Consider the following 57,671-nt stretch of genomic DNA (forward strand, 5'->3'; position numbering starts at 1 on the left):
AGAGTCGAAGCTGAACGAATCGAAGCTGAAAGAGTCGAAGCTGAACGAATCGAAGCTGAAAGAGTCGAAGCTGAAAGAGTCGAAGCTGAAAGAGTCGAAGCGCAAAGAGCAGCAAATATAGAAAAGCCAAAAAAAGAAGGCTTTTTTGCTCGCTTGAAAAAAGGCCTCTTGAAAACCAAGGTAAATCTTGGATCAGGTATAGCATCAATATTTAAAGGCAAGAAAATTGATGACGATTTATTTGAAGAGCTAGAGACACAGTTACTAACAGCTGACCTAGGGGTGGATACCACTATGAAGCTGATAGATAGTTTGACTGATGCAGCAGATCGAAAGCAGCTACAAGATGGTGATGCTTTATATGAGCTGATGAAACAAGAAATGGCGGAAATGTTAAAAGAAGCAGAAAAGCCTCTTGATATCCCTAAAAATAAGAAACCGTTTGTTATATTAATGGTTGGTGTTAATGGTGTTGGTAAAACCACCACCATTGGTAAACTCGCTAAGCAATTTCAACAAGAAGGTAAGTCGGTGATGTTGGCCGCTGGTGATACGTTTAGAGCTGCGGCGGTAGAGCAATTACAAGTGTGGGGAGAGCGCAACGATATCCCTGTTATTGCACAGCACACAGGAGCCGATAGCGCTTCAGTGGTATTTGATGCTTTTCAAGCTGCACAAGCTCGCAATGTCGACGTATTAATAGCCGATACGGCAGGCCGTTTACAGAACAAAGATAACCTCATGCAAGAGCTTGAAAAAATAGCTCGAGTAATGAAAAAGTTAGATCCCGATGCACCACATGAAGTGATGCTAACAATTGACGCAGGAACGGGTCAAAACGCAATTAGTCAGGTTAATTTATTTAACCAAGCCGTCGGGTTGACCGGGATTGCACTCACAAAATTGGACGGAACTGCAAAAGGGGGGGTTATTTTTGCAGTTGCAGACAAGTTTCAAGTGCCTATTCGTTACATTGGGGTTGGTGAAGGTATTGATGATTTGCGTACATTTAAAAGTGATGACTTTATTGATGCGCTATTTAGTCAAGAAGATTAAAAGATCTAATGATCACGGGGAGCTTTTGCTCCCTTGTTTTGCTTTATAAAAACAATATAGAAAGCGAGCGAACCATGATTAAATTTGAGCAAGTCAGTAAAACCTACCCTGGTGGGCATCGCGCATTAGAAAAGGTGACATTTGAGCTAGCTCGCAATGAGCTGGCTTTTTTAACTGGCCACAGTGGAGCTGGCAAAAGTACATTACTCAAGTTGATAAGTGTTATGGAGCGGCCTTCTGCAGGACATGTCTATATCAATGGGGTCGACTTAAATGTGATAAATAATCGGCAAATACCTTTTGTAAGACGGGATATCGGCATCATCTTTCAAAATCATCGCCTGCTTGAGCGCTATAATGTATTTGACAATGTTGCTTTACCTTTGGTTATTGAAGGGATGCACCACAAACATATTGCAAAGCGTGTTCATGCCGCATTAGATAAAGTAGGTTTATTAGAAAAAATAAGGTGCCAGCCAAGTACTCTTTCCGGTGGTGAACAGCAACGAGTTGGTATTGCACGCGCGATTGTTAATTCCCCTCCACTTTTATTGGCTGATGAACCAACCGGAAATCTAGATCCTGAGCTGTCTATGGAAATACTCCAGCTATTTGAAGATTTTAACCGTCACGGTACTGCAGTATTAATCGCAACACATGATTTGGGTTTAATTGCGAGAATGAAGTACCGTAGCTTAACGTTAGATCATGGGCGCTTGATGCAAGACCCTTTGGCACAGGAACGGTTATGAGTTTATTGTTCAAAAGTCGAGATAAGCAAAGTAATACACAAAAAAAATCTTGGTTATTAGAGATGTATTTTTTTGTATTAATGATTATTCGCCAAGGCGTGCATAGTTTAGGTGAAATGTGGCGTACGCCAATCGCTTCATTAATGACAATACTCGTTTTGGGTTTAAGTTTGACCTTGCCGGCGACCTTGTATGTGGTTGTAAAAAATGTGCAGCAGGTTAGCAGCGGCTTTAATGATGCTGCTGAAATTTCCTTATTTGTTAAAGAGTCAATGAATGAACAGCAAACGCAAACATTGGTAAAAAGGTTAGCACTATACCCAGAGATTGACAGTGTGAGTTATATCTCCAGCACACAAGCTTTAGAGGAGTTTAAGCGTGTATCTGGTTTTGGCCACGCGTTGGATTATTTAGAGAGTAATCCACTGCCTAACGTTGTGCTCGTAACACCCACTAGTCGCCATAGAAAGCCACAAGCTGCGCAAAAATTGTTGGATAAACTCGAAACAGAACGAGAAATCGAATTTGGTAAACTTGATATTGAGTGGCTTGAGCGACTCAATGCATTGCTGAGTTTGTTGAAAGAAAGTGTTTTTACTGTGGGTCTATTGTTACTGAGTGCCGTTATATTAATTATTGGTAATACTATCAGACTGTCAATTATGGATAAAAAGGAAGAGATCCAAGTATTAAAACTGGTGGGAGCGACGAATACGTTTATTCATACCCCATTTATTTGGACTGGCGTATGGTATGGCGTTATTGGAGGTTTGGTTGCCTTTATTTGTGTTGTACTAATGCTTTGGTGGTTAGAATCCGCCGTAACGATGGTTGCAGGCGTATATCAAAGTAGCTATGTATTACAAGGGTTAGGAGGCCAAGAGTTGCTGGTTTTACTGGGTTTAGCAATTACGTTGGGTTTTAGTGGTTCATTTATTGCCGTTGCTAAATATATTAAAGAAATAGAGCCTGATCGAGTTTAGAGTGCCATTAAAGCGCGAATGGATAAAAGGTGGTTAGCGCTGTATTCGTCATTTAAAAGTCATAGTTTTGACTTATAGTGCATGAGAGGGCAAAGTTGCCCTGTTGTGAGCGTCTAGAAAATTCAATAATTTCAATGAACTATATTTATATTTTTTTTAGACAATAAAAAGCTTGCTTTTTAAATGAAAAACCTATTATATACACCTTAGCACTCTCAAGGAGAGACTGCTAATTTGAACTAAGATACTTATCACCGAGGTGAAAAATGAGTAAAGATTTATACGCAATGGCATTAATGTCTGGACAGCAAAGTGCAAGCATGGAAGGTTACTTACAAACCGTAAGTACAATACCTATGTTAGATGCTGAGCAGGAAAAAGTGTTAGCAACTCGCCTTCAGCAAGAAGGGGATTTGGAAGCTGCAAAACAGCTCATTGTGTCTCATTTACGATTCGTAGCGCATATTGCGAAAAGTTACTCGGGGTATGGCCTACCGCAGGCAGATCTTATTCAAGAAGGTAATATTGGCTTGATGAAAGCGGTAAAACGCTTTAACCCAGAAGTCGGGGTGCGTTTAGTCTCTTTTGCTGTGCATTGGATTAAGGCCGAAATACACGAATATGTGTTAAAGAATTGGCGTATTGTGAAAGTTGCAACAACAAAGGCGCAGCGTAAATTATTTTTCAATTTAAGAAAAAATAAAAAACGCTTAGGTTGGTTTAACCAAGATGAAGTGTCAACGGTTGCATCAGAGCTAGGTGTGAGTGAGAAAGAAGTCCGGGAAATGGAATCTCGTATGAGTGGTCAAGATATGGGATTTGATTTAACCAACGATGATAATGATGATGCTCCTGCTTCGAGCTTTTCTCCGGTACAGTATTTAACTGATTCTGCAAGTGATTTAGCGGAAGAAGTCGAGCAAGAACAGTGGAAAGAGCAGTCTCAAAATCGGTTGTTCTCAGCGCTTAAGACACTAGATGAACGCTCGCAAGACATTGTTAGCGCACGTTGGTTAGCGGATGAAAAGGCAACGCTGCAAGAGTTAGCTGAAAAATATAGTGTGTCTGCCGAACGAGTTAGACAACTAGAAAAGTCTGCAATGAAAAAGCTACAAACTGCGATGAGCTGAGTATCAAGTTTGTAATAAACATAATGTATAAATACAGAAATGTCGCTTCCTAGCGGCATTTTGCTTTTATGTGCTTAGTAAAAGTTTGAGCTTACAAGTGTTCGCTATTTTGATTATAATGCGTAGCAATATAAATGAGGAGCGCCTATTTTGTTAGTTTTATTGCGCATCATTGCGATGGCATTATTTATTATTTTAAGTGGTATTTTAGGGTTGTTGATGTGTTTGGTTAGGCCATTTCATCATAATAATGTGCATGTCATTGCTAGCTGGTTTGGGAAAATGTCATGTGTTATTGGTGTGAAGCTAGAAATAACACGTCATCCAGACAGTGAGCAAATAGGACCTGCTATATATGTTGCGAATCACCAAAATAACTATGATTTGTTCACATTGCCAGCAGCAGTACCGAGAAGTACAGTTAGCATGGGTAAAGAAAGTTTAAAGTGGATCCCATTTTTTGGCCAAATGTATTGGCTATCAGGCAATATTTTAATAAACCGAAGTAACCGTTCAAAGGCTATGGGAACATTGGATAAGTCAGCACAGAAGATTAAGGAACAAAGGCTTTCAGTGTGGATGTTTCCAGAAGGTACGCGAAGCTATGGTCGTGGTCTACTGCCTTTTAAAACGGGTGCGTTTCATACTGCAATGAATGCAAATGTTCCTATTGTGCCAGTATGTATGAATACCACGCATAATTGTATTAAACTAAATCGCAGGGACAATGGTACAATATATATTGATATGTTAGCGCCGGTTTACCTTGATAAAGAAATCAGTGCTAGAGACCATGCTGGGGCAATTCAGGCATTAATGCAATCTAGAATTACCGAGCTTGATGCGAAAATGAGAGATAAAAATGGAAAATTGGCGCGAAATTAGCGAAGAAATTGTAGAGTCACTATTAGAGGATGGCTCATCAACCGATACTTTATATGAAGTTGAGCATCACTTTGTTTGCGAAGATTTTGATAAATTGGAAGCTGCTGCACTTGCTGCATTTAAGCTCGGTTATGATGTTGAAGAGCCTGCTGAATTAGAGTTAGAAGACGGTGGTAAGATTTGGGGCTTTGATGTTGTTGTGGAAGTTGAATTAGACGCCGATGTGATTATGGAAGATGTTGATAAATTGGCGGCGTTAGCGGTTGAACATAATATCGAATACGATGGTTGGGGAACGTACTTTCAAGAGTGATCAGTTTGAAGGCTAATTAAATACCAAAGAAAAGGAAGCGAGTGCTTCCTTTTTTGTTTTAAATAGTGGTCACTGATGTTATGGGTTTGGTTTTAATTTAGCAACTAAGCTAAGTAAAAATCATTAAATATGGTGTGAATGATAGACTTTTTATAGTAAAAAGTGCTATTAATCACTTTTACTATTCAATAGTGCATTAATCCTAATATGCGGGTAACGCTTCCAATTACAGAGCTTCTACCAGGTATGTTTGTTGACAGTGTCAATAAGCAGCGTAGTGATGCGGGTATTAAAATCAAATCACGTGGTATGGTTAGAGATCAAGCTATTATTGCGAAGCTATTGGCTGAAGGTGTTTTAGAGCTCAATATAGACTTTGCGCAAAGTGATATTGAGATCCCAGCGAAATACCAACCACAGCCGATAGAACCGTCCCCATCAGAGCTTATATCTAAACCACCTGAGCAGACTAAACTGGCTCAACCTTCGACAAAGAAAGTCAGTAAGGCGATAGCACCGCTAACATTAGAAAAAGAGTTTGAACGTGCAAGCCAGCATTTTGAAATGCATAACCGAAAAATTCAATCTTTATATGGTGATGTGACTGCGGGCGGGAAAGTCGACATTAGCTTGATAAGTGATGTAAGCAAAGAAATAGTTCAATCAGTGTTGCGTAATAGCAATGCCATGGCAATATTAACTCGATTGAAAGATAAAGACGGTTACAACTGGCGTCATATGATCAATTGCACCATTTTAATTAGTGTGTTTGCAAAATACCTCGGGTTAAAAAATAGTGTTATTCAGCAGCTAGCGATGGGCGCGATGTTACATGATGTCGGTCATGCACGTTTACCACAAGGGCTAGTCAGTAAAGATTCAAAACTTACCGAGCTTGAGTATAAAGCGGTTAAAAAGCATGTGGTGCAATCGCTTGGATTAATTAAAGGTGAAAAAGGGATCACACCGATTATGATGGATGTGATTATTAATCACCATGAACGTGTTGATGGCAGCGGTTACCCAAGAAGGCTTCGCGGAGATAAAGTAAGTAAAGCTGCGCGTATTATGGCCATTATTGACGTGTATGACGCGATGACATCTGATAGGCCTCATCAAATGAGTGAAGAGCCCGTTCATGCGCTTAGGTATCTATTAGCAAATAAAGAACAGTTTGACGCAGAGCTTGTACAGCGATTCATCAAGTGTATGGGGGTTCACCCCGTAGGGACAATCGTTAAGCTGACAAATGAACGCTTGGCATTAGTGTTAGAAGGTAATAAACAAGCACCAACCGCACCGAAAGTACGTGTTTTTTATAATACCAAACATATGCATCATATTACGGCAAAAGAATTGGATTTAAGTGATGCAGAACATGAGGTGAAAATTGTAGCGAGTGTGAGACCTCTAGATTATCAAATTAATTTATCCCGCCTGTTAAAAGAGCATCTGTTGGCTTAGATTTACTACAATGGCGTAGCCTCTGTTTGCGGGCTGACAATAAAGCGCCTGATAAGCAACTACTCATGAGAAGTAACCACACATAAGTCCCATCTTGCGTGTGAAAAGCAAAGCAGCAACATCCCAATGAAATAAGTGAAAATAATATCGAAGCTAACCAGTAATGATTGATTGGGTTATCACACTCACCAGCATGGTTACATGCACAATAGTTTGCCTTGCAAAAACTAAATACACTGGCGCCTGAAAATAATAGTGCCGCAACTACGAGTATTATCATTGTTATCATTATTTAGTTCTCCATACTGAATCAAGCCTGAGCAAGAGTATACAAAGTTAAGGTGATTCGTCAATACAAATAAGAATTAATATCAATTGCAGGTTTGGTCAGTAAGTCATCCGATCTGTTCCTATATTTCATTATTTGCTGTTAAGTTGTGCAATTAGATACTTAATTTCCGTTAGTTTGAAGATTTTTGTTTTGAATTTAGGTAGGGTGTAGCCGATTATTTAGATGTCGGTACATAACCGGGTTTACAGATGGGAATGAAAATGACGGGATTTAAGAAAACTTTATTAGCATCGAGTGTGATGCTGTTATCTGGGCAAACATTTGCTGCAGCGTTTCAGTTGGCGGAGCAAAGTGTATCGGGTCTTGGGCGTGCATATGCAGGTGAAGCTTCGGTGGCTGATGATGCGTCGGTCGTGGCACGTAATCCAGCATTGATGAGTCAGTTTAAAGGGTCAAAAGTGAGTGTGGCTGCAATGTACGTTAAACCTGATGTTAGCTTGTTAGGCACTTCGACTAATAATGGGTTGAGCCCATCAGTGCTTGATAGTGACAGCATTGCGCCAAGCGCGATCGTACCTGCCGCATTTTATACGACAGATCTAGGAAATGACTGGTATGTTGGTGTTGGCTCATACTCCCAGTTTGGGCTTGCGACCGAATTTGCAGCCGATTATGCACCTGGTCAGCTTGCTGGCGAAACCGAGATTGTCACGATTAACACCAAATTAAGTGTTGCTTATCAGCTTAATGATGCTCTGACAGTTGCATTGGGTTTAAATCATGTCTACGCAGATGCAAAAATTTTGCGTACCTTTGGTGCATCACCAACGGCTATACCTACTGCAACAGAGGCAGTTAATTTAGAAGGGGATGATCATGCGTATGGTTGGGATGTGGGTTTTAGTTATCAATTAGACAAACACAATCGTTTTGGTGTGCATTATAGAAGTGAAACTGATGTGCGTTTTGAAGGCGAGTTTAGCAACCAGTTGCCAGCAGGTGCACCGTTTTATGGTACACAAGGTCAAGCGCTGCTAGGCTTTGTTGAACTGACTTTACCCGCGATTGCTGAAGTGTCTGGTTCTCATCAAATTGATAAGCAAACGGCCTTACACTACAGTGTTGTATGGACTGGGTGGAGTAGCTTTAAAACCCTAGCGGCGCAAGTTGAAGGGCGTGGCACCGTGTTCAGTAAAGATGAAAACTTCTCTAACTCGCTGCGTTACGCTGTTGGTGGGGATTATCAATACAACGAACATTTAAAACTACGTGCTGGTATTGCTTATGATGAATCTCCGGCTGATCAGCATCATATGTCAATTTCTATTCCTGATACGGATAGAACCTGGTTTTCATTTGGTGGTGAATATCAATTAACAGCCAAGAGCAGTGTTGATATTGGGGTGAGTATATTACGGGGAAAAACACAGAACTTTGTAGAATCAGATAACCTAGGTCAACAGTGGGGTTTTGAATCGAAAGGGCACGCAACAGTCTTAGGTGCTCAGTACAACATGCACTTTTAATTAGCGCTGTGTTAAAAAGAAAAGGGCAGTATTCACTGCCCTTTTTCATTAAATTTAAGAATACAAAACGGTGGTTTTATAAACTTTCAATTTTTGTTTTTTGCTCTAACAGCTTGCTTTTAGCATCAGAAAATTCAGCGAGCTTTTCTTTCTCTTTCGCTAACACAGCTTCAGGAGCATTATTTACAAACTTCTCATTCGCCAGTTTCTTTTCCACTTGCGCTAGGCCTTTTTCGGCTTTTTCAAGTTGTTTTGCAATACGTGCAAGTTCCGCTTCAACATCGATAAGGCCAGCCATTGGGATTAATATCTCTAGGTTACCAACAAATGCAGTTGCACACGCAGGGGCATCATCTGTATTTTCAAGTACAGTAAACTCTTCAAGCTTCGCAAGCGCACTTAAGAATGCTTTGTTTTGCTCTAGGCGGCGTAAATCTTCAGCATCTACTTTGGCCAGTAGAACACTTAATGGTTTGTTTGGACTAATGTCCATTTCACCACGAATGTTACGAATGGCCAGAATAAACTGTTTCACCCATTCCAAATCAGACATCGCTTGCGCATCTACTTGGCTTGCGTCAAATTCAGGGAAGCTTTGTAGCATGATGGTATTTGCTTCAATACCGGCCAGTGGTGCAACACGTTTCCAGATAGTTTCTGTAATGTATGGCATGAGTGGGTGCATTAAGCGTAGTAAACCTTCCAAGACGGTGATCAGTGCATGGCGCGTACCACGTTGCTGTGCTTCATTCCCCTTAAATAAAACTGGTTTTGTGAGCTCTAAATACCAATCGCAGAATTGGTTCCACGTAAACTCATAAATGGTATTAGCTGCAAGGTCAAAACGGTAATTATCAAGGTGCTCAGTAAACGTTTGTACTGTATTTTGAAATTGACCTAAAATCCAGCGGTCGGCTAATGAATATTCTTTTTCACCACTACTAAAACCACAGTCTTGTTCTTCAGTGTTCATTAACACGTAGCGACTGGCATTCCATAACTTGTTACAGAAATTACGATAACCTTCTAAACGGTTCATATCCCAATTGATATCACGGCCAGTCGATGCCATTGCCGCAAGGGTAAAGCGTAACGCATCAGTACCGTGTGGTTCGATCCCATCAGCAAAGGTCTTACGGGTTGTTTTCTCAACTTTGGCAGCCACTTTTTCTTGCATTAAGTTGCTAGTACGTTTGGTTACAAGACTTTCTAAGTCGATGCCATCGATCATATCGAGAGGGTCAAGTACATTCCCTTTAGATTTTGACATTTTATCGCCATTTTCATCGCGAATAAGGCCAGTAACATAAACCGTTTTAAATGGGACTTGTGGTTTGCCATCGTCATCTTTAACAAAGTGCATGGTCATCATGATCATGCGGGCGACCCAGAAGAAAATAATATCAAAGCCAGTAACAAGTGTATCAGATGGATGGAATACTTTTAAATCATCCGTATTTTGTGGCCAGCCTTGGGTTGAGAACGTCCATAAGGCAGATGAGAACCACGTATCAAGTACGTCTTCATCTTGAGTTAGAGCTACGTCGTCAGCAATATTATTGTCACGGCGAACTTCTGCTTCATCACGACCAACAAACACATTACCTTCTGCATCGTACCAAGCTGGAATACGGTGTCCCCACCAAAGTTGTCGTGAAATGCACCAATCTTGTACGTCGTTCATCCAAGAGAAATACATATTCTCGTACTGTTTAGGGACAAATTGAATGTCACCATTTTTTACAGCATCTTTTGCCGGTTCAGCAAGGGGTGCTACGCGTACATACCATTGATCTGTAAGTAGTGGTTCAATCACAACCCCTGAACGGTCGCCGTAAGGGACCGTTAGGCTGTGGTCGTCAATTTTTTCAAGTAAGCCAGCTTCTTCAAACTCAGCAATAATCTGTTTACGAGCATCAAAGCGATCAAGACCTTGGAAACGCTCAGGAATTGGCGCATCTAGTTCAAGTTCCTTACCATCAAACGTATAGCCTTCACCTGCGGTTAATACGGCCGCATCTTTATTAAATACGTTGATCATAGGTAGTTGATGACGTTTACCGACTTCATTATCATTGAAATCATGAGCAGGTGTGATTTTTACACAACCAGTGCCTTTTTCCATATCAGCATGTTCGTCAGCAACAATGATAATGCGACGATTTACAATCGGAAGTAAAATTTCTTTTCCGATTAAATTTTGGTAGCGTTCGTCATCTGGGTTAACTGCAACTCCGGTATCGCCAAGCATTGTTTCAGGACGGGTGGTTGCCACAACAATATAATCTTTCCCATCGTGTGTTTTAACACCATCAGCCAGTGGGTAACGTAAGTTCCACATATGACCTTGCTTGTCTTTGTTTTCAACTTCTAAATCAGAAATTGCAGTATGTAGTTTTGGATCCCAATTAACTAGGCGTTTACCACGGTAAATTAAATCTTCTTTATGCAAGCGAACGAAGACTTCTTTTACGGCTTCAGATAAGCCATCGTCCATGGTAAAGCGTTCACGTTCCCAATCAACTGAGGCGCCGAGACGACGAAGTTGCTTGGTGATTGTACCACCTGATTGCTCTTTCCATTCCCAGATTTTGTTAATGAATTCGTCGCGCCCTAGGTCATGGCGAGTTTTCCCTTCTTCGGCTGCGAGTTTACGTTCAACAACCATTTGCGTTGCGATACCTGCATGGTCTGTACCGACTTGCCATAAAGTATTATTGCCTTGCATACGCTTGTAACGCGTTAGGGTATCCATGATAGTGTCTTGGAATGCATGGCCCATATGCAGGCTACCCGTGACATTTGGTGGTGGGATCATAATTGAATATGCGTCACCCTTGCCAGATGGCTTAAAGTAGCCATTATCTTCCCAGTCTTGGTATAAAGACTGCTCTATATCTTGTGGATTATAGGTTTTATCCATTTCACAGAACCTTAATAAAATACTTTAGTTTTCAATTTCTTTGGTAGAAATATTGGCACCAAACTGACGTAAACTTTTAAATCGTTCACGAGCGGCTTGCTTGGCGGTTTGTTCAGCGGGTACAAAATCATACACCGTACTGAAGCGTCTAATAAAATTAGGTAGATGCGTCGCTAAATTGATCAATACCGCTCGTTTTCCTACGGGAGGTGTTTGACCTATTTCGACTGGAGCTCCGCCTTTTGGACCTTCACCTTGTAAATTGTGAGGCACAAAACTGTCGGGCTCAAAACACCACAAATGTTCATCAATAGCATGTGCATCATCAATCGAGTCGACATAAATAAATATGCGCTGCCCGGCACGATACTGTTTGGCCGCCGTTCGAGCGGCTAGATCAAAATGAGCCGGGCATGTTGCTCCCAGCTCATTATCATGCTTTAACACATAAAACTGTGCATTGATGGTCATGGCGTTGGCTTAATCTTAGGCACTTGGTGATGTTTTTTTATCATCAATTAGTGCGTTCAAAATAAAGCCGCATTTTGACACATAAAGCCAGCGCCATCAATCAAGCACAGAGGTTAATCCTGCTGTGCATCACTCACTTCAATACGGTTTAGCAAGTATTGAGTCAACATTGGGACTGGGCGGCCTGTTGCCCCTTTATTCTTTCCACTTTTCCATGCTGTGCCAGCAATGTCTAAATGCGCCCAATTATACTTTTTAGTAAATTTAGATAAGAAACATGCTGCTGTGATGGTGCCGGCTGCACGACCTCCTAAATTAGTAAAATCAGCAAATGGGCTGTCAAGTTGGTCTTGATAATCATCCCATAATGGCAGTTGCCACGCTCTGTCGCCGCTTTGCTCGCCGGCCTTAAGTAAGTCGTGGGCAAGTGGGTTATGGCTTGATAATAAGCCTGTTGCATGCGCACCTAGGGCGACAATACAGGCACCGGTCAATGTGGCAACGTCGATCACAATTTCAGGCTCAAACTTTTCTACATACGTCAGCGCATCACACAGAACTAAACGCCCTTCGGCATCCGTATTGAGTACTTCAACGGTTTGTCCTGACATGGTGGTGAGTATATCGCCAGGACGATAAGCATTTGAGCTCGGCATGTTTTCACAGCCGGCAAGAATACCGATTACGTTTATCGGAAGTTGCATTTCTACCAGTGAACGCATTAAACCGATAACGCCTGCGGCACCGCCCATGTCGTATTTCATCTCATCCATCGCTTCGCCAGGCTTAAGTGAAATGCCGCCTGAATCGAAGGTAAGGCCTTTACCAACAAATACTATTGGAGCTTGTTCTTTATTACCACCAGAGTAGTTGATGACTGACATAACTGATTCATTGACACTACCACGGCCAACAGCCAGATATGAATGCATACCTAACGCTTCCATTTCCTTTTCGCCAAGGAGCTCAACAGAGACATTGTCAAATTCTTCAAGTGCTTTTGCTTGCTCACCCAAATAGCGCGGATTACAGATATTTGGTGGCATGTTCGCGACGTCTTTACATAGTTTTGCACCAGAGGCAATCGCTAAACCATGTTCAATCGCGGTTTCGCCGATGGTGAGTTCTCGTCTAGTCGGCACATTGAATACAATTTTGCGTAACGGGCGACGTAAATCAGTCTTCTTACTTTTTAATTGGTTAAAAGTATATAGGCAGTCCTGTGTTGTCTCAACTGCTTGGCGTACTTTCCAATAGGTATCTCTGCCTTTGACATGTTGTTCAGTCAAAAAGCATACGGCTTCCATTGAGCCTGTGTCATTTAGAGTATTGATGGTTTTAGAGATAATTTGTTTATATTGCTTATCGTCTAATTCTCGCTCTTTTCCACAGCCGACTAATAGGACGCGCTCGCTGAGGACATTGGGTACATGATGTAATAATAATACTTGTCCCGGTTTACCTTCTAAATCACCACGGCGTAGTAAGTTTGAAATGTAGCCATCACTGATTTTATCCAGCTGCTCACCGATTGGAGATAAGCGGCGTGGTTCATATACGCCAACAACAATGCATGCACTGCGTTGCTTTTCGGGGCTACCACTTTTAACGCTAAATTCCATTACGACTCCTGAGTCTATTGTTATGTCTTTTTGAACTTTATATGTCTTCTGCAATCAATACCATAAAAGCAGTATTATCTCTCGTGCGTCGGTATAAAAATTACGTTTGATGACATATAATAAAGTGACTAAAATAACCAGTTTACTCAAAATTTCCTACTATTCCAGTGAAACAAGACGTTTATAGGGGCAGGCATTGCTAATATTTCGTTATTTAACTGCTGAGGTGCTGAAATCGCAAGTTGCGGTGTTCCTCACATTAATGACCATTTTTGTATCTCAAAAGTTTGTGAGAATTTTAGGGGATGCGTCAGAAGGGGGGTTACCCTCGCAAATGGTGGCTGCGTTTTTACTATTAAAATTACCACAATTGGCAGTGTATATTTTACCACTGAGTTTATTTCTTGGCATTATTTTAGCCTATAGCCGTGTGTATGCCGACAGTGAAATGACGGTGCTGCGTGCGTGTGGCGTCAGTGAGTGGTACGTTGTAAGGATAACGCTTATTTCAAGTGTGGTGTTTGCGTTATTTGCAGGTTCTGTGAGTTTATACTTGGCGCCATGGGCTAGTGAAAAAGAATATCAATTAAAAGAGCAAGCGGATGCTGAATCAGGCTTATCAGCATTGAGGGCTGGGCGTTTTCAGCAAACGGGTAATGAAAAAGCGGTTGTCTTTGTTCACAATATTATTGATCAGGGGCGGGAATTGAATAGAGTTTTCGTTGCTCAAATGCCGGATAAAGACTCGAATCAAGCCGCACGAATAGTGTACGCACAAAAAGGGCAAGTGATTGAGCTGGAATCTGGTGAACAGCAGTTGTTATTAGATCAAGGCAAACGCTATGAAACAGATGGTCTCAGTCAGGCGTTAAGTAAAACTGAATTTGCCAGTTACCAAGTGCAAATACGTGAACAAGAAATAGAACATCAACGCCGAAAATTGGAAGCGATTCCATCGTTAACATTGTTGGAAATGGGTACGCCAGCAGCATTGGCGCAGTTTCAATTACGTTTATCGGTACCGATTTCAATTATATTGTTAACTTTAATGGCTGTACCATTGAGTGTTGTAAACCCTCGCCAAGGCAAGTTCGCCAAATTAGTACCTGCAATTTGTTTATATTTAGGGTATTTCATACTATTAAATGCAGGTAAATTTCTTGTTGCTGAAGGGAAAATACCGGCTACGGTGGGCCTCTGGTGGATCCACTTAAGTGCACTATTTATAGGCACCTATTTAATTGTGAAAGGGCGTCCAATGGGAGTTTGGATTAGATCACTGTTTGCAAGTAAGGAGCAGACAGCATAATGAAAACTTTAGATTGGTATTTAGGGCGAAGCATATTACAGACTACCAGCTTTGCATTGCTGGTATTTGTTGGTATTAACACTTTAATTAAATATATAGAGCAATTGAAGTCGGTGGGTCGCGGCAGCTACGATATGACAACAGCATTACTGTACACGCTATATAGTATGCCGTCAGATATTGTGGTTTTTTTCCCGATGGCAGCATTAATTGGTGGATTGATTGGGTTGGGCGCATTGGCATCGAGTAGTGAACTGGTAGTGATGCAAGCTGCCGGTATGTCACGATTGCAAATTATAGGGTCGGTAATGAAAACGGCTATTGTGTTGGCTTTATGCATGATGGCACTCGGTGAGTGGGGAGTTCCACAAGCAGAAAAGCAGGCCAAGCAGCTTAGAAATAATGCAATATACGGTGGCGAAGTATTTAATGCTCAAAAAGGCGTTTGGGCGAAAGATGGTAATAACTTTATTAGTATTGATAATATAGAGGCTTCTGGTGATCTTAAGAATGTAAGTATTTATCATTTTAATGACTCATTAGCACTGGAAAAAATAACACGCGTAGCACAAGCCTCCAGCGTACCTCAAGGTTGGCAATTTAATGGCATTGAAGAGGTGAGTATGGGGGAGTCTCAGATTCATACCGAATATAAAGAATCTATGTTGTATACCTCAGAGTTAACATCTGAAAAATTAGACGTGGTATCTGTCGAACCTGAATCATTATCGTTTAGTGGCTTATGGTCATATTTGTCTTATTTAAAACAAAATGAACAAGATACGAGTAGCTATGATTTAGCGCTTTGGCGCAAAATTATGCAGCCGCTTACTATAGCAGTGATGTTACTTGTGGCGTTATCGTTTATTTTTGGTCCATTACGTTCAGTGAGTATGGGAGCAAGAATTATTATGGGGGTTGTGACAGGGTTAATATTTCATTTGAGTAATGAAATATTTGGTCCAATCGTTATTGTTTATAATGTGCCGGCTATGCTTGGGGCAGCCATGCCTAGTATTATTTTTGTTTTAGTTGCTAGTTACTTATTACAACGAAAGCAGTAAAAAAGGCGCGAGGCGCCTTTTTTACTTAATCTAAGCTATTGTATACTTTTTTATTTTCTTCTTTACTTAAAAATATAACTTCAGTGCCGCACAGGTAATCTTGTAATGCGCGCTTTTTCTTAAAGTCAATTAACACAAATAAGTTACCTAACCCTAATAGCGCTGTTAAGCTGCGTAACATTGCTGTTTTCCACGAAAGCAGATTTCCGTCCTGTGTTTGCACCTTTAGTCTCCATGCACGCATACCAATTGTTTGTCCACTCTTGGTCCAGAAGTAACTAAAAAACAATAGACTAACGAGTACGAGTAAGATTGCACGAAGGCTATAAAGTAGTGTTGAGTTTTGAATGAAGGCCGATACGTCTTTATGTTCTCCGAGTTGGAGTATGCCAGCCGAGATGAAGCTCTGTATAATGATTAAATAAACGATGGTCGTTAACATAGCAAATGCGATGACCACAAGGCCATCATACATTAACGACGCTAAGCGACGACGAAGACCCGCTTTAGGGAAGTCTGACATAACAATACTCACAGTGTCATAGAGAAATAAAAACTAGTACTATTCTACACAAAGCGTTTACTAATGGCGAAGCCTATTGAAATTTGTAAACTGTTTACTGGTTAGGTAAAAATAGGCGTAATAAGTATGTTCTTTCTGGGTGAATATTACACTATTTGTACATTTGTTAGTCTGTTGATATGAAATTGCAAAAAACAGCTTGCCGGGCTGAGTTATATTTGTATAATGCATGGCATAGAGACGAGGGCATACAAACAAAGCCTTAGCTCAAAGTGGTTTTTCTTTATTTTCTCTTGTTTTAGAAGATGAAAGAAAAATTATGCCAGTGTGATGGAATTGGTAGACATGACGGATTCAAAATCCGTTGCCTTCGGGCGTGGCGGTTCAAGTCCGCCCACTGGTACCACTTTTTATAGCCCGCTGATTTATCAGCGGGTTTTTTCTTGCCTGAAATTTGAAGTTTTTCATCAACTTCTAAAATTATCGCTTCTACAGTAATATTCATTATTAATCTAACGCATTGACACCATGCGTCTTAATCATCAAAGGTCAAATGATCTTTAAATTTACTTTTATCATAGTTTAGTATTTACGACACAGTCCCTTTTCTGAGCTAAACTTAGTGCAGTGATAGCAGCTAGGTGAGTTGTGTGCAGTTAAGACATTCAGTGTTATTGTTTAAAGGGGCTGCGTTTATAAGTACTTTGGTTGTGTGTATTGTAAGTTGGTTTTTATACACAGAAGTAACGAATGGAATTAAACTTGAGAGAGCTCTTAGCGATTTTGAAGGTTCAATTAACCGCTTAATTGAACATCAAGAACGTTATGTGGTTGAAAGAGAAGTGCATTTGGCACAAGCCATAGCACCTTTATTTTTAAGTTATCAAGATCAATTTAATCACCTATTAACACTCATTCTTGACGAGCCCGAGCATGTGACTCAATTGAGTAAAATTGATGAAAAAATAAAAAAATTTCGCCATGTACTTGGTCTATTTGAACAGTCTCAAACTAAGCTCGGTTACAATGAAACTGAGGGGGTTTATGGGGAGTTTCGATACCATGCACATCGACTGCAGTCTATTGCTACCCAAGAGTCGCTTCCTCAATTGGAAATTTTAATTTTGGAATTAAGGCGTGCTGAGAAAGATTACTTACTGCGCTTCAAACCACATTACCTAACGTTACATCAACAGCACTTTGAGAGAGCTACAGAGTTGATAGAAGCATCATTTGCGAAACAAGCAGGGTTTTATTTACAGTATTTAGCGAAATATCAACACGGTTTTCTAGAATATGTTTCATTAATACAGCAACAAGGCTTAACCCATAAGCAGGGGCTAAGGGCCAAAATGTATGAAAATATTCAAGCAGTAAAAACCCACAGTAAGATTTTAAACGAAAGCTTATCTAAGATGCGCCACGATAATAAGCTATCTCTCGTTTTTAGTGCGCTTATAGGAATAATTTTAATCAGTATAGGATGTTTGATATTACTGAACTATCTCAATAATCGAGTCTCAAAACATATATTAAAAATCAACAAAGTATTACAACGGGTAACGAAAGATGAGGATTTTTCGCTAAGAGCAGATCTGTTTGGTGATGATGAAATTGCACAAATAGGTCACCAGTTAGATGGTTTGTTTGCCTTCATTGAAACACTACTATCTCGTTTAAGTGCGGCTCAGACTCGACTCATTGAGGAAGCTAAAATAGCAAGTTTAGGTAATATGGTTAGTGGCTTTGCCCATGAACTAAATACTCCATTGGGCATTGCAATTACAAGTCAATCTCACTTAAAAGAGCAAGTTCAAGTGATCAAAGCTGATTTAGAGTCAGGCCTATTACAAAAGCAGGCACTGACAAAGTTGATAACTGAAGCTGAGTCGGCTTTATTTCTTCTAGAGAACAACCTATTAAGAACCGCTTCTTTAATCGATGATTTTAAAAAAGTCGCCGTACATCAACAATATGATAATCTCGACGAATTTAATTTGAAGACACTTGTAACAGGGGTGTTTGATTGTTATCAATCGGAGTTATTCCCAGAACAGTATTCGGTTGAAGTCGAAATACCAGACAATTTGGTTTTGGATAGTTACCCAGCGACGTTTTGTCAAATTTTAAGTTATTGTATTAATAATAGTATTAGCCATGCCAAGGTGCCGAGTAGGCCGCTAACTATCCTTGTTTCAGCGATGGTCGTTAATGATTTTGTTCACGTGTATTTTAAAGATGATGGTAATGGTATTGATAAAGAGTTGATCTCAGTTATTTTTGAGCCATTTATTACCACTAAGCGACATGATGGAGGGACGGGATTAGGGCTAAGTATTGTGTATAACCTAGTTACGCAAAAGCTAAAAGGAGAGGTGAAAATGCTAAGTCCAGATCACGGCGGCGCATGTTTGCATATTATATTAGAAAATACCAAGTATCGTTACACAACAGATGAAGGTATTGCCAGCTGATCGTAAAATGGGTAATCCTGGCATTATTTATTCAGTGGTTAATTGATTGAGCAGGTTAGACAAAATAAGTGATGAGTGATCATGCCTATATTTTTGTGCCTACTTCATTTATTTTATGGTTTATTTCTAAGCGCTTCAATTGCGAGCCTGGCTGCTTTTGCACAAAAAAAACCTTTAATAGGTAAATTCGTTCTTTCAATAAAACTTTCTAGCAAGTTCATTTGTACACTATGACTACACACAACCGCAATAAACAAACATCCATGCTCTAATGACCAGATATATGAATCTCGAATAACCTTCATAACCTCCAAACAGCCTAGCGTTTCAGGATCAAGTTCCTCAATACGATACCATTGCTCATGTTGTGAGCTATTGACGGTTGTTTTCAGTTGTTCAAATGCTTCAGTTACGCCTTTCATATTAAAAGGGCCTGATACATTTAAGCACAGTATATCGTCTTGCCATGTATATTCTACAAAGCCGTGGATATGCATGATGCTACCTCATTACATTCGAGATTAATTTGATGTAGGGGTAAATAACACGACAGCATGATTTGAGTCAAGACCCAGCTTGGCTGTGGCGTAAGACAGAGCAGGTATTTTTGTGCAGCTCTGTCTTAAGAGGTTTAGTGTATTACTTTCCTTGATTTAAACTGGTTAATTTGTCCCCAATGGGTTTTGAGAAGTTATAACCGTCAAATTTGTCCCAGTTAATAGACCAAGTCATTACGCCGCCAAAGTTCGGGGCATTTTTAGCTGGTACAATGGTAGAGCAATTAATGCCTTTAACTAGGCAGTCTAATGCAGCAATAATGTTACCTATGGGTGCTTGTCCTGAGTTTGCAGACTGAGGACCAGATGGAAGGCCAATTGCAACTTGGTCATCACGTAGTGGCGCAAAGCGTGTACCGTTGGCTAATTCAAACCCTTCAAGTAACATTTTAGCATGTGCAACCATCATATTAACGGAGCCTTCTGGTGCACTACCTGGTTGATATGGATTTGGTAGCCCGCCATTGTTGTACAGTTGTACATGAAGTAGATCCAATGTGTCGCGAAGTTCATTTATAAGTGGAATGTAAGCGCCCCATATACCGGTATATGCAACCATACCACCGTGAACGTAGGGGTGCTCTGGTGCCATGGTAAGGACCATATCCCCGCCAATGTTTTGCTCAATTTCTTTTAATGCACGAGGTAACCTAGCTTGAATTTGCGTACCGTGCATGAGATTCGAACCACTTTCAAGGTCAATGTCTAAGCCATCAAATCCCCATTCATTGATAATCGCGGTAAGGCTTGATACAAAGTTCACTTCATCACTGTCGGTATTTAATGTGATAGTACCTTCTGCACCTCCAAGGCTTAATACAAACACTTTTCCTTGTGCCTGAAGTGCTTGCATATCTTGTTTGAACTTCACTGGGTCAATTGCTGGGCAGTTAGAGTGAATGTCTTTTTCAAATAAGTTGAAATGAACCGTACCGTTTGAGTTACGATCATTGTCGGCAAATGCAATATCAATAATATCCCATGCAGGTGAGATTTGATCGAGTGGCAGTGGACAGCCAGCTGGATTAACAAAGTTATGCCAGTAACCAATTAGTTTGTGTGTTTTAGCTATGGGCGTGTCAATCACTTTAACACTAATACCTTCGCTAGTTGCTTGGTTTCCTAGATTATCTTGAGCAATGGCCGTAATGGTTTTATTGCCTAAACTCGCTGGAGTGTATTGTGTAGAGTACGGAGCTGTGGTGTCAGTAGCAACCAAAACCCCATCTACCGCAAAGCTGACTTGTGTTACTTGTCCTATTAAGGCTGATGCATCAGCGGTCAACTGCGTTGAACTACCTAAGGCTAGCTGGCTTCCTGCAACTGGGGAGGTAATTGAGCTGACGATTGATTTGTCTGTTATGGTAACGACTTGAGAGTTCGTTGTTTGATTACCTTCATCATCGGTCGCAATCGCTTTAAGCTGGATGGCTCCCAATTGTTGAGGTACCCAATTAACCTGATATGGTGCTTGCGTTAAGCTCGCTAGCAAACCATTACCAGCATAAATATCTACTTGACTGACTTGACCATCAGCATCAGATGCCGCCACTGCGATATCATAATTACGGCCTTTTAATAATGTGCTGTTTGCCGCTGGTGAATTAAAGGTTATGGTCGGTTTAATCGCACATATACCTTGGTCTGTCCAAGCGTCAGTCCATGCTTGACCAACACCTGGTTCATAAGCCCATAGAGCGTCAGAGCTACACCAAGGTCCAATATCACAGCGATATTTGTTGTTATTGTGTGCTACCACATCGCCTGTACTATAATTGCCACTTGCTTGATAGTTTGGAATGTTTGCACATCCACCCGACCCTGGCTGTGATACCGAAATAGTGGCAATCGCAGATGCCGTGGCATTTTTATTATCTTTAACAATCGCTTTAATTTGTTGATTGCCTACGGTTGCATTCCAAAGTGTTTCATACGGCGCACTGTCATCTGTTGCAAGTAATGTATCATTGACCCAGAAAGTTACATTCGTTACTTGGCCATCGGAGTCGGCTGCGGAAGCTGCAATTTTAACTTGCTCACCTTGCCTATATTGTGCGTTATTAAGCGGTGCAGTTAATTCAATTGTCGGGCTGACATTGGGCATACCATCAGAGACTGTTAATGTTGCAGCTGTGCTGGTGGTACTTGCGCCTACATTATCTGTGGCCACTGCGGTTACTTGATACTGTCCTGCTTGTGTTTGCCAGGTAACTTGAAATGGCGCTTGTGTATCAATACCAGCCGATAGACCACTTACGAAAAACTCAACCTGTGTGATTGTGCCATCAGGATCAGTTGCTTGTGCACTAAAAACAGCGCTGTCATTTATGGGTAAAGTTGAGCCGTTAGCGGGTGAGAGCAGGGTAACTTCTGGCGCTTGATTACCTCCACATGCCCCTAAATCTTGCCACACTGCATATGGGGTGGAATTGTCTGCTGGAGATTCTGCTTGTGTCCACCACTTGGCTTTATATGCGGTGTTATTTTGAGTGACAAAGTTGTCTGCGACATAGGTATTATTACTCGACCATGGTTCAATACCTTGGCAATCATAAGCAAATGAATAAAAGGGTAAGGAGCATAGCCCTATTACTGCACTATGTAGCACCTTGTTGGTGTTAAATTTCATCTTAATTTTCCTTTACAGTTGTGTTTTTTTGCTCAAAAGCAAAGTTCAGCATATATGTAAGCTAAATGTTGATCAATTGTATTGTTGTAACCAAACTGTTTGTTTAGTCTAAAGAGGTTAATAAATATGGCAGAAAATAGGGGATTAGGTAGCGATCTGTTATACTTGATTTTCTTACAACAGCATCAAGATATTCAACAGCCTGTGTAAGTGCAGTCGGCTTAGCAGATGTCACATTGTTTTCATTTGTTAGGGCTTATGCCGCTGTGGTTTTCCTATCTATTTGTTGAAGATAAGCCCCAACACATGAGAGTTTAAATGACGTTTTCAGATTTGGGTTTGTCACCATCAATTGTTCAAAGTATTACAGATAAAGGCTACACAACCCCAACAGCGATTCAAGCTAAAGGGATCCCTGCGGTTTTATCAGGGCAAGATGTGATGGCTGCGGCACAAACGGGTACAGGTAAAACAGCTGCTTTTACGTTACCGCTTATCGAACAATTGTTAAAAGAGGACCGTCCACGTGCTAATCAAGCATTGGCGTTAGTGTTAGCTCCAACACGAGAGTTGGCTTTGCAAATAGCCGAAAACGTGGAAGCATATAGTCAAGGAACACGCTTACGTTCTGCGGTTGTATATGGTGGTGTGAAAATAAACCCTCAGATGATTCAATTGCGTAAAGGCGTGGATATTCTCATCGCTACGCCTGGGAGGTTGCTTGATCTCTATAGCCAAAATGCTGTTAAGTTCAATCAATTACGTACATTGGTGTTGGATGAAGCCGATCGTATGCTTGATATGGGCTTTATTCATGATATTAAACGCATTATTAAGGTATTGCCGAAAACGCGCCAGAACTTACTATTTTCAGCGACGTTTTCAGATCCAATTCGAGAGTTAGCCAAAGGGCTGATTGTATCGCCAATTGAAATATCCGTGACACCAAAAAATGCAGCCTCGAAGACTGTAACTCAGTTTGCATATGCCGTAGATAAGCCCCAGAAAACTAAGCTATTGAGCCACTTAATTAGAACCAACAAATGGCAGCAAGTATTGGTGTTTTGTCGTACTAAGCATGGTGCAAACCGGTTAGTCACGCAGTTAGAGCGTGATAAAATAACCGGAGCTGCAATTCATGGGAATAAATCTCAATCAGCACGCGTAAAAGCACTCAATGGGTTTAAAACAGGCGAAGTCAATGTGCTTGTGGCAACAGATATCGTCGCGCGCGGATTAGATATTGCAGAACTGCCTTATGTGGTTAACTATGACTTACCAAATATTTATGAGGATTATGTTCATCGTATAGGGCGTACTGGGCGAGCAGGAAGTGATGGTCAAGCAATTTCATTTGTAACTGCCGATGACGCAGTTGATTTGTATGGCATTGAACGTTTTATTGGCGCTTTGATCCCAAGAGCTGAAGAAGATGGCTTTTTACCGCAACACCCTGTTCCTGAAAAAGCATTGGATACACGCCCAGTGAAACCTAAAAAGGCAAAGAAACCGAAAACCCACAGTGATCAAGTTCAAGGGCAAAGTCCATCAAATAAAGCGAAGCAAGGACAAAGCAAGCATAAACCACGTGGAAATGGAGGAAGCCCAGCAAAGTCACATGTAAAAGCTGCAATTGATAACCCGACCAATGCCAAGCCTAAACGTCGACGTTTTTCGGCGCCCAAACCTAAGGCGTCATAGCTGCCAGTGAAACGTACTTAATATAGTGTGACGCAGCGATAAAATAAGGTGATTTAACTTGCTTATCATCATTATTCATTGATAGTAGTAACAAACTACTTGATAAGGATAATGATGATTTATTATGTTTTGGCCAGCATAGGCCTTGTTCTGTTTATATATTCCATTAGTGTCCGGCAGCTTGCCAAGGCGGAAGTCACCGCCCCCATATTGTTTGTGTCATTTGGTGCATTACTCGCATTATTACTCCCTTATGAAAGCACTTCTACTCTGTTAGACGCCTCGATAGTTTTACCTGTCGTTGAAGTTACATTGGCAGTGGTTCTTTTTAGTGACGCTGCAAAGACACGATTGCGTATACTTTATGAGTCCTATCAATTGCCGTTACGATTATTACTGATTGGGCTGCCTTTAACGGTGCTTTTTGGGGCTATATTTGCTTATTGGTTATTACCGATCACTTGGGTTGGAGCTACTTTACTTGCCGTGATCATTGCGCCTACCGATGCCGCTTTGTGTAAAGGATTTTTGACAGAAAAGCGGGTGCCAATAAGGTTGAGGGAAGCGACTAACGTAGAAAGTGGCTTAAATGATGGATTATGTGTACCGCTTTTTTTATTTATGTTGGGAATTTTCGTAAATCATGAGAGTGCCGAATTATCAACGTTATCTTGGTTGTTTTTCAGAGAGTTAAGCATTGCTTGTGTGATCGCAATCACGGTGACGTGGCTTTCAATTTTGCTAATAAAAAAGGCTAAGCATCACCATTTTTTTGCGACGACGACAAGCCCTTTTTTGTTTGTTGGTGTTGCATTACTTGTTTTTTCACTGGCACAAGCACTACATGGTAGTGGTTTTATCGCCGCTTTTGTAAGTGGTTTGCTATTTGACCGCTTTTATGATGATGAGGTGAAAGATCAATTGATTGAAGAGAGTGAGCATTTAGCCGATTTTGCGACATTATTAATATGGACGTTATTTGGTATTGTATGCACTTCACTGTTGAGCAATGGGGTCAATGTTGATGCGATGGTGTTTGCTGTGTTAGCAATTTCAGTGGTCAGGATACTTCCAGTAATGCTGAGCTTGCTGCACAGTGATACTACGATACATGAACGGCTCACGTTAGCGTGGTTTGGTCCTAAAGGGTTGGCAACCGTGGTTTTTACCCTAATGTTATTATCAGTAATGACAGGAGAGGAAGGAGCGCTAATTACTGAAGTCGCCATCTACAGTGTTTTACTGAGCATTTTCGTACACGGTATATCTACTCGGCCGGTTTCTTTGAGTTTTAAAGGATTGGAGTAAGTACTCAAAACGTCATGTAAATGAAATAAAAAAGTCATTATACGTCCCTAAAATGAGCATCGATTTTTAATTGCATAAGACTAATTTGCTCATACGTTACGGGAAGACCATGAAAAAGAAACTAATAACATTAGCAGTATCTGCTGTTTTACTCACTGCATGCAACGATGATACTAAAACGGTTGAAGTGATCAAAGAAGTAGAAAAAGAGGTTATAAAAGAAGTTGCACCCACACCAGTAACGTCAGTGAAAAATGTAATTTTAATGATAGGTGACGGCATGGGTGCACAGCAAGTTGGTTTACTGGAAGAGTATGCTCGCCGAGCACCAAATTCGACTTATAACGCTCGTGGAAATCAAACGGCTTTATCCAAGTTAGCAGACGCAGGACACATGGGGCTTTCATTAAATGCTCCGCATGGGGAAAACGGCATGTTAGTGACAGACTCGGCTTGTTCCGCGACGCAATTGGCAACGGGTATGGCTGCTGGCTCTGAAATGATCGGTCTTGATGAGCAAGGTAACATTGTAGAAACTATTTTAGAAAAAGCGAAAAAAGCGGGTAAAGCAACAGGCCTGGTCTCAGATACACGTATTACTCATGCTACGCCAGCTGCATTTGCAGCGCACCAACCACATCGCTCTATGGAACCTGAGATTGCTGAACAACTCGTAAATACCGGTATGGTTGATGTATTATTATCGGGCGGAGCGCGAGTCTTTATTCCATCAGATATTAAAACAGATGAAGCAGATCAAAAAGTACTTGCTGATTTGGGGATGCCAGCGAGCGTATACAAAAAGTCGAAACGCAATGATGATAAAAATATTGTATTAGCTGCGAAAGAGCAATATGGATACGCATTGGCTTTTGACAAAGCACAGTTGCAAAATAGTGATGCAGATAAGTTATTGGGCTTATTTGCAAATTCAGGTATGGATGATGGCATTGCATATAAAGCATGTCAGGCAAATAACAGTTGTACTCAGCCATCATTAAAAGAAATGACCGTTAAAGCATTGGATATTTTATCTAAAGATGAAGATGGATTTTTCTTAATGATTGAAGGTGGGCAAATAGATTGGGCTGGGCATGCAAACGATGCTGGCTGGATGCTTAATGAGCTTTTAAAGTTTGATGAAGCCGTTGAAGCTGTGCATGAGTGGGTCAAAGATCGTAATGATACATTAGTGGTGGTGACCGCAGATCATGAAACGGGGAGCTTTGGATTCAGTTATTCAAATGTTAATAAACCTGAACCGGTTTCTCTCCCGGGAGATGGTATGAATAATCGAGATTACAAGCCTAATTTTAATTTTGGATCTTTAAATATTCTGGATAATTTATACGAACAAAAAGGTACATTCTTCGATGTGATGGGTGCCGTTAATGCCGATACCGATTATAGTAATAGCACAGATGTACAGTGGCAAAAAGCCATAGAAGAATTGACACCATATACAGTCACATTAGAGCAAGCTGATAAAATTGATGAGTCGTATAAAGTAGGGGCTGATGATAAACCACTTCCTTATTTTAATGATTTTTCAGAGTTCTACGTATACGGTGGTGAAGATTTTACAGGTAAAATAGCGCGCGCAGTGGCGAGTCAGCAAAATGTTGTGTGGGGAACTGGTACGCATACAGCAGCACCAGTCCCTGTTTATGCTTTTGGTCCAGAAGGCGTCACTAAGCAGTTTTCTACTTTACAACATCATGTTGATATTTCTAATAAAATGATGGCTGCGTTAGAACTTAAATAAAATATTAAAATAGTATTTTTTGAACAATTATCTAGAAAATCAATAATTGTTTAATGTTTTCTGGTTATATTTAAACCTCATTTTATAGGGAGTTTTTATGAGGTTTAAATTTACATTTTTATTCTTGCTTTTATCTAGCCAAATTAATGCTAATAATAACGAATATATAATTGAAGGCGTTGATGAGTTAGATCAAGAAATAAATCAGAAAGTTAAAGTTGAAAATAAAAATGGAAAGATTTTATATCAAGGTGATATATTGGTTTCCGGTGTTAATATTAGAGATGTATTTGATATATCCCCTATGGCTATAGTAAAACCTAGCAATTATAGGTGGCGTAACGGAGATGATTCAATTGCTTATTTTCGATTTAACGAATTAGATTTTCGGCAGAGGCAGGCAGTATATCACGCAATGTCAGTTGTTGAACGCTCTTCAGGAGTACGTTTCAAAGAGTCTCAATCAGAAAAGGATATCATCGAAATAGTTAAAAGTGGTGATAGTGAGTGCTATTCGCAAGTAGGTAAAGTAGGTGGGATACAAGAACTCGGGTTGGGTAATGGTTGCTTTACAAGTGGTATTATCATCCATGAATTATTACATGCGCTAGGTTTTTGGCATGAGCAATCTCGTTCGGATAGAGATAACCACATTTTGATACATTGGGACAACATTACAGAAGAAAAAAAGCATAATTTTAATAAACAAGTTGGTAGTAATGTTGGCAACTATGATTACAAGTCTATCATGCATTATTCGAACTATAGCTGGGCGATAGATAAAACCAAACCAACTATAACAGTAATAAACGATCCCAACCTAGTTTTAGGTAGCAACTCTTTAAGTAGTGCAGATATTAGCACTTTACAGAATATGTATGGTATTACGCCGAAGCTACGAGCAAGTTCCGGTCAATGTGGAGGGAACTACGATTTATATTGGAGTATGCCAAAACAAGGGGGTTACTATGAATATTATGCGGAAATTTACTTAGATAATGAGTTCAATAGAGATAGTGACTTTAGATTTGGAGAGACATCAATAAAAATCTATTCTAATAGCAGTGTCAAAGTAAGGTTATGTGAATCTGTTCAGGGGTATTGTGGCCCCTTTAGTAATACAGTGTACTTGCCAAGAGATACATCAGATGATTGCGATAGAGGGCCAAGAGATTAGCGTTCTCTCAGCTACTTATTGAGTAATTTAACAAATGCATCTAGGGGCATGGGTTTAGCGTAATAAAACCCTTGCCCAAAATCACAGCCTGCTTGCAGTAACAATTGATGTTGAGTAGCTGTTTCAATCCCCTCTGCAATCACTTTTAAGCCCAATTGATGAGCCATCATTATCATCGCTTCACACAAAGCTAAATCGTCGGCACTGTTGGCAATTCCATCCACAAAGCGTTTGTCAATTTTAATGAAATCGGTATCCATCTGCTTCAAATAGGCGAGCGAGGAATAGCCAGTACCAAAGTCATCCAGTGCTAAAGCGAACCCTTGCTTAGTTAAAGCGGCTAGCCGCTGTTGGGTACGAGGCAGTGCATTCATCATTAGACCCTCGGTGATTTCAATAACGAACTGCTCAGCGGTTAATCCTTTGGCATTGAGTTGTTGATGCCAATTATTGAGGGTACTGTGCTTTGCCGTAAATTGAACCGGTGATACATTGATACTGAGCTGTACCTGATGACCTAATTGATTAAGGGTGCAGAGCGTATCGCATGCACTATTGAATATAAATTCGCCCATACCGTGTATTAACTGAGTCTCTTCAGCCAAAGGAATAAATAGAGCTGGGCTGACGATGCCTTTATCAGGATGAAGCCAGCGGATCAGGGCTTCAGCTTTAACAATGGATTGGTCCGTCATTTTTACAATTGGTTGGTAATATAAAGCAAACTGCTGTTGAGCTAATGCGACCCGTAAATCTTTCAAAAGCGCCATTCGGTGCTCTGCTTGTTCACGCATTTGTGCACTGAAAAATGCAAATCCGTTTCGACCATGTTGTTTTGCTTCATACATAGCTTGATCAGCAGCTTTGAGTAGTAATTCACTGCTGTCACCATCACTGGGAGCATGTGCAATGCCAATACTTGCGCTAATATGGCACTGCTCATTGTCAATTTGAATACTGGGCTTTAGTTGGGCGAGTACGGCGTTTGCTAATTTAGTTAATGCGGTGGTGTGATTGGTGTTTGTGACCAGTACAAATTCATCGCCGCCAATTCGAGAGATCAAACTACAAGAAGGTGTTAATGCTGTTAATCGATTGGCAACCTCAGTTAATAATTTATCGCCGAAATAATGGCCTAGAGTGTCATTTATGTCTTTAAAGTGGTCCAAATCGAGTAAGAGTATTCCGACTTTTACTGCGGTATTTTCCAGCTGAATTTTTAAGTGTCGTTTTAGTTCTCTGCGGTTCGCAAGCTCGGTGAGTTGGTCAAAGTGAGCTTGACGCCAGATTAATTCATCTTTGCGTTTGCGATCAGTAATATCTGTGAAAATAGCAACGCGACGATACGCTTCGTTATATTGATTATACACGGTATTGATTGTTAACCATTCGGTGTAAAGCTCACCATCTTTACGGCGATTAATTATCTCGCCTTGCCAATATCCTTGCTCACATAATTGTTGCCACATTTGTGTATAAAAGTGTTTGTCATGCTTACCAGAACTTAAAATACTGGTTGCTTTACCGAGGGCTTCTTCTCTTTTAAACCCTGTTACTTGGCTAAATGCTGGATTAGTGTCAAGAATAAAACCATTTGCGTCAGTGATAACCATACACTCGCTGCTGTTATTATAAACAAGCGCAGCCAAGCTAATTGCTTCTTCGTGCTCTTTTCGCTGACTAATATCTCTTATCACTAAAATAGCCTGTTGGTGCTCACTTATGTGATTAATTCTGCACTCATAAATATGCTGTATGTTATCTGTATTTAAATGTGAAAACTCAAGTTGACTGTAAGGTTGCTCTTCTAATAACGCAAGTTGTGCCATGATGCGTTTAAAAACATGCTCGGGAAATATCACGTCAATTGAGGACGCTGATTTTGAAAATGGACCATGAGACATTAAAATCTCTCCGTCCTTATTTACTCGTAAGTAACTGTCTGGTAATGCAGTGAGCAAAGCGATTAATTCAGCATGTTTGTGAGTGAGTGCTTGCTCTGCATTGAGTCTTGTATACGCCATGTGCTCAAATTGTTGTGTGATCACATAAAACTCAGGACTCGACTGTTTGTTTTCCCATTGAGCTATTTCACCTTTTGTTACTTGTGCTATCGCATCTTGAAGGGCTTTGAAAGGTTGTAGTAACACTCGGTTGAGTTGCCATTTAGCCTGCCAAATTATCAATAAAATAGCCAATATGAAGAGTATTAGTGTGGTTGCAACTTTACTATTAGCTCGATTTACTGCATCCTCAAATGGCAGTGAAAAGTGGATATATAAGCTCGTTAAGGGTTTACTTTGCTCAAGAGGAAGCTGCAAATATATTCTACTTTGGTCATTGCCATCTTTTAATACCTGTGCAGTATCCAAAGTGCTAGGCCAGAACTCTTTTAAGGGCCGGCCGAGTTGCGCTGGTTGAAACGGGTAGTGGGCAATAACATTATGTTGTGCATCACTTATCATAACCTCACTGTCAACGGGTAAAGAAAGCTTTGCAAGTGCATGACTCCACTTAGTGAGGGATTGAGCGACGACGATGGTGTGCCGAATATTATTATTTTCATCAATAACAGGTATCGCAAAGTTAACCGTGGCTTTGTTTAGTGATCTATCATGTTGAAATTGCCCGACAGTAAAACGTTTTGTTTTATTCGCTTCTTGAAAGTATTTTCGGTCGCTGATATTGATTGGTTTTACGTTACTGACTATGGTGCACAACACATTCCCTTCTGGGGATACTATGCCAATATTTGCAATTCTTGAAGAGAGGGTTTGTGCATATCGTAAAATTGAAGGGCATTGCTCGGATATTGTGGTATTCAATTCTGGATGACGGGCGAGCTGGGAGAGTAGTGCTTTTGTTTCGCTAATGTCATTTTGTTGTACCGCGGCAATATGCTCCGCTAATAATATCGCTTTAAACTCACTTTGCTGTAGTATTTCTGAATGTTCTTCAAGTAATTGGGCTAAAATCACCAAAAGTCCAGGTACACAGATCACGATGAGTAATCGATAAAATCGGTACGGTATTGATAAATTTGAAATAATCATGCCTGTGAGTAATTTAATTTTGGTGTAATATAATACAAAGATTTAAGGAGAATGAGCAAATAAATCCGCACTAAGAATAGGGGAATATAGAATTTAATCTCGCTTTTGTGCTGTAACAGAGGTTTGAAACCACACCAAATTTATTATTTTCAAGGTTTTATTATTTTGTAATTTTTTTGTTATCTGAAAACAATTTCTTATGCTTCCCACTTTTTCCCACCGAATTCATACACTTTCAGCAAAGCCGCATTTTTTCTGGGTTTTTAGCGCTTTACCAAAGAGCCTTTTGCTTGACAAAAACAGCTGTCAAGCCCTAAACTAACCTATCGTGGTAAAAAGTGGTTTTTAGTGGATCAAATTGGATCTTAGAGCAAAATAAAGGTCCACGGTAGGGGCAAGATGTTTAAAGGTGCGAGTTCACTGAGTTTGGACGATAAAGGCAGATTTGCGGTACCTACGAAGTATCGACAAATGCTTATGTCCGAAGAGCAGGGTTCACTTATTTGCACTATTGCTATCAATGAGCCTTGTTTGTGGCTGTATCCAATGAGTGAGTGGTATGAAATAGAAGCTCGCTTACAAAAACTTTCCAATATGAATCCTAGAGCGAGACGTTTACAACGTATGCTGCTGGGCCACGCAACTGAATATCAATTAGACAAAAATGGTCGGGTTTTGCTAGCGCCTTCTTTGCGTACGCACGCAGGGTTGAATAAAAAGGTCATGCTGGTAGGGCTATTAAACAAGTTTGAAATTTGGGATGAAGAACGATGGCATCAACAGATGCAACTTGATACTGATATTGAACGCAGTGGAGAGTTTGAGTCTAACTCCGAATTTGATAATTTTTCGCTGTAAGAATAAAAAGGCAAAATTTGAGCATGACAGCACAATTTCAACATGTATCAGTGTTAATGCAAGAAACTCTTGATGCACTCGCAATTGATCCAAATGGTACTTACATAGATGGTACATTCGGTCGAGGCGGACATTCAGGCCAAATACTGGCACGTTTGGGGGAACAAGGGTGCTTGCAAGCAATAGACCAAGACCCACAAGCGATTGCGGCTGCAGAGAAGTTTGCTAACGACCCCCGATTTGCGATTGCTCATACTCGGTTTTCAAATATAAATGATGTGGCTGAAAAAGCTGATTTACTAGGCAAAGTGGATGGAATTTTATTAGATATTGGAGTCTCATCTCCCCAGTTAGATGATGCAGATCGAGGGTTTAGTTTTATGAAAGACGGGCCACTTGATATGAGAATGGATCCAACCTCGGGACGAAGCGCAGCACAGTGGTTAGCAGAAGCAGAACTTGAAGACATTACTTTTGTGATAAAAAAGTATGGTGAAGAGAAGTTTGGACGAAGAATCGCCCATAAAATTATTGAAACGCGTGATGAAACTCCAATTTTAACGACAAAGCAATTGGCAGACTTGGTGGATGAGGCGGTGCCGGTTAAAGATAAACATAAACATCCAGCTACGCGCACGTTCCAAGCTATCCGTATTTATATTAATAGTGAATTGGAAGAGATTCAAACGGCATTACAGGCGTCTCTTGATGTGCTCAAACCGGGCGGGAGACTGGTTGTGATTTCATTCCACTCACTAGAAGATCGTATTGTTAAACAATTTATTAAAAAGCAAAGTAAAGGAGAGGCTTTACCTAGAGGGTTACCTTTGACTGATGCTCAATTAAAACAAAATTTAACTTTAAAAGCGCTTGGTAAAGCAATTAAACCCAGTGCAGAAGAAATTAGTGAGAACCCAAGGTCTCGTAGTTCGGTACTAAGGGTGGCGCAAAAGCTGTAATGAGTAAAGTGGTAGATAGGCAGCCAAAACTTTTTTCTGAGATGCTTTTTAGCTTATTTTCGAACAAGCTAACTTTACTGCTGCTGCTATTAACTTTTGTATCGGCATTGGCTGTTGTGCAAGTAACACATTTTGCTAGGCAGCAATTAATAGATCAAGATGTTTTGTTGCAACAGCGGGATGAGCTTGACCTACAATGGCGGTACCTGCTGGTTGAAGAAGAGTTTTATTCTCAACATGCTCGCATTGAAGAAATAGCTAAAACCCAGTTAAAAATGAAGCGGCCAACCAGTAAAGATGAACAAGTTGTGGTATTGCAATGATGAAGCCTAAAAATACATCCGTAAATTTGATAACTTGGCGCTTTGCGCTGGTGTGTGTTGTTTTGGTTTTGGTGTTTATTACTTTAATGGCAAGAGCGGCTTATTTACAAGTAATTGAACCCGATAAAGCGCGAGCTGAAAATGCCAAACGTACGGTACGTGTTGAAAAACTCACCGTGCAGCGAGGTATGATTTTTGATCGTAATGGTAAAGAGTTAGCAGTCAGTGTACCTGTTGTGAGCGTTTATGCGGATCCATTAGCGTTAGATAAATCGATCGCAAAGAAAGTACTTAGAGCAGCACGTAAAAAAGGTGAAGACCATAAAGCGTTAGCACTTGATGAAGCCACCTTATCATTTAGAAAGCAGCAGTGGTATGAACAAGATTTACGCTGGCGAGAGCTGGCTGATGTACTTCAGATTGCGAATGATAAAGTCGACACACGTTTACGTGACAATACCAGCCGGCGTTTTGTGTACTTAAAACGTCAAGTGACCCCCGCAGTTGCCAATTATATTCGCCAACTTAAATTACCAGGCATTCATTTACTTGACGAATCAAAGCGCTTTTACCCGAGTGGTGAAGTTACAGCCCATATTTTAGGTTTTACCAATATTGATGGTATTGGGATTGAAGGTGTAGAAAAACTGTTTGAAAATGCATTAACGGGCGCGGAAGGGCAGCGTACTATTCGTAAAGATGCGCAAGGCCGAGAAGTGCAAGTTTTATCAGAAGAGCAACGTGTAGAACCTGAAAGTATTGAGTTGAGTATTGATTTGCGAATTCAAGCAATTGCTTATAAAGCACTAAAGAGTGCAGTGCTTAGTTATAAGGCGACTTCAGGTTCAGCCATGGTTGTTGATGTAACAACGGGTGAAGTGCTTGCTATGGTTAATAGCCCAAGCTTTAATCCCAATGACATGCGAGATGCGGCTCCTTATAAGCGCAGAAACCGAGCAATAACCGATTTATTTGAGCCAGGTTCGACCTTAAAGCCATTGGCAATACTTGCGGGGCTCGATTATGGCGCGATAGCAATGGATGATACCGTAAATACATATCCAGGGTGGATGCGTTTAGGTGGCAGTCTTGTAAAAGATACGCGTAACCACGGTGAAATGTCATTAAGAGAGATCTTAAAAGTATCATCTAATATGGGGGTTGCAAAAATTAGTCAAATGTTACCTAAAGAATACTTAGTCGGATTATATCAAAAGGTAGGGTTTGGTCAGGATACGGGCACGTTGATGGTGGGCGAGAGTAGTGGACTGTTTTACCCAAATCGCCGTTGGTCTGATTTTGAAATTGCCACGTTAGCATACGGTTATGCGGTATCTGCAAGTACCGCACAAATTGCGCGTTTATACGCTACATTCGGTGCCGGAGGTGTTTCTCGCCCTTTAACCATATTGAAACAACACAAGCCACAACAGGGGCAGCGAGTATTTAAAGAAGAAGATGTAAAAGCCGTTGTTACAATGATGGAATCAGTATTTGAAAAAGGTGGCACGGCGGCCAATGTAACTGTTGATGGTTATCGAGCCGCGGGGAAAACAGGCACGTCTAAAAAAGCAGTCGCAGGTGGGTATGGTGATGAGTATGTTGGCTACTTCGCAGGTGTAGCGCCAGTCAGCGATCCTCGCTTGGCTGTTGTGGTGATGGTGAATGAGCCTGGAGATGACATTTATTACGGAGGCCAAACTTCAGGGCCTGCATTTGCTGAAATTATGTCTAACTCGCTACGTATTCTCAATGTTGCTCCAGATAAAGAACGTGTGGCGTATGTGGCGGAGTTAAAAAATGATGCGTAATTTAACGACTGTGCTTAATAATTTTTGTTTTGAGGGGCCTCCAATTATGATTCGTGATTTGCGAATTGATAGCAGGGAGGTCGATGCTGGCGATGCATTTATTGCGTTACGAGGCCATGAACAAAATGGTGAAGACTATATCGAAGCTGCACTACACCAGGGGGCGCATTGTGTTCTGGTTGATAGCAGTTGTGATGTATTAAGGCATGATAAGCGGGTTGTTCGTATCACCGCACTCAAGGATAACATAGCTCAAATAGCCGCTGATTTTTACGGTAAGCCCAGTGAACGCGTTAAATTAATTGGTGTAACTGGCACGAATGGAAAGTCAACGACGACCGCGATGATAGCCAGTTTAGCCCAATGCTGCGATGTAAAATCGGCAGTTATTGGTACTTTGGGTTATGGGGATATTGAATGTTTAACTCCACTTGCTAACACAACTCCATCTCATATTGACTTACAACGGATTCTCGCCAAATTGAGTGAGAATAATAAATTGGTTGCGATGGAGGTTTCTTCGCACGGATTGGCACAAAATAGGGTTGCTAGTAGCCATTTTGAAGTTGCTGTTTTTACCAATTTGTCTCGTGATCATTTAGATTATCATGGCTCGATGCAGGCGTATGCTGATGCGAAACTGACACTTTTTCAGCAATGCCAACCGAAAATATGTGTGATAAATGCGGATGATGCATTTGCTCAGCAGTGGCTGAAAGAACACGAATTCAAAAACTTGGTGGTGTTTGGAGAAAAGCGTAAATCACATATATTCTCTCATTATGTGTGGTTTGATGATGTTATTTACTCACAATTTGGTATACAAGCCACAATAACGTCCAGTTGGGGTTGTGGCGTTATAAAACTTCCGTTATTTGGGTTATTTAATTTATATAACCTCGTCGCGTCTTTGGCTGCACTGTTGGCTCAAGGTTATGACTTTGAAATGTTGCTTAATGCAGCATCTACATTACAGCCTGTACCTGGACGGATGGAAGCGGTGTTTACTGAAGGTAAACCGACATGCGTGGTGGATTATGCCCATACACCAGATGCTTTAGCTTTGGCATTACAAGCGTTACAACAGCATGTACCTGGTAATGTGGTGTGCGTGTTTGGATGTGGTGGAGACAGAGATCGAGGCAAACGCGCTTTAATGGCAAAAGCCGCAGAACAATATGCTAATAAAGTCATTATTACCAGCGACAATCCGCGCAGTGAAAACCCCGAACAAATCATCGCAGATGTTAAGGCTGGGCTCAGTCAACCTCAGTATGCTTATTGCCAGTCAGACCGAGCATTAGCCATACGTTATGCGATAGAGCAATCCACAAGTAGTAGCGTGGTGTTAATTGCAGGTAAAGGTCACGAAGATTACCAAATTATAGGAAAACAACGTTTTCCGTTTTGTGATAGACAATGGGCTAAAACAATTTTAAAAGGGGAAAGTGCGTGATCAAAGTGGATTTCACTTGGCTTGCTAATGTACTAAATGCCTCTTTCGATGGGGAAAACCGAGCTGTCGGTAATATAAACACAGACACAAGAACTATAACGAATAATGATGTATTTTTGGCGCTAAGAGGTCCTAATTTTGATGGGCACAAATTTGTTCGTCAAGCACAAGAAAAAGGTGCGATTGCAGTAATTGTTGATACATTAACTGAATGTGATATTCCTCAGTTTGTGGTCCAAGATACACGCTTGGCGTTGGGGGAGCTAGGCAAGGCAGTTATGAGTCAGGTTGCTCCAAAAACTATCGCAATTACAGGTAGTGTTGGTAAAACGACGGTAAAGGAAATGTGCGCGGCAGTGTTATCACGACGTGGTAATGTGCTAGCAACTGCGGGCAATTTCAATAATGATATTGGCGTACCGCTTACACTGTTGAGACTTAATGAGGCGCACGAATATGCCGTTATTGAACTCGGTGCAAACCACATTGGTGAAATTGCTTATACCACTGCATTAACGCAGCCCGATGTAGCTGTAGTTTGTAATGTTGCACCAGCACACATTGAAGGGTTTGGCTCCATCGAAGGTGTTGGCCAAGCTAAAGGCGAAATTTATTCGGGATTAAAATCACATGGTGTTGCGGTCATTAATTGTGACAGTGAGTTTGCATCTATGTGGCAAGACTCCATTGTGGGTAAAGAACAAGTTCGCTTTTCGTTATCGGAACAGCTTGATGTTTGGGTTGAAGATGTGATGCTTGATAATATGGCCCATGCTAGCTTTTTGCTGTGCTCGCCAACTGACAAAGTGTCAGTAACCTTACCATTACCTGGAGAGCATAATGTGATGAATGCAGTTATTTGTGCTGCATTAACTATGCAATTAGGAGCGAGCTTAAGCGATATTGCTGAAGGTATTTCGCATATGAACGCACCAAAAGGGCGAGTTAACTTAATAAAAGTTCACGAGACATTAACCGTTATTGACGATACATATAATGCTAATGTGCACTCAGTCAAAGCTGCTATTGATTTATTAGCGAAAATGCCGGGGTATCACATTTTTGCTTTGGGGGACATGGGAGAACTCGGTGAGCAATCCCGTGAATATCACGAAGAAGTGGGCGTGTATGCACAACAAAAAGGTATAAATGAGTTATTGACTTTAGGGGTGTTAAGTCGTTATGCCAGCGATGTTTTTGAAGATAATGGCAAACATTTCTCAACCCGAGAGCATTTATTACAAGCGGTAAAGCATAGTCTTGCTACACGGCAAGAGCATTGCACTGTGGTCGTGAAAGGATCGCGCAGTTCTCGTATGGAATTATTGGTAGCAGAATTAGTCGACAGTGGCCGTAAAACAGGCACTGATGGAGCATCAGTATGTTAGTTTGGTTAGCTGAATATTTAACGCAGTACTACAGTGGTTTTAATGTTTTTTCTTATTTAACGTTACGCGCGATACTAGGGATTTTAACGGCGTTATTTATTTCATTGTATTTTGGCCCTAAATTAATTCGGGCATTACAACGGATGCAAATAGGGCAAACAGTTCGTGATGATGGACCTGAATCTCACTTATCTAAATCAGGTACTCCTACTATGGGCGGGTTGTTAATATTAGCCGCTATTTTTATTAGTACGTTAATGTGGGGAGATTTAGATAACAAATATGTGTGGGTGACGCTTTTTGTCGTGGGGAGTTTGGGGATTGTTGGCTTTGTAGATGATTATCGTAAGGTGATCCGAAAAGACAGCAAAGGGCTGATAGCTCGATGGAAATACTTTTGGCAATCAGTGATCGCTATTAGTGTGGCAAGTTTTATGTATTTCACCTCAAACTCAGCTGCTGAAACCGTACTGGTCGTGCCATTTTTAAAAGATGTCATGCCTCAATTAGGCTTATTCTATTTAGTGATGAGTTACTTTGTTATTGTGGGAACATCGAACGCGGTTAATTTAACCGACGGTTTAGATGGGTTAGCTATTGTGCCGACAATATTAGTCGCAGCTGCGCTAGCCATCATCGCTTACGTAACTGGTAACGTGAATTTTTCAAATTACCTCCATATTCCTCATATACCATTGGCATCAGAACTTGTTGTAGTGTGTACCGCTATTGTTGGAGCCGGTTTGGGCTTTTTATGGTTTAACACCTACCCAGCACAGGTGTTTATGGGCGATGTTGGTTCATTGGCCTTAGGTGGTGCTCTTGGGATTATAGCCATTTTAGTTCGTCAAGAGTTAGTGTTGCTCATCATGGGCGGCGTATTTGTTATGGAGGCATTGTCGGTTATTTTACAAGTCGGCTCATATAAATTACGGGGACAGCGTATTTTTAGAATGGCACCAATTCATCATCATTACGAGCTTAAAGGTTGGCCTGAGCCTCGGGTGATTGTGCGGTTTTGGATTATCTCAATAATTTTAGTTTTAGCTGGTTTAGCAACTTTAAAGATTCGATAGATGCAATATTTAGATGAACTGAAAGACAAAAAAATAACAGTGCTTGGACTCGGTGTTACTGGTCTGGGCATTGTGCGCTTTCTGTTGTCGCATCAAGTCACACCAAAAGTCGTTGATAGCTGTGCAGTCCCCGTTGGGGCTGATTGGTTAGCAGACAATGCACCTGAATGTGAAGCTGTATTTGGACCACTGGCAGAAGCAGGTCTGTCTTATGCAGACATGGTGATAATTAGCCCCGGTATAGCTTTGTATGAAAGTAGTGTCGCGCATGCGATTGCTGCTGGTGTCGAAGTTATTGGTGATATTGAACTATTTGCTCGATTGAATAACACCCCTGTTGTCGCTGTGACTGGTTCAAATGGTAAGTCTACGGTTGTTAGTCTAGCGGCTGAGGTATTTAAAGCAGCAGGTTTACACGTTGGCTTAGGTGGTAATATTGGTACATCGGTTTTGGCTCTATTAGATACGACATATGATGTGGTTGTCTTGGAGTTATCTAGCTTTCAACTGGAAACCACTGCTAGTTTAGAGTGTCGTTCGGCCATGATACTTAATGTGACTGAAGATCATATGGATAGGTACCCAAACTTTGCTGGGTATTGTGCGGCTAAACAGCGAATTTATAAGCATGTCGAGCATGTGGTATTTAATGCGGATGATACTCTTACACTTTCAAATGATCATAAAGGCACCAGCGTTTCAATAGACGGTGGTGACTATAGTATTGCAACGGTTAATGGGGTCGCGCAATTTTCTGCTCACGGTAAAACCTTGTTACCTGTTAGCACATTAAATATGTTAGGTCGACATAATCAATTTAATGCACTTGCTGTATTGGCATTATTGGCACCGTTTAATTTATCAATGAACGCTTTTGCATCTGCTTTTAGTACATTTAAAGGGTTAGAGCACCGCTGCCAGCTAGTGACGGAGTATAACGGTGTTCGCTATTTTAATGATTCAAAAGCAACCAACGTGGGCGCAACAGTCGCAGCACTTGAAAGTTTGCATAATGAGCAAGGAAAGATTTTATTGATCCTAGGTGGAGATGCCAAAGGCGCCGACCTGCAACCTCTTATGGCACCGTTACAGAAGTACTGCAAAGCGATCTTTTGTTTTGGTAAAGATGGTGCGCAGTTTTTGAGGTTACATGAACAGGCGAATTTGGTCAGTGGTTTAGATGAAGCGGTTCATAAAGCGTCATCTATTGCAAGTGATGGCGATAGCATATTACTGGCGCCAGCATGTGCCAGTATTGATATGTATCCAAATTATATGATGCGTGGCGAAGCATTTTGTAAACTCGTGATGGAGCTTGACGTATGAGCAGACTGTCACAACTCAAATTAGCTTTAACACCGCGTCAATCAGATGCTTTGTTTGATGTGCCGTTGTTTTATAGCATGTTGTGTCTCATAGGTGTGGGTTTTGTTATGGTAACAAGTGCATCAATGCCAGTAGCAGAGCGCCTTTTCAATAACCCTTACCATATTAGTATTCGACATGGCGTGTTTTTGGGAATGGGGCTTTTTTTATTCTGGGCTACAACCAGTGCACCAATGACGTGGTGGAAGCGTTGTAATCCATACTTGTTATTACTTGGGTTGGGCTTATTGGTACTCGTTTTATTAGTAGGCCGGGAAGTGAATGGTTCTAAACGCTGGATCCCAGTTGGACCTGTTGGAGTACAAGCAGCTGAATTAGCTAAGCTCTTTTTTTTCAGTTATATAGCAGGTTACTTAGTCCGAAAAAAAGAAGAAGTACAAGAGAACTTAAAGGGGTTTGCAAAGCCAATAGCTGTTTTTGCTGTATATGCTTTTTTAATTTTAATGCAGCCAGACTTAGGAACTGTGGTCGTGATGTTTGTGACGACAGTTGGTTTGCTTTTTTTAGCTGGCGCAAAATTATGGCAGTTTTTTGCATTGATATTAACCGGTGTTTTTTTAGTTGTTTTATTGATCATTTTTGAGCCTTATCGTATGGCGAGAGTGGTGGGGTTTTTAGAGCCATGGGATGATCCATTTGGCAAAGGCTACCAACTTGTTCAATCTTTAATGGCGTACGGGCAAGGTGGATGGTTTGGTCAAGGGTTAGGAAATAGCGTACAAAAATTACAATACTTACCTGAAGCACATAACGATTTCATTTTTGCAGTGATAGCAGAAGAGTTAGGATTTATCGGCGTTGTTAGTATTATCTTACTATTGGGTTGTCTTGTGTTTAGGGCCTTATTGATTGGTCAGAAAGCCTTAAAGCACGACAAAGAATATGAAGGCTACTTTGCATTAGCTATTGGGATTTGGTTTGCATTTCAAACCATGGTTAATATCGGAGCGAGTGCCGGTATTTTGCCAACAAAAGGGTTAACGTTACCATTTGTATCTTATGGAGGCTCTAGCTTGCTAGTGATGGTGGTTGCTGCCGGTGTTTTGCAACGAGTGGACTTTGAAACGAAAATGTCGACTAAGCAAGCGACGTCCAGAGGGAATAAACGATGAGTAAACGCTTATTGGTGGTTGCTGGTGGTACAGGAGGTCATATATTCCCTGGTATTGCTGTTGCAAATGAACTTAAATCTCAAGGTTGGGAAGTCTCTTGGATAGGAACGGCGGATCGCATGGAATCTGAGGTAGTACCTAAGCATGGGATTGACATTGATTTTATTCGTGTTCAAGGTTTGCGCGGCAATGGAGTTAAACGATTAATTAAAGCCCCATTTTTGGTGATAAAAGCAGTTCTTGATGCACGTAAGGTAATAAAAGCTCGCCGACCAGATGTGGTACTCGCGATGGGGGGATATGTAACGGGTCCTGTTGGTATTGCTGCTAGGTCTTTAGCTGTGCCATTGGTAATTCATGAGCAAAATGCAGTTGCAGGGTTAAGTAACCGACTGTTAGCAAAAATTGCTAATGTTGTGCTGAGTGCCTTTCCAAGTGCGTTTAAAACAGCGCAGAGTAAGGTGGTAGGGAACCCAGTTAGGGCCTCGGTTTCGCAGTTACAACCAAAACAAACGGCGCAACAGATTAACTGTTTAGTTATGGGGGGCTCATTAGGTGCGAAAGTCTTAAACGATACTTTGCCTGATGTTTTCGCGAAGTTACAAACAAAAACTGAGCTGCCTTTATTGGTTAAACATCAAAGCGGGAAAGGTGAAAGTAGTGCATTGCAGTATCGCTATGATAATGCGGGTGTTACGGCTGAAGCCGTCGATTTTATTGATGATATAGATAAAGCTTATGAGTGGGCTGACATTGTAATCTGTCGCTCTGGTGCGTTAACGGTGAGTGAGGTTGCTGCCGCGGGTAAGATGGCGCTGTTTATTCCTTACCCGCATGCGGTTGATGACCATCAAACGGCTAATGCAAACTATTTAGTTAAAGGTGAAGCTGCGCTGATTATGCCGCAGTCCCAATTTGAATCTGCAGCGATTATCAAGATGTTGTTACCATTTATTTTACAGCCTCACTTGATTACCGAAGTAGCTAAAAAAGCCAAAAATCTAGCTGAATTAGATGCTACGCGTTCAGTAGCCCAAGAGTGTGTGCAACTAAGTCGTTAGTTTATGAAGTGATAACATGATTAAAGAGTATGTAGTGAAAGAATCAAGTAAACGCCGAGCTATGAGAAGAATTAACACCATTCATTTTATTGGAATTGGTGGTGCCGGTATGGGTGGAATAGCCGAAGTGCTTGCTTTTGAAGGTTATCGAATTACCGGCTCAGATATTGCTAACAACGCGATGACAGAGCGCTTAATTAAAGCTGGGGCCGAAGTTTTTATTGGTCATCATCAAAGTAATGTCAAGGATGCAGATGTTGTCGTTGTATCAACAGCCATTGATGTAACAAACCCAGAGATCGTGGCGGCTCAAGCTGCACGAATCCCCGTAGTTCGTAGAGCGGAAATGCTTGCTGAATTGATGCGTTTTCGCCATGGTATTGCCGTGGCTGGTACGCATGGAAAAACAACAACGACTAGTTTAATTGCCAGTATTTTTGCACAAGCCGAATTAGATCCGACATTTGTTATTGGTGGCTTGTTAAATAGTGCAGGAACGAATGCCAAATTAGGTAATAGTGATGTGCTCATTGCAGAAGCTGATGAAAGTGATGCGTCTTTTTTACATTTACAACCTATGGTATCGGTGGTCACGAACGTTGAAGCTGATCATATGGATACATATGGCGGGGATTTTGAGAAGTTAAAAGATACCTATGTTGAGTTTATTCATAACTTGCCCTTTCATGGTTTAGCAGTCGTTTGTATTGATTCAGAGGTTGCCTATGAACTTATTCCGCGATTTTCACGGCCAACAATTACATACGGTGAGTCTGAAATTGCTGATTACAAAATGGTGAATTTTACTCAAACTGTGAATAGTTGTGAGTTTAAAGTAGTGACGAAGCAAGGAGAATGCATTGATGTCGAGCTAAATATGCCGGGCAAGCATAATGCACTAAACGCTACTGCGGCAATAGCTGTGGCAAAAGATCATGGTATTGACAACGCGTTTATTTTGAAGGCATTAGCAGATTTTGAAGGTATAGGCCGACGTTTTCAGCATTATGGAGAATATGAGAATGAGCGCGGTAAAGTGATGCTAGTGGACGATTATGGACATCACCCATCGGAAGTTCAGGTTACGATTCAGGCTGCAAGAGCTGGGTGGAGTGATAAACGCTTGATTATGATATATCAGCCACATAGGTTTTCCCGTACCAGAGATTTATATGAAGATTTTGTACGAGTACTTGCTGACGTTGATCAGTTGATCTTATTGGACGTTTATAGCGCAGGAGAAAGTCCTATTGTCGGCGCTGATAGTAAAAGTTTATGCCGAAGTTTACGCCAAAGGGGCGTAGAGCCGATTCATGTATCGGATCATAATGAACTGGCCGGTGTACTGTCAGAAACTTTGGCTAATAATGACCTAGTTATTACTCAAGGTGCGGGTAATATTGGACAAATTGTCAAAAAGCTAGCGGCTACAAAGATGTCGATTAACATTTTAAAACAAGGTGATGCATGAAGCAGTTTGGTAAAGTAGCAGTTTTGCTGGGGGGAAATTCAGCAGAGCGCGAAGTATCATTAATGTCAGGAAAAGCCGTTTTAAATGGATTGTTAGCTGCCGGAGTGGATGCAGTTGCCTTTGATCCCGCACAACGTAATATTTTAGAGCTAAAAGCACTGAAAATAGATCGGGTATTCATTGCACTTCACGGCCGGGGTGGTGAAGATGGCACAATTCAGGGGGCATTGGAGTTTATGTCTTTGCCATATACAGGCAGTGGTGTGTTAGGTAGCGCGTTAGCGATGGATAAAGTGCGGAGTAAACACTTATTCAAAACAGCTCAGTTAAGTACGGCTGCATATACAGTAGTGAATGCTTCTGAAGGGTTTGATGCAAACGCGATTATGGCTGATTTTGGCAAAGTTATGGTTAAACCAAGTCATGAAGGATCAAGTATAGGAATGGCGCAAGCTAATACAGCACCGGAGCTGACACAAGCTTTAACAGCCGCATTTGACTATGATGATGAAGTATTAGTAGAGCAATGGATCACTGGTCGGGAGTTTACCGTTGCGATGCTCGGTAATGACGCATTACCTGTTATTGAAATGAAAACACCGCGTGGTTTCTACGATTACGAAGCTAAATACCAGGTAAATAGCACCGAGTATTATTGTCCTGCGAGTATGAGTGATGCCCACAGAGCGCAGCTCCAAATTATGGCGAAGCATGCATTTAAATTAGTCGGGGCTTCTGGTTGGGGGCGAGTGGATGCTATGCAAGATGAGAATGGTCAGTTTTACCTATTGGAGGTCAACACGGTTCCCGGAATGACGGAAAAATCATTGGTTCCTATGGCTGCGAAAGCACAAGGTGTGAGTTTTGAGCAATTAGTAGTTCGCATTTTGGAGCAAACGCTTTAATATGCGTGCGTTTTTCAAAAAAGCTAAATCCTTAAATCAAAGATTGAATTGGTCTTTGCTCTTCGGCTTAGGTTTTTTCACGGTGGTAATTTTCGGTTTAATTAAAAGTATGTACTGGGTTAGTGATTGGTTAGTCGCACATAAAGATGCACAGTTTAGGCAACTTACCGTATTAGGGCAGCCCAGTTATAGTAGTGAGCATGACATAGTTACCGCAATTAGGCGCGTGGATTTAAGTAGTTACTTTGAGTTAGATGTTAAAGCTGTACGGGAGTCTGTGTTGTCTCTACCTTGGGTGGCAAGTGTGTCTGTTCGTAAGCAATGGCCAGATCAATTGCAGGTTTATGTGGTGGAGCATAAACCAGTGGCAATATGGAACAGTGATTTATTGCTGAATGAAAGTGGTGATGTTTTTCAGGCACCAAGTGAAAGCTTAACAAGTATGTTGCCGCAACTATATGGACCTGAGGGCAGTGAAACGGAAGCATGGCATACTTTTTTACAATTAAAAGCCATGCTTGAAGTTAACCAATTCCACTTAGTCAGCCTTGCATTATCAGAGCGGTTTGCTTGGCAGCTGTGGTTAGAAAATGGCATTCGTCTAAATTTAGGTCGGGAAGAAAAAGCAAAACGAGTACAGCGTTTTATTGATGTTTACCCGAAAATGCACAAGCCTAACGGGGCTTTAATTGATGCTATTGATTTACGCTATGACACAGGGCTTGCGGTGAGCTGGAAATACCCGCTAATTGAAGAACAACAAAATAAGAGTAAAGCATGACGAAGTCAGCAGAAAGAAACTTAGTGATAGGGCTCGATGTTGGTACCTCTAAAGTAGTCGCAACAGTTGGAGAGATCACGGCAGATAATCAGCTCAGTATTGTGGGAGTGGGTAACCAAGTATCTCATGGTATGGATAAGGGTGGCGTGAATGATTTGAACTTAGTTTCTGAATCAATTCGCCGTGCAATTGATGAAGCCGAATTGATGGCAGATTGCCGAATAAGTTCTGTTTACTTAGGCATATCAGGCAAGCATATCCAATGCCAAAATGAAAGTGGTGTTGTTGCGATTAATAATTCTGAAGTAACAGACGATGATATTGCAAATGTCATTCATATAGCGCGATCAGTCCCAATTTCTGCAGAGCGGAAAATGTTACACTCTCTGCCGCAAGAATATAGCATTGATATGCAAGAGGGAATAAAGAATCCCTTGGGTATGAGTGGTGTACGTATGGAAGCCAAAGCACACATTATTACGTGTTCTAATGACATGGCAAAGAATATTGAAAAATGTGTTGAGCGATGTGGCTTAAATGTTGACCAACTGACCTTTAGTGCGCTGGCGTCATGTTATTCTGTGTTGACTGAAGATGAAAAAGAGCTTGGTGTGGCGGTTGTTGATATCGGTGGTGGTACGATGGATATCGCTATTTATCTTAATGGAGCTTTACGTCATTCGGCTGTTATCCCTGTTGCAGGTAATCAAGTTACGGGGGATATAGCTAAGATATTCCGAACCCCGATTTCCCATGCTGAATCATTAAAAGTGCAATATGCATGTGCAAGTAGCCAAATGGCCAGCAGTGAAGAGACAATTGAAGTTCCTAGTGTTGGTGGAAGACCTGCGCGTTTAATGTCGCGGCATACACTTTCTGAAGTTGTGGAACCACGTTTTAGGGAGTTGTTAGAGTTAACACTAGAAGAGATACGTCGCTCGGGTTTTGAAGATCAAATAGCGGCGGGACTAGTTATCACTGGCGGGAGTGGTAAAATGGCGGGCGCGCTCGAAGTTGCTGAAGATATATGTCAAATGCCCGTAAGAGTAGGTAAACCTATTGGAATTACCGGATTAACAGATTATGTTAACGATCCTGCATATGCAACAGCTGTAGGTTTGTTACAATATGGCCGTACTTTGCAATCGATGAATGCACAGAAATCGAAAGCTGAGTCGGATGGAAATTGGTGGAACCGAATTACTAAATGGTTTCAAGGCGAGTTTTAAGCTCAAGTCGGAGAGTGAAAGATGTTTGATATAATGGAAGAACACAGCGAAGAAGCTGTTATTAAAGTGATAGGTGTCGGCGGTGGTGGTGGAAACGCCGTTGAGCATATGGTTAAACAGGAAATTGAGGGTGTACGTTTCGTTGCTGCAAATACGGATGCACAGGCATTGCGGAAGTCTTCAGCAGATATAACTGTTCAATTGGGTACGCAAATTACATCAGGGTTAGGCGCAGGCGCAAACCCTGAAGTTGGCCGTAAGTCAGCTGAAGAAGACATTGAAACCATAAAAACAGCGCTTGAAGGAGCTGATATGGTATTCATCGCTGCAGGTATGGGTGGTGGAACAGGTACTGGAGCAGCCCCTGTTGTTGCTCGTGTAGCGAAAGAGTTGGGTATTTTAACGGTGGCTGTAGTGACAAGACCTTTTGATCTTGAAGGTAAGAAGCGTATGGCGGCCGCTGATCAAGGTATTGGGGAGTTGTCAGAAATTGTTGACTCACTGATTACAATTCCAAACAATAAATTACTTAAAGTTTTAGGTAAAGGAACTACACTTTTAGACGCGTTTGCTAAGGCGAATGACGTACTCTATGGTGCAGTTCAAGGTATTGCTGAACTAATAACACGTTCTGGTTTGATCAATGTGGATTTTGCAGATGTAAGAACTGTTATGTCAGCAATGGGCACTGCGATGATGGGAACCGCATCTGCATCTGGGCCTGATAGAGCGCAAGAGGCGGCAGAAGCTGCAATCTCAAGCCCTTTATTAGAAGATGTAGATTTAACGGGCGCAAAAGGTATTTTGGTGAACATTACAGCTGGAATGGATATTACCATTGAAGAGTTCGAAATAGTTGGTAATCATGTAAAAGCATTAGCATCTGAAAATGCGACGGTTGTTGTTGGTGCCGTAATTGACCCTGATATGAGTGATGAATTACGCGTAACAGTGGTTGCTACAGGGCTTGGCGGTGAGCGTCGTCCTCAGTTTGGCATAGTTGATAATGGCTTTAAGAAAGCAGCTGGTGGTGATGTTGCCTCAGCATCAACAAATCAGCAATCCAGTGGTATGTTTGTTCCAAGCTTTACTCAATCAGAGGTTACATCTGAAAACACTGGAAATGTAACGAACTCAACATCGACAGTGAGTACAGCAGCGCAAGAGAGTCAGACGGTAAGTAAAAGTGTTGAGCAAGACACAGACAAGGGAGATTATTTTGATATCCCTGCGTTTTTACGTAAACAGTCAGATTAAATTTGGTTGATAATTAAACAATTGGCAGGTGGTCGTATCTGTGATACAATCCGCCGTCTAAGTGTTATTTGAAGTGGGCGAAGTTATGATTAAACAACGTACAATTGCTGAAGTTGTTAAAGCAACAGGTGTAGGACTTCATAAAGGTGAAAAGGTCACAATTACTCTCCGACCAGCGAGCGAAAATACCGGTGTGGTATTTCGTCGTGTAGATCTTGACCCTGTGGTAGATTTTGAGACTACGCCAGAATCTGTTGGTGATACGCAATTGTGTACTTGTTTAACGAACAAAGATGGAATACGTCTTTCCACCACTGAGCATTTAATTGCAGCTGTTGCGGCGCTGGGTATAGATAACCTAGTTGTAGAGCTCGATAGTTCAGAAGTGCCTATTATGGATGGTAGTGCATTACCATTCATTTATTTATTACAAAAGGGCGGTATTAAAGAGCAGAACGTCGCAAAGCGGTTCATTCGAATTAAAGAAAAAGTTCGTGTGGAAGATGGTGATAAATGGGCTGAGATCACCCCTTATGATGGCTTTCACATTGATTTTGAAATTGCCTTTGATCACCCAGCGATAAATGACAGTCGTCAGCGCATCGGTTTAGATATCACCGCGCAGAGTTTTACGGAAGAAATTAGTAGAGCCCGCACATTCGGTTTTATGAAAGATATTGAGTATATGCATGCTAATAACCTAGCGTTAGGCGGTAGTATGGATAATGCAGTTGTACTTGATGAATATAAAGTATTAAACCCGAGTGGTTTGCGCTATTCAGATGAGTTTGTTAAGCATAAGATATTAGACTGTGTGGGTGATATGTTCATGGCAGGGTATAATATTTTAGGTAAAATTACGTGTTATAAGTCAGGTCATGGTTTGAACAACAAACTTTTACGTGAAATTATGGCATCAGAAACCGCATGGGAATGGGCTACTTTCGAAGAGCCAGTCAGCATGCCTGCGCCGGGTATGGAAATTACCACGGCTTGAAAATCGAATAATTCTAAAAAATGACGCATATAGCGTCATTTTTTTTGTGCATGACTTGCCAGTTTGAGCAGTTTGGCTTGTAAGCTAGCTGGTGCATTGTTAGCTAGTTCGATGAGCTGTAAACCCGTTTGTTCACTCATAGATCTCCTTTCATGCGTTTCATCATTGATTGTTTTGTTTTCTTTTTTCGGGGTAAGTCTTTGCTGCGCTTCGGGGTTAGTTACTATTTTTACTTGTGCGCATTCGAACATTCCAGAAGCTCTAAACTGAGACAGAATATCCATTTTTAAAAAATTAAGCCGCGTGGCTAATGTTGCTGAAGCAGCTTCAATAACTAAAGTCCCGTCTCGGTAATTCCCTATGCGGCATTTCTTAATTAATACGGGGCCCACCGCTTTTTCTAGGCAACTCTGCCACTGTGACATGGCTTGTGATTTCTCTGAATAACTGACCATTTTATTGGACCACTTTCCCATAAGCTCATTAAGTTGTTTTGGGGCAAAACGGTTCTTAGCCATAGTTATCAGCTCATAATGTTCATTTAATCAACGTAAGTATAGCTGCGTCGAAAAAGTAAAAAAAGTTAAATCATCTAAATGGCTTGAATTATGCCTAAATATCACCATATATACAGTTAATCTCGATTATGTTTCAATTTGTTGCTACATTGGGTATTTGTTGCTAACAAAAATAGTAACATTAGTTTACGTGGCTCCGCTTTTTACCAGTAAAACTTCGCTGTTTTGACTTCAATGGTTTGCAGCTTCGCAGAGTCTGGTATGATAGGGGCAATAAATTGAATTAGGCACATTGCAAAAACAATTAAGCATTTGTTGCCCACAGGAAGCAGTGCGACCTCAGTACCCAATGACGAATAAGCATAGGTAAGGTCAGCCATCAATAGAGTGAAAACGGTTTTAACATGATAGCTAATATTTTTACCAAGATTTTTGGTAGTCGCAATGACCGCACTATTAAAAACTTAAGAAAGACGGTCACCTTAATCAATGCCTTAGAAGAGCAGTACGCAGCTCTAACTGATGAGCAACTAAAAGCGAAAACAGCAGAGTTCAGAGAACGTTTTGAGCAAGGTACAAGCTTAGACGATATCTTACCTGAGGCCTTTGCGACAGTACGTGAAGCCTCAAAACGTGTTTACAACATGCGTCACTTCGATGTGCAAATGGTGGGTGGTATCGTGTTACACCAAGGCCGTATTTCTGAAATGCGCACCGGTGAAGGTAAAACATTAACAGCAACATTACCTGCATACTTAAATGGCTTAACAGGTAAAGGTGTTCACGTTATTACAGTGAATGACTACCTTGCAAAACGGGATGCAGAAACAAACCGTTCGTTATTTGAATTCCTAGGTCTAAGTGTTGGTTGCAACGTTCCGGGTATGATGCCTGAGCAAAAGAAGCAAGCCTATCGTGCTGATATTACTTATGGCACGAACAATGAATTCGGTTTTGATTACTTACGTGACAATATGGCGTTTACTGTAGAAGAGCGAGTACAACGTCCACTATATTATGCTGTCGTGGATGAGGTTGATTCAATTTTGATTGATGAAGCTCGTACACCGCTTATAATTTCAGGTCCTGCGGAAGATAGTTCTGCGCTATACACTCAGATAAATAAGATCGTGCCATCGCTAATTCTTCAAGATAAAGAAGATGAAGAAGGTGTGGAAGGTGACGGTGATTTCACAATTGATGAAAAGTCAAAACAGGTTCACTTAACTGAGCGTGGCCAAGTTAATGTTGAAGAGCTATTACTTGAGCATAAACTAATTGAAGAAGGTGATTCACTCTACTCAGCAGCAAGTATCACCTTGTTAAGCCATGTTTATGCCGCTCTTCGAGCACATAAACTTTATCAAAAAGATGTTGATTATGTTGTTAAAGATAATGAAGTTATTATTGTTGATGAGCATACTGGTCGTACAATGGAAGGGCGCCGTTGGTCTGAAGGGTTACACCAAGCTGTAGAGGCGAAAGAAGGTGTTCGTATTCAGAACGAGAACCAGACATTAGCATCAATTACCTTCCAAAATTACTTCAGAATATATGACAAGCTGGCTGGAATGACTGGTACAGCGGATACTGAAGCATTTGAGTTTCAATCAATTTATGGCTTAGATACTGTTGTTATTCCAACAAATAAACCAATGGTTCGTGATGATCGAGCAGACCTTGTTTATCTAACACAAGAAGAGAAGTTTGAGGCCATTCTTGAAGACATTAAAGACTGTCAGGAGCGTGGGCAGCCTGTTCTTGTTGGTACAGTGTCAATTGAAAGCTCAGAGTATTTATCGCATTTCTTGAGAAAAGAAAAAATAGAACATAATGTTCTTAATGCCAAATTCCATGCTCAAGAGGCCGATATTGTTGCTGATGCTGGTTTGCCAGGTAAAGTCACAATTGCTACAAATATGGCTGGTCGCGGTACAGATATTGTTTTGGGTGGTAATTGGCAAAGTGATTTAGAAAAACTTGATAACCCATCAGAAACACAGGTTACAGAATTAAAAGCTCAGTGGAAAGTTACTCATGATGCGGTGCTAGCTGCAGGTGGTTTGCATATTATTGGTACTGAACGTCACGAATCACGTCGTATCGATAATCAACTACGAGGGCGTTCAGGTCGTCAAGGGGACGCCGGCTCAAGTCGTTTCTATTTGTCGATGGATGATGCGCTGATGCGTATTTTCGCCGGTGAGCGAATGACAAATATGATGCGTAAGTTAGGTATGCAACGCGGTGAGGCGATAGAACACCCGTGGGTAAACCGAGCTATTGAAAATGCTCAGCGTAAAGTTGAAGCGCGAAACTTTGATATTCGTAAGCAGTTGCTTGAATATGATGATGTTGCTAATGATCAACGCCGAGTTGTTTATGAGCAGCGTAATGAACTGTTGGAAGAAGGCGATATATCGGAAACTATTAATGCGATCCGCAGTGATGTTTTAAATGGCACAATTGATCAATTTATTCCACCACAAAGCTTAGCTGAAATGTGGGATATTAAAGGACTAGAAGATCGTATAAAGGGCGATTTCTTAATCGAGTTACCCATTGAAAAGTGGTTAGCTGATGATGAAAAACTGTATGAAGAAAAGCTGCGCGATCGAATTAACGATGAAGTTGAAAACTCATATAAAGATAAAGAGCAAATGGTTGGCCCTGACGTACTGCGCCAATTTGAAAAAGCGATTATGCTACAAAGCCTTGATCAACATTGGAAAGATCATTTAGCAGCGATGGATCATCTCAGACAAGGTATTCACCTGCGAGGCTATGCTCAGAAGAACCCTAAGCAAGAGTATAAGCGTGAGTCATTTGAGTTATTTTCTGAAATGTTGGAAAATTTAAAAATTGATGTGGTGGGTATTCTTAGCAAAGTGCAAGTACGCGCTGAGGAAGACGTTGAGAAAGTAGAAGAGCAGCATCGCCGCAGTGAGCAAATGCCGAAAGAGTATCAACATGCTGAGGCTGAGCACGTTGGCGGTAATGTACCTGAGGGGGTATCGGTTGCAGCAAGAACTGACGTAAAAGTTGGTAGAAATGAAGCATGCCCTTGTCAGTCTGGGAAAAAGTTTAAGCAATGTTGTGGCAAACTAAAGTAATAACATTGTAAATTTTGATTTTTTAAAAAGCGGCTTTAGAGTCGCTTTTTTGATCTGGAGAGATGTTGTGAGTAAAAAAGTGATTGAAGTCGCCGTTGGTGTGATTAAAACAGGCTCAAAGATATTTATCAGTAAGCGGCATGAATCTCAGCACCAAGGTGGTTTATGGGAGTTTCCTGGAGGAAAAGTAGAGATAGGGGAAACGGCTTTCACAGCTTTGAAGCGAGAATTAAAAGAAGAGGTAAATATTGATGTATTAGGCTCTCGTGAGCTACAAATCATAGAGCATGATTATGGAGATAAATGTGTACGATTGATTGTTCATATAGTTGATAAATTTGCAGGAGAAGCTAAAGGCTTAGAAGCGCAGCTATGTCAGTGGGTTGAGATAACCTCATTAAATAATTATGCGTTTCCTGCAGCGAACCAAGCAATTATTGATAAATTACACACTGAAATGTCATAAAGTATGCCATTGTAAATATAGTCATGCTGCACTTCACGCGGCTTTTTTAAGATGATCATAACTGTTGCCACTATGGGAATGGGTAGCTTATTATAAAATTAAACTCATATTGGAATACATTGATGAAAAATATATCTTTAGCAGCTTTAGGTGTTGCAATCTCCCTTGGTGTAGCTGGTTGTAGTGAACCTCCCGCTGAAAGTAAGATGCAAGTAGATCCAATTGACTTGAATAAAAACAATAAATTAGAACTAAAGTCAGGTATTGAATTGAATAATATTGATACTTCAGTCCGCGCAGAAGATGACTTTTACTATCACGTCAATGGAAAATGGCTTGAGAAAACAGCAATTCCAGCGGATAAATCGAGTTATGGTTCTTTTACAGCTTTGTATGATGAATCACAAAAAGCCTTGCGTAAAGTATTGGATGATGCACTAAAAAATACCACAATGGCGGTAGGAAGTGATGAATATAAGCTTTCAGCTTTTTATGGGAGCTACATGGATGAAACAGCAAGAGAAGAGTTAGCTTTATCACCCTTGAAGGCATATTTAGAGCCAATAGACTCGCTGACTAGTCGTGCCGATTTACCTCGTGTCATGGCTTCTATGTTATTGAATGGTGGAACAACTCCCTTTGGCTGGTATGTAAATAATGATGCAAAAAACTCAAGCGAGTACGCATTGTATTTGTATCAAAGTGGTTTGGGGTTACCTGACCGAGATTTTTATTTAAAGGATACCGAGAAGTTTGTAAGTATACGCGCTGCATATAAGACATACATTCAGCAAGTTTTTATTCAATTGGGTTACCCTCAGCCTGAACAGACTGCAAGTAATATTCTGGAGCTTGAAAGTCGTATAGCTGCGGCTCAGTGGTCTAGAGTGGAGAGTAGAGATGCAACTAAAACTTATAATAAATTGTCGATGGCTGATGCAAATAGACTCATTCCATCATTTGATTTAGAAAGTTATTTTGCTTCTGCAAATTTAAACGTGACAGACGTTGTCATAAATCAGCCATCTTACTTAGAAAATCTCGCGAAAGTCGTGGCTGATAGCCCATTAGAAACGTGGCAACACTATCTTACTTTTCACTTCGTAAATAACCATGCTGAGCTTTTGAACAAAGAGATGGTAAATCTTAAATTTAATTTCTTTGGTAAAATGTTACGAGGCGTGCAAGAACAAGCACCAATCTGGAAGAAGGCAGTTGACTCTAGCAATGAAGTTTTAGGTGAATTGTTAGGTAAAATTTACGTTGAAACGTACTTTCCTCCAGAAGCTAAAGCACGGATGACCGAGTTAGTAAGTAACCTAATTAAAGGCTTTGATCAGGCCATTGATGACCTTGAATGGATGAGCCCTGAAACAAAAATTGCAGCAAAAGATAAACTAAGTAAGTTTACTCCTAAAATTGGCTACCCAGATAAATGGCGAGACTACTCGCAACTACGGATAAGTCCAGATGATCTATTAGGTAATTATGTTCGCTATACGCAATGGTCTTATAACGATATGGTCAATAAAATTGGAAAGGCAGTGGATCGCTCAGAGTGGTTCATGACACCACAAACAGTGAATGCTTATTATAATCCTGTAAATAATGAGATTGTGTTTCCCGCAGCAATATTGCAACCACCATTTTTTAACCTTGAGGCTGATGATGCGGTGAATTATGGAGCCATTGGCGCTGTAATTGGTCATGAGTTGGGTCATGGTTTCGATGATCAAGGGTCAAAGTATGATGGAGAAGGTAATTTACGTAACTGGTGGAGCGAATCGGACCTTACACAATTCGAGCAACGAGGGAGTAAGTTGGTTGCTCAGTATAACCAGTTCAGCCCTTTTGAAGATGCGCATGTAAATGGTGAACTTACCTTAGGTGAAAATATAGGTGACTTAGGGGGCTTAACGGTATCTTATAAAGCTTACCTACTTTCTTTAGCGAAAAGAAAAGCCCCTATCATTGATGGTTATACTGGCGAGCAGCGCTTTTTCATGGGGTGGGCACAAATTTGGCGTAGACAATATCGAGATGAAGAGCTACGAAATAGGTTAATGACTGATTCTCACTCACCAAGTCATTATAGAGTAATTGGTGTGCTACCAAATATGCCTGAGTTTTATAAAGCCTTTAAGGTGAAAGAGGGCGATGGTATGTATATACCGTCGGCTGAACGCGTAAAAATTTGGTAGGATTTTAACTTTAATAAAATTTAATAATTATAGCCCACTGTTTTGTGGGTTTTTTTTTATATTTTTTCAAGAAGCCATACTTCAGAGTAAATATTGATAGCGCTGTCATTTTTGATTTTATATGATGAGGTATTGTTAATATTGACTGAACACTTTACGCTCATATTTCTATATAGATGAATAGCAACAAAGGTGTTTACCAAGGAGCAAACCTATGACCCTAAAGCAACATGTGCTAGCAAGTTTACTTGTCACAACCCCACTGTTCGCCAATGCCGATTTATCACAGTCTCAGCTGAACGCGTTCACAAAAAACACTAAACTTGTGTTTAGCGCACAAGATAATTTTCATAATGGTGCATCTAGTTTAATTGCATCAATGACTTTGACGAATAATTCAGATATTGCCCTAGTAAAGGGAAAAGCAGATTGGCAAATCTATATTCACTCGGTACGTAAAATTCATACTAAATCAGTTAAAGGATTTACGATAGAGCATGTAAATGGTGATTTACATCGTTTTGTACCAAATAAAGATTTTGCAGGGCTGGCTGTCGGTGAAAGCCTCACTGTTGAATTTGAGGCAGGTGCATGGATAGCTGCATATAGTGACTTTATGCCGCGAGCATTTATGGTTTCCAAGCAGCATACGCCGGCGATTTTTGCAAATACTGACACGGAAGACTTTAAGCAATACATTGCCCCATTTGAGCGAGAGAATCAGCTTAGGCGATATAATGATCCGATAGATAAAACGCAGCTAGCATCTGCTCAATTGCGTTATGAGCGTAACCTTTCTTCTGCGTCTATTTCAAAAGAAGCGGCATTGAAACGGATCATTCCAACACCACAAAAGGCTGATTTCAATCGTGGAACAGCGGTGTTAGATTCATCATGGCAAATACGTTTTGCTGGTCGTTTGACTTCAGAGGTAGCTGTTTTAAAAAGTGATTTAGCCGATTATGGATTAGAGCTAGAGAGTGAAGCTGATCATATTAAAGCTTCTAAAGCGCCTACCATTTACTTAAAAGTAGACGAAAGTCTGGCTGATGGTGCAGCTGAAAGCTATCAGCTAGAAATCGATGACGATAAAATAGAGATCATTGGTAGCGATAATGCTGGCGTATTTTACGGTATTCAGAGCTTATTGGCGCTCTTCCCAGCAGGCAGCAAAAATACCATCACTGTACCTAATGTTGAAATTGAAGATACCCCAAGGTTTGTATGGCGTGGCATGCACTATGACAACGCTCGTAATTATCATGGCAAAGATGCGCTGTTTAAATTAGTAGAGCAAATGGCTCGTTATAAGCTGAACAAGTTTCATTGGCACTTTTCAGATGATGAAGGCTGGCGTGTTGAGATCCCAGGCTTACCAGAGTTAACGGAAATTGGTGCTCATCGCTGTTTTGATTTAGAAGAGCAACGTTGTCTATTAACTCAGTTGGGTACGGGGCCCTTTAAATCAGGTTCTGGAAATGGGTTTTTATCTCGCAAAGATTTTGTCGAACTCATTAAGTTTGCAGATGCTCGACATATTCAAATTATTCCTGAAATTGAAGGCCCAGGCCACGCTCGCGCTGCGATTAAGTCCATGGAAGTGAGGTATAATACGTTCAAAGCCAAAGGGAAGTTAGAGCAAGCTAAAGCCTACTTATTAACAGATCCAAAGGACGAGTCACAGTATATCACGGTGCAAAACTACACAGACAATTCATTTAATGTGTGTTTAGACTCTACGTATGCTTTTATCGAGAAGGTGACTTACGAGCTACAAAGTATGTATCGAGATGCGGGGACTCGATTAACGAATTTACATTTTGGTGGAGATGAAGTCGGTGCAGGTTCATGGACACAGTCTCCCGCTTGTGATGCTTTATTTATGGATGCGAATAATGGGATTGCAGGCCCAGCGGATTTAAAGCCATACTTTACCCAAAAGGTGGCTCATATATTAGCCAAACGCGGTATTTCTCCTGGCGCTTGGGAGGATGGATTAATGTATGACAAAGTAAATCCTTTTAAAAGAGATGAGTTCCCCAATGACACTTTTACTGCAAATGTGTGGGACAATATTTGGGAATGGGGGGTTGCAGATAGAGCATACCGGTTAGCCAATGATGGATATCAAGTGGTATTATCTCATGGCACACACTTGTATTTTGATCATCCATATGAAGCTCATCCAGAAGAGCGAGGTTATTATTGGGCAACGCGTTTTATTGATACTAAAAAAGCGTTTAGTTATATGCCTGATGATGTATACGCCAATGCTGATTTTACGCGAACTCGAGAACCGATTGTAAATTTAGAAGCACTCGTAGGA

At 40.9% G+C, this 57,671-nt stretch carries 43 protein-coding genes and 1 tRNA gene (1 of these 44 running past the window's edge); 36 read left to right on the top strand and 8 right to left on the bottom strand.

Annotated elements, in window-relative coordinates:
- The 8 genes from ftsY to J8L98_RS03625 all read left to right on the top strand — a co-directional run.
- A partial coding sequence (gene ftsY, locus J8L98_RS03590) for a signal recognition particle-docking protein FtsY (protein ID WP_210995339.1) occupies positions 1 to 1,056 on the top strand: 1,056 nt, incomplete at its 5' end.
- Between the two features lie 74 nt (positions 1,057 to 1,130).
- Positions 1,131 to 1,808, top strand: a complete 678-nt coding sequence (ftsE, locus tag J8L98_RS03595; protein WP_192508496.1) for a cell division ATP-binding protein FtsE — start codon at positions 1,131 to 1,133, stop codon at positions 1,806 to 1,808.
- The gene (gene ftsX, locus J8L98_RS03600; protein WP_192508495.1) at positions 1,805 to 2,791 is read left to right on the top strand and encodes a permease-like cell division protein FtsX; all 987 of its coding nucleotides are present in this window, start codon (positions 1,805 to 1,807) and stop codon (positions 2,789 to 2,791) included. Before ftsE ends, ftsX begins: the two co-directional genes overlap by 4 nt.
- A gap of 266 nt (positions 2,792 to 3,057) precedes the next feature.
- A complete protein-coding gene (gene rpoH, locus J8L98_RS03605) occupies positions 3,058 to 3,921 on the top strand; it encodes an RNA polymerase sigma factor RpoH (RefSeq protein ID WP_210995340.1) in 864 nt (287 codons plus the stop codon).
- A gap of 150 nt (positions 3,922 to 4,071) precedes the next feature.
- Positions 4,072 to 4,806, top strand: coding sequence for a 1-acylglycerol-3-phosphate O-acyltransferase (locus J8L98_RS03610; protein ID WP_210995341.1), 735 nt, complete (start codon positions 4,072 to 4,074; stop codon positions 4,804 to 4,806).
- Entirely contained in the window at positions 4,784 to 5,119 is a 336-nt protein-coding gene (rraB, locus tag J8L98_RS03615; RefSeq protein WP_192508492.1) for a ribonuclease E inhibitor RraB, read from the top strand. The genes J8L98_RS03610 and rraB overlap by 23 nt, the downstream gene beginning before the upstream one ends.
- Before the next feature lie 207 nt (positions 5,120 to 5,326).
- On the top strand, positions 5,327 to 6,583 hold the full coding sequence (locus J8L98_RS03620; RefSeq protein WP_210995342.1) for an HD domain-containing phosphohydrolase: 1,257 nt from the start codon (positions 5,327 to 5,329) through the stop codon (positions 6,581 to 6,583).
- A 552-nt stretch (positions 6,584 to 7,135) separates the two neighbouring features.
- Positions 7,136 to 8,401, top strand: coding sequence for an outer membrane protein transport protein (locus J8L98_RS03625; RefSeq protein WP_210995343.1), 1,266 nt, complete (start codon positions 7,136 to 7,138; stop codon positions 8,399 to 8,401).
- Positions 8,402 to 8,477: 76 nt separating this feature from the next.
- Here J8L98_RS03625 and J8L98_RS03630 read toward each other — a convergent pair whose 3' ends face one another.
- From J8L98_RS03630 to pepA, 3 genes are all read right to left on the bottom strand, one after another.
- Entirely contained in the window at positions 8,478 to 11,324 is a 2,847-nt protein-coding gene (locus J8L98_RS03630) for a valine--tRNA ligase (RefSeq protein ID WP_192508489.1), read from the bottom strand.
- Positions 11,325 to 11,348: 24 nt separating this feature from the next.
- Complete coding sequence (locus J8L98_RS03635; RefSeq protein ID WP_192508488.1) at positions 11,349 to 11,795, bottom strand: DNA polymerase III subunit chi; 447 nt, start codon at positions 11,793 to 11,795, stop codon at positions 11,349 to 11,351.
- 113 nt (positions 11,796 to 11,908) lie between these two features.
- Entirely contained in the window at positions 11,909 to 13,417 is a 1,509-nt protein-coding gene (gene pepA, locus J8L98_RS03640) for a leucyl aminopeptidase (RefSeq protein ID WP_192508487.1), read from the bottom strand.
- 196 nt (positions 13,418 to 13,613) lie between these two features.
- Here pepA and lptF point away from each other — a divergent pair, with 196 nt between their 5' ends.
- Together lptF and lptG are read left to right on the top strand one after the other, a co-directional pair.
- Positions 13,614 to 14,726, top strand: coding sequence for an LPS export ABC transporter permease LptF (lptF, locus tag J8L98_RS03645; protein WP_210995344.1), 1,113 nt, complete (start codon positions 13,614 to 13,616; stop codon positions 14,724 to 14,726).
- Entirely contained in the window at positions 14,723 to 15,790 is a 1,068-nt protein-coding gene (gene lptG, locus J8L98_RS03650) for an LPS export ABC transporter permease LptG (RefSeq protein ID WP_210995576.1), read from the top strand. Before lptF ends, lptG begins: the two co-directional genes overlap by 4 nt.
- Before the next feature lie 25 nt (positions 15,791 to 15,815).
- Here the strand turns inward: lptG and J8L98_RS03655 are convergent, their stop codons facing one another.
- Positions 15,816 to 16,313 (bottom strand): RDD family protein, encoded by a 498-nt coding sequence (locus J8L98_RS03655; RefSeq protein WP_210995345.1) that lies wholly within the window; start codon positions 16,311 to 16,313, stop codon positions 15,816 to 15,818.
- A 321-nt stretch (positions 16,314 to 16,634) separates the two neighbouring features.
- Between J8L98_RS03655 and J8L98_RS03660 the strand changes: the two genes are divergently transcribed.
- Positions 16,635 to 16,719, top strand: a tRNA-Leu gene (locus J8L98_RS03660).
- 244 nt (positions 16,720 to 16,963) lie between these two features.
- Positions 16,964 to 18,787, top strand: a complete 1,824-nt coding sequence (locus J8L98_RS03665) for a HAMP domain-containing sensor histidine kinase (RefSeq protein ID WP_210995346.1) — start codon at positions 16,964 to 16,966, stop codon at positions 18,785 to 18,787.
- Positions 18,788 to 18,900: 113 nt separating this feature from the next.
- Here the strand turns inward: J8L98_RS03665 and J8L98_RS03670 are convergent, their stop codons facing one another.
- Positions 18,901 to 19,284, bottom strand: coding sequence for a hypothetical protein (locus tag J8L98_RS03670; RefSeq protein ID WP_210995347.1), 384 nt, complete (start codon positions 19,282 to 19,284; stop codon positions 18,901 to 18,903).
- 142 nt (positions 19,285 to 19,426) lie between these two features.
- The gene (locus tag J8L98_RS03675) at positions 19,427 to 21,973 is read right to left on the bottom strand and encodes an Ig-like domain-containing protein (RefSeq protein ID WP_210995348.1); all 2,547 of its coding nucleotides are present in this window, start codon (positions 21,971 to 21,973) and stop codon (positions 19,427 to 19,429) included.
- 318 nt (positions 21,974 to 22,291) lie between these two features.
- Here J8L98_RS03675 and J8L98_RS03680 point away from each other — a divergent pair, with 318 nt between their 5' ends.
- The 4 genes from J8L98_RS03680 to J8L98_RS03695 all read left to right on the top strand — a co-directional run bounded on the left by J8L98_RS03680 (position 22,292) and on the right by J8L98_RS03695 (position 27,924).
- Positions 22,292 to 23,674 (top strand): DEAD/DEAH box helicase, encoded by a 1,383-nt coding sequence (locus J8L98_RS03680; RefSeq protein ID WP_210995349.1) that lies wholly within the window; start codon positions 22,292 to 22,294, stop codon positions 23,672 to 23,674.
- A 111-nt stretch (positions 23,675 to 23,785) separates the two neighbouring features.
- Positions 23,786 to 24,982: a cation:proton antiporter gene (locus J8L98_RS03685; RefSeq protein WP_247682426.1), complete on the top strand. Its 1,197-nt coding sequence runs from the start codon at positions 23,786 to 23,788 to the stop codon at positions 24,980 to 24,982.
- A gap of 109 nt (positions 24,983 to 25,091) precedes the next feature.
- Entirely contained in the window at positions 25,092 to 26,747 is a 1,656-nt protein-coding gene (locus J8L98_RS03690; RefSeq protein WP_192508480.1) for an alkaline phosphatase, read from the top strand.
- Between the two features lie 97 nt (positions 26,748 to 26,844).
- Positions 26,845 to 27,924, top strand: a complete 1,080-nt coding sequence (locus J8L98_RS03695; RefSeq protein ID WP_210995350.1) for a M12 family metallopeptidase — start codon at positions 26,845 to 26,847, stop codon at positions 27,922 to 27,924.
- An 11-nt stretch (positions 27,925 to 27,935) separates the two neighbouring features.
- Here the strand turns inward: J8L98_RS03695 and J8L98_RS03700 are convergent, their stop codons facing one another.
- Complete coding sequence (locus J8L98_RS03700; RefSeq protein WP_348771886.1) at positions 27,936 to 30,902, bottom strand: EAL domain-containing protein; 2,967 nt, start codon at positions 30,900 to 30,902, stop codon at positions 27,936 to 27,938.
- Positions 30,903 to 31,376: 474 nt separating this feature from the next.
- Here J8L98_RS03700 and mraZ point away from each other — a divergent pair, with 474 nt between their 5' ends.
- From mraZ to lpxC, 16 genes are all read left to right on the top strand, one after another.
- Positions 31,377 to 31,835 (top strand): division/cell wall cluster transcriptional repressor MraZ, encoded by a 459-nt coding sequence (mraZ, locus tag J8L98_RS03705; protein WP_192508477.1) that lies wholly within the window; start codon positions 31,377 to 31,379, stop codon positions 31,833 to 31,835.
- Positions 31,836 to 31,858: 23 nt separating this feature from the next.
- Positions 31,859 to 32,794, top strand: coding sequence for a 16S rRNA (cytosine(1402)-N(4))-methyltransferase RsmH (rsmH, locus tag J8L98_RS03710; protein ID WP_210995352.1), 936 nt, complete (start codon positions 31,859 to 31,861; stop codon positions 32,792 to 32,794).
- Complete coding sequence (gene ftsL / locus J8L98_RS03715) at positions 32,794 to 33,117, top strand: cell division protein FtsL (protein WP_210995353.1); 324 nt, start codon at positions 32,794 to 32,796, stop codon at positions 33,115 to 33,117. The genes rsmH and ftsL overlap by 1 nt, the downstream gene beginning before the upstream one ends.
- Positions 33,114 to 34,928, top strand: a complete 1,815-nt coding sequence (locus tag J8L98_RS03720) for a penicillin-binding transpeptidase domain-containing protein (RefSeq protein WP_210995354.1) — start codon at positions 33,114 to 33,116, stop codon at positions 34,926 to 34,928. The genes ftsL and J8L98_RS03720 overlap by 4 nt, the downstream gene beginning before the upstream one ends.
- On the top strand, positions 34,921 to 36,384 hold the full coding sequence (locus J8L98_RS03725; protein ID WP_210995578.1) for a UDP-N-acetylmuramoyl-L-alanyl-D-glutamate--2,6-diaminopimelate ligase: 1,464 nt from the start codon (positions 34,921 to 34,923) through the stop codon (positions 36,382 to 36,384). The genes J8L98_RS03720 and J8L98_RS03725 overlap by 8 nt, the downstream gene beginning before the upstream one ends.
- Complete coding sequence (gene murF, locus J8L98_RS03730) at positions 36,381 to 37,772, top strand: UDP-N-acetylmuramoyl-tripeptide--D-alanyl-D-alanine ligase (protein WP_210995355.1); 1,392 nt, start codon at positions 36,381 to 36,383, stop codon at positions 37,770 to 37,772. The genes J8L98_RS03725 and murF overlap by 4 nt, the downstream gene beginning before the upstream one ends.
- Positions 37,766 to 38,848, top strand: a complete 1,083-nt coding sequence (gene mraY / locus J8L98_RS03735) for a phospho-N-acetylmuramoyl-pentapeptide-transferase (protein ID WP_192508472.1) — start codon at positions 37,766 to 37,768, stop codon at positions 38,846 to 38,848. Before murF ends, mraY begins: the two co-directional genes overlap by 7 nt.
- On the top strand, positions 38,849 to 40,174 hold the full coding sequence (gene murD / locus J8L98_RS03740; RefSeq protein WP_210995356.1) for a UDP-N-acetylmuramoyl-L-alanine--D-glutamate ligase: 1,326 nt from the start codon (positions 38,849 to 38,851) through the stop codon (positions 40,172 to 40,174).
- Entirely contained in the window at positions 40,171 to 41,346 is a 1,176-nt protein-coding gene (gene ftsW, locus J8L98_RS03745) for a cell division protein FtsW (RefSeq protein WP_210995357.1), read from the top strand. The genes murD and ftsW overlap by 4 nt, the downstream gene beginning before the upstream one ends.
- On the top strand, positions 41,343 to 42,407 hold the full coding sequence (gene murG, locus J8L98_RS03750) for an undecaprenyldiphospho-muramoylpentapeptide beta-N-acetylglucosaminyltransferase (RefSeq protein WP_210995358.1): 1,065 nt from the start codon (positions 41,343 to 41,345) through the stop codon (positions 42,405 to 42,407). The genes ftsW and murG overlap by 4 nt, the downstream gene beginning before the upstream one ends.
- Before the next feature lie 16 nt (positions 42,408 to 42,423).
- Positions 42,424 to 43,878: a UDP-N-acetylmuramate--L-alanine ligase gene (gene murC, locus J8L98_RS03755; RefSeq protein ID WP_210995359.1), complete on the top strand. Its 1,455-nt coding sequence runs from the start codon at positions 42,424 to 42,426 to the stop codon at positions 43,876 to 43,878.
- Positions 43,875 to 44,783: a D-alanine--D-alanine ligase gene (locus J8L98_RS03760; protein ID WP_210995360.1), complete on the top strand. Its 909-nt coding sequence runs from the start codon at positions 43,875 to 43,877 to the stop codon at positions 44,781 to 44,783. The genes murC and J8L98_RS03760 overlap by 4 nt, the downstream gene beginning before the upstream one ends.
- Position 44,784: 1 nt before the next feature.
- Positions 44,785 to 45,564 carry a cell division protein FtsQ/DivIB gene (locus J8L98_RS03765; protein ID WP_210995361.1) on the top strand — a complete coding sequence of 260 codons (780 nt, stop codon included), beginning with the start codon at positions 44,785 to 44,787 and terminating at the stop codon, positions 45,562 to 45,564.
- Positions 45,561 to 46,793: a cell division protein FtsA gene (ftsA, locus tag J8L98_RS03770; RefSeq protein ID WP_210995362.1), complete on the top strand. Its 1,233-nt coding sequence runs from the start codon at positions 45,561 to 45,563 to the stop codon at positions 46,791 to 46,793. Before J8L98_RS03765 ends, ftsA begins: the two co-directional genes overlap by 4 nt.
- A 21-nt stretch (positions 46,794 to 46,814) precedes the next feature.
- Entirely contained in the window at positions 46,815 to 48,050 is a 1,236-nt protein-coding gene (gene ftsZ / locus J8L98_RS03775) for a cell division protein FtsZ (protein ID WP_210995363.1), read from the top strand.
- 85 nt (positions 48,051 to 48,135) lie between these two features.
- Positions 48,136 to 49,047: a UDP-3-O-acyl-N-acetylglucosamine deacetylase gene (gene lpxC, locus J8L98_RS03780; protein WP_210995364.1), complete on the top strand. Its 912-nt coding sequence runs from the start codon at positions 48,136 to 48,138 to the stop codon at positions 49,045 to 49,047.
- A 35-nt stretch (positions 49,048 to 49,082) separates the two neighbouring features.
- On the opposite strand, the gene J8L98_RS03785 is transcribed toward lpxC, so the two are convergent.
- Complete coding sequence (locus tag J8L98_RS03785; protein WP_210995365.1) at positions 49,083 to 49,565, bottom strand: DciA family protein; 483 nt, start codon at positions 49,563 to 49,565, stop codon at positions 49,083 to 49,085.
- A gap of 404 nt (positions 49,566 to 49,969) precedes the next feature.
- Here J8L98_RS03785 and secA point away from each other — a divergent pair, with 404 nt between their 5' ends.
- From secA to J8L98_RS03805, 4 genes are all read left to right on the top strand, one after another.
- A complete protein-coding gene (secA, locus tag J8L98_RS03790; RefSeq protein ID WP_210995366.1) occupies positions 49,970 to 52,678 on the top strand; it encodes a preprotein translocase subunit SecA in 2,709 nt (902 codons plus the stop codon).
- Positions 52,679 to 52,745: 67 nt separating this feature from the next.
- Complete coding sequence (mutT, locus tag J8L98_RS03795) at positions 52,746 to 53,144, top strand: 8-oxo-dGTP diphosphatase MutT (protein ID WP_210995367.1); 399 nt, start codon at positions 52,746 to 52,748, stop codon at positions 53,142 to 53,144.
- A 122-nt stretch (positions 53,145 to 53,266) separates the two neighbouring features.
- Positions 53,267 to 55,345 (top strand): M13 family metallopeptidase, encoded by a 2,079-nt coding sequence (locus J8L98_RS03800; RefSeq protein WP_210995368.1) that lies wholly within the window; start codon positions 53,267 to 53,269, stop codon positions 55,343 to 55,345.
- A 214-nt stretch (positions 55,346 to 55,559) separates the two neighbouring features.
- Positions 55,560 to 57,671, top strand: partial view of a family 20 glycosylhydrolase gene (locus tag J8L98_RS03805; RefSeq protein ID WP_210995369.1) — the 5' portion only. 468 nt of this gene lie beyond the right edge of the window; 2,112 of the gene's 2,580 nt are visible here — the first part of the coding sequence; it begins with the start codon at positions 55,560 to 55,562; its stop codon lies off the right edge, out of view.

This window comes from Pseudoalteromonas sp. MMG013 (genome assembly GCF_018100885.1).
Lineage (GTDB): Bacteria > Pseudomonadota > Gammaproteobacteria > Enterobacterales > Alteromonadaceae > Pseudoalteromonas > Pseudoalteromonas aurantia.

Excerpts from the sequence above, each read along its gene's own strand:
- ftsE (WP_192508496.1), top strand. The coding sequence starts at position 1,131 with ATGATTAAATTTGAGCAAGTCAGTAAAACCTACCCTGGTGGGCATCGC.
- ftsX (WP_192508495.1), top strand. The coding sequence starts at position 1,805 with ATGAGTTTATTGTTCAAAAGTCGAGATAAGCAAAGTAATACACAAAAA.
- rpoH (WP_210995340.1), top strand. The coding sequence starts at position 3,058 with ATGAGTAAAGATTTATACGCAATGGCATTAATGTCTGGACAGCAAAGT.
- rraB (WP_192508492.1), top strand. The coding sequence starts at position 4,784 with ATGGAAAATTGGCGCGAAATTAGCGAAGAAATTGTAGAGTCACTATTA.
- J8L98_RS03620 (WP_210995342.1), top strand. The coding sequence starts at position 5,327 with ATGCGGGTAACGCTTCCAATTACAGAGCTTCTACCAGGTATGTTTGTT.
- J8L98_RS03625 (WP_210995343.1), top strand. The coding sequence starts at position 7,136 with ATGACGGGATTTAAGAAAACTTTATTAGCATCGAGTGTGATGCTGTTA.
- J8L98_RS03630 (WP_192508489.1), bottom strand. The coding sequence starts at position 11,324 with ATGGATAAAACCTATAATCCACAAGATATAGAGCAGTCTTTATACCAA.
- J8L98_RS03635 (WP_192508488.1), bottom strand. The coding sequence starts at position 11,795 with ATGACCATCAATGCACAGTTTTATGTGTTAAAGCATGATAATGAGCTG.
- pepA (WP_192508487.1), bottom strand. The coding sequence starts at position 13,417 with ATGGAATTTAGCGTTAAAAGTGGTAGCCCCGAAAAGCAACGCAGTGCA.
- J8L98_RS03655 (WP_210995345.1), bottom strand. The coding sequence starts at position 16,313 with ATGTCAGACTTCCCTAAAGCGGGTCTTCGTCGTCGCTTAGCGTCGTTA.
- J8L98_RS03670 (WP_210995347.1), bottom strand. The coding sequence starts at position 19,284 with ATGCATATCCACGGCTTTGTAGAATATACATGGCAAGACGATATACTG.
- J8L98_RS03675 (WP_210995348.1), bottom strand. The coding sequence starts at position 21,973 with ATGAAATTTAACACCAACAAGGTGCTACATAGTGCAGTAATAGGGCTA.
- J8L98_RS03680 (WP_210995349.1), top strand. The coding sequence starts at position 22,292 with ATGACGTTTTCAGATTTGGGTTTGTCACCATCAATTGTTCAAAGTATT.
- J8L98_RS03685 (WP_247682426.1), top strand. The coding sequence starts at position 23,786 with ATGATGATTTATTATGTTTTGGCCAGCATAGGCCTTGTTCTGTTTATA.
- J8L98_RS03690 (WP_192508480.1), top strand. The coding sequence starts at position 25,092 with ATGAAAAAGAAACTAATAACATTAGCAGTATCTGCTGTTTTACTCACT.
- J8L98_RS03695 (WP_210995350.1), top strand. The coding sequence starts at position 26,845 with ATGAGGTTTAAATTTACATTTTTATTCTTGCTTTTATCTAGCCAAATT.
- mraZ (WP_192508477.1), top strand. The coding sequence starts at position 31,377 with ATGTTTAAAGGTGCGAGTTCACTGAGTTTGGACGATAAAGGCAGATTT.
- rsmH (WP_210995352.1), top strand. The coding sequence starts at position 31,859 with ATGACAGCACAATTTCAACATGTATCAGTGTTAATGCAAGAAACTCTT.
- ftsL (WP_210995353.1), top strand. The coding sequence starts at position 32,794 with ATGAGTAAAGTGGTAGATAGGCAGCCAAAACTTTTTTCTGAGATGCTT.
- J8L98_RS03720 (WP_210995354.1), top strand. The coding sequence starts at position 33,114 with ATGATGAAGCCTAAAAATACATCCGTAAATTTGATAACTTGGCGCTTT.
- J8L98_RS03725 (WP_210995578.1), top strand. The coding sequence starts at position 34,921 with ATGCGTAATTTAACGACTGTGCTTAATAATTTTTGTTTTGAGGGGCCT.
- mraY (WP_192508472.1), top strand. The coding sequence starts at position 37,766 with ATGTTAGTTTGGTTAGCTGAATATTTAACGCAGTACTACAGTGGTTTT.
- murD (WP_210995356.1), top strand. The coding sequence starts at position 38,849 with ATGCAATATTTAGATGAACTGAAAGACAAAAAAATAACAGTGCTTGGA.
- ftsW (WP_210995357.1), top strand. The coding sequence starts at position 40,171 with ATGAGCAGACTGTCACAACTCAAATTAGCTTTAACACCGCGTCAATCA.
- murG (WP_210995358.1), top strand. The coding sequence starts at position 41,343 with ATGAGTAAACGCTTATTGGTGGTTGCTGGTGGTACAGGAGGTCATATA.
- murC (WP_210995359.1), top strand. The coding sequence starts at position 42,424 with ATGATTAAAGAGTATGTAGTGAAAGAATCAAGTAAACGCCGAGCTATG.
- J8L98_RS03760 (WP_210995360.1), top strand. The coding sequence starts at position 43,875 with ATGAAGCAGTTTGGTAAAGTAGCAGTTTTGCTGGGGGGAAATTCAGCA.
- J8L98_RS03765 (WP_210995361.1), top strand. The coding sequence starts at position 44,785 with ATGCGTGCGTTTTTCAAAAAAGCTAAATCCTTAAATCAAAGATTGAAT.
- ftsA (WP_210995362.1), top strand. The coding sequence starts at position 45,561 with ATGACGAAGTCAGCAGAAAGAAACTTAGTGATAGGGCTCGATGTTGGT.
- ftsZ (WP_210995363.1), top strand. The coding sequence starts at position 46,815 with ATGTTTGATATAATGGAAGAACACAGCGAAGAAGCTGTTATTAAAGTG.
- lpxC (WP_210995364.1), top strand. The coding sequence starts at position 48,136 with ATGATTAAACAACGTACAATTGCTGAAGTTGTTAAAGCAACAGGTGTA.
- J8L98_RS03785 (WP_210995365.1), bottom strand. The coding sequence starts at position 49,565 with ATGGCTAAGAACCGTTTTGCCCCAAAACAACTTAATGAGCTTATGGGA.
- secA (WP_210995366.1), top strand. The coding sequence starts at position 49,970 with ATGATAGCTAATATTTTTACCAAGATTTTTGGTAGTCGCAATGACCGC.
- J8L98_RS03800 (WP_210995368.1), top strand. The coding sequence starts at position 53,267 with ATGAAAAATATATCTTTAGCAGCTTTAGGTGTTGCAATCTCCCTTGGT.